A 57,049-nucleotide genomic window follows, 5' to 3' on the forward strand; every position below is an offset into this window, starting at 1 on the left:
CCGAACAGGCGACGGCCGAACCAACGAATCTGAACACCCATCAACCCCTGCTGACCAGCTGATCAGCACATCCCGCATGACGGGGGAACCTCAGTGCTGCAGCTTGGCCAGCTCGGCCGCCTGCTGCTCGAACTTCCCCATCAGCTCAGCCAGTTGTGTGGCCAGCGTCGTAATCTGCGCGTCCTGACGGCGGGCGAGCACGATGAGCTCTTCCCGGGACAGCGACTCAAGATCGGACACAACAAGATCCAACCACACCGCCGCCCCTCACCCCTCACGGGCCGTCACCAGCAGCCCGCGGCCATCACCCTTCGATTAGCTGCTGAATGTTTGCCTGGACGAGTCGGACCTTGGCGAGGATCTCGTCGGCGGTGGCGGTCCAGGTGAAGGGCTTCGCGTTCTCGTTCCAGGAGTTGATGTAGTCGCGGATCTGCTTGACCAGGACGTTGACGCTGGAGAACGTGCCACGGCGGATGGACTGCCGGGTGATGATCCCGAACCAGATCTCGATCTGGTTCAGCCACGAGGACCCGACGGGGGTGAAATGGAAGTGGACGTGCGGGTTTTTCGCCAGCCACGCCTTCACGTCCGGGGTGGTGTGCGTGGACAGGTTGTCCAGGACGACATGGATCTCCTTTCCCGCATGCGGCTTGACGGCCTTCTTCAGGAACGCCAGGAAGTTCGCGCCGTTCCGGTTCGGCTTGCACTCGCCCAGCACTTCACCGGTCGTGATGTTCAGTGCGGCGAACAGGTTCGTGGTGCCGTGCCGCACGTAGTCGTGGGTGCGCTTCTCGGCGGCCGCGAAGGTCACCGGCAGCACCGGCTGGGTCCGGTCCAGGGCCTGCACCTGTGTCTTCTCGTCGACCGACAGCACCACGGCGCCACCGGGCGGGGCCAGGTACAGGCCGACGATATCGGCGACCTTTTCCGCGAACGCCGGGTCTTTCGAGATCTTGAAGGTGCCCGAACGATGCGGTTTCAGGTTCTCCTCACGCCAGATGCGGGCAACGTAGTGCCAGGACACCGAAATGCCCTCGCGCCGCTTCAAGTGGTCGGCCAGCGTTCGCGTCGACCAGTGCGAGAGCCCGGAATCCGCCGGCGGCGACATCCTCGTCAAGGCGATCACCCGGGCCCGCGTCCGCGGCGGCACCTGAGTTCGCGGCCCGCCCCGGCGTTTGTCCTCCAGCCCGGCAACACCCCGCTCGGCATAACGGGACTTGCAGCGGTCCACCGTCAGCGGTGCCACACCGGCGAGCTCGGCGATGTCCTTTCGGCGTCGCCCCTTGGCCGACCACAACACGATCCGCGCGCGAAGCGCCACGACAGCTGGCACATCCCGCGAACCCGCCAACTCCCGTAGCTCAGCCATCTGTTCAGAGGAGAGATCCATACCAGACTCAACGATCACAGACGCCTCAGGTTCCACAAACAGAATCACAAGACACTAGTGGAACCGAATCGTGATATTGAGGTTCCCCCGAGACGTGGGGATGGGTGACAGAGGGGCAGATGGGTCTCACGAGAGGAGCCCAGACGATGCCTGCCCCGAGGAAGTACCCGCTGGAGTTCGTGAGCGTGCGGTGCGGATGTACCGGACCGCCGAGCCGAAGCCCGTGATCCGCCGCATGGCCGAGGAACTCGGCGTGCACCACGAGGCTCTGCGCAACTGCGGTTGCCGACCAACTCCTCCTATTGTGGTGTCCACGCTGATCACCGGATCTCCGGCGGCCTGGAAGTCCTTGGCGTGGTCGTTGATATAGCGGAACTGCGCATCGCGGTAAAGGTGTTGCGCACCTTCGATGGTCTTGGCGTTGCACTGCAGACTGAAGCTCTCCTCGCGCAGCACGGCCCCACCGTGTCCGCCGAGATCTGGTGCCCATGCTGGGCTGGCTCGGCAGCCGTTGCCTGGTCGGCTTCGTCGTCCAGCGCAGTGGCGCCATCCGGTCCCCGCGTACATCCGGTTCCACCAGGGCCAGCAACGCGGGGCGAAGGTCCGGATCTAGGTCCACCGCACGCTTGCGGCCCCACCAGACCGGCGCACCCGCCCCAACGGTGCCTCACCGGACTTCAGTTTCGTCACCCCACATGACACGGTGCCCTCCCGGGCTCCGGCCGCACGAGCGACGAGCCTGATGCCTCCATGGCCCAGCGACCGTGCTTCTGCTTCTATGGCCCGCCATCGCTGCCGCTCGCCAAGATGCGGGAACGGCGTCGCGAACTTTGCTGCCTGGACCGCCTCGATCCCCTCTTGACTACCTATAGCACGGCAACCAGCCTCGAAGTCGGAATCAAGGCTTGTTTCCCGACAATCCCTAATAATTCGGCCTTAAGTCAAAGCCCATCACTCCTGCGATCGCCAGGCCGAACAACAGAAACGGCCCGCCGAGGAAACCGACGGGCTGTCCCGAAAGATTGAGGCCACTAACACCTCAAAAGCCAAGGTTAGCGGAGAAGTCGACTCACCCGGGCCGCCCCCAATCCGTGCATGAATTCAAAAGGGTACTCCCTTCGAAACGGCCGACCTGAACTCCGATAATGTTTATGCCCTTGTTGTCTTGTGCCGTTGTGTACCAGGTGTTACCGGTGTCTTTTCCGTCGTACCAGTGATGCCAGGCCCAATTGTGGCGATCTCCGTTAGAGTCAAGGGTTAGGAGTCGAACCGCCACATGATTTCCGTCTGCTTTTAGGTCCAGAACGCCAACAGCCACGTCGACGATCCCGGTAATGCTACCCCGCCAATCCCCAGTCGCATTGCCGCCAGCACCTGTAGTGCTGCAGCTTGCAGCATCAGCCGCGTGCGCCGTGCCGGTGGAGGCTATGGTCCCCATAAGTAAGCAGCCAGCGACGGCCAGCGTGGAACGTTTCTTCATTCCGATTCCTTTTATCTTGAATTGAAGTGTGGAGGCTGGATCGACTACTGTGTGAGCACGCCCGGGAGGACAACACAATAGTGTGATGATCTTTCCTATGTCTTCATGGTCCTGTCAAGGTGGGACTCCAGCGTTCTCGCGGTTGGCCTGAAGTCGCCGTATAGGTTCGACCTCGATTCTTCCGAGGGCTGACGGCGACGTCGTGAGCGGCTGGCTGGCCGATATGTCCCGTGCCGTGTCAGGAGTGGCCGTCGCGTGACGCTGCGGGGGCGTCGGGTTCCACGGGCCCGAGGGTGGTGCGTTCTGTCCTTTCGGTGTCGTCGGGGTGGTGGCCGGCCGTCAGGCGAGGGCCGGAAGCCGGTGGGCTTGCTGCCAGGCGGTGGTGAACGCCGCTGCCCAGGGCCAGGTGCGGTCGAGGTGGAGGGTGCGCCTGCGGGCGTGGGCGGTGAGCCGGGCGGGCAGGTGGTACAGCTTCATCCGGATGGTCTCCGGCTGTGCGGCGGCGAGTTCGGGCTCGTCGTGCAGAAGGAGGAGCCGGGTCCAGGCATCGAGGTCGGCGGCGATCGTGGCGGCCAGTACCCAGGCGGCGTTGAGCTGCCAGGACTTCGAGGGCAGCAGTCCGAGGCCGACCCGCTTGATCGCTTTGACGCGGTCCTCGACCTCGGCGTGATCACGGTAGAGGGCGTCGACGAACCACACCTGCCCGGAAGCGCGCACCCCGGAAAACCCCTGGTGGGCGGGGATGTTCGTGGCGATGATCTGGTAGCGCCAGCCGGTGCGTTTCTCGAAGGCGGTCAGCTTCTTCAGATCCCGGCGTGAGGGCTTGACCCGGCGCACGATCAGCCGTATTCCCCCGGGCCAGCCGGTCAGGTCACGGACCCCGGTGATCTCGGCGACCTGGTAGGAGACCAGGTCGCCGTCGGGGCCCTTGATCTCGTGGACCTCGCCGTCCTGCCGCAGTGCGGCCGTCCACACCTTCTCCGGCAGCAGCGCGATGGCCTGCTCGTCCGTGGCGTTGATGGCCCAGCCGGTCACCCAGCGCACCCGGCGCCGGCTGGTGGTCAGACTCTGGAGATGGTCCAGGACCTCGTGGCTGAAGGCCGCGCCGTCGATCCGCACCAGCAGCTTCGACCACAGAGGCAGCGGGAGCTGCCGAAACGCCGAGGCCAGAACCGTCTTATGGTCGGCGACATCGTTCGGCGGCGCGTTGCCGGGCCGCAGCAGCATGGCGACGCACTCACGGGTGTTGGCCACCCACGCCCCCAGCGGCATGTGACCGAAGCTGCCCTTGAAGGTGCCCGCCGCGCCGTCCTTGCGGCTGGTGCAGGCGACGATGGTCGCGCCCAGGTCCAGGACGTACCAGCCGGACAGCTCCCGGCCGCACACCGAGATCCAGGGGAAGCCGCCGGGCCGCAGAGCCAGCAGCGTCCACACCAAGCGGCGCACAGCAGCGCGGACGCGCTCGATGCGGGCAGCGACCGGGCCGTCGATCGTCGCCAGAGTACGGCGCAGGGTGCTGTCCGAGACCGGGCGCAGGAACAGCGGCCGCCAGTGGTACTGCAGTCGCTCGGCTTCCAGGACGTTCGTCGCGCCGAGCACGATCGCACAGGCCAGCTGGACAAGCGCCATACCCCGGTCCCGCCAGCCCGGCCCGTCTCCCTTCGGCAGCGCCGCACTCAGCGCGGTGACCAGGCCGGTGCGGTCTGCGACCTTCCGCAGCAGCACCACGCCCGCGTGGCCGACCAGGCTCTTGCCGTCGGCCCGCACGACGAGCCGGTGATCCCATTCGGTAACCTGCACCTGTTGGGTGTCTCTTCCTCGCGACGGTTTTGATCTAGGCAATCCAGATCATCGCAGGTGGGAGGCACCCTTCTTCTGTCGGGGTGTCAGGTCACGGTCGTAGCTGAATACATGAGGTCGACAATGCGTGGAGTATCCGTCGTTTCGTCCGTCTAATGGACCGCGGCACCGGTCTGTGCCGCGGACGTGGGAGGATTGGAGCTGGCGGGCCAGGGCCGCGCACCGGTCACGCCGACGACGCACGCGAAGCAAGCGCGTGCGCAGAGCAGTACCAGGGCGCGAGCACTGAGGAGCATCGTTGAGCAGGCTGCGCTGGCTGACCGCGGGGGAGTCCCACGGTCCCGCACTTGTCGCCACGCTGGAGGGCCTTCCCGCCGGCGTGCCGATCACCACGGACATGGTGGCCGACCACCTGGCGCGACGGCGGCTCGGCTACGGGCGCGGCGCGCGGATGAAGTTCGAGCGCGACGAGGTGACCTTCCTCGGCGGCGTCCGGCACGGTCTCACCCTGGGCTCCCCGGTGGCGGTCATGGTGGGCAACACCGAGTGGCCGAAGTGGGAGCAGGTGATGGCGGCCGACCCGATCGACCCGGAGGTCCTCGCCGGTCTCGCCCGCAACGCCCCGCTCACCCGCCCGCGCCCCGGCCACGCCGACCTCGCCGGGATGCAGAAGTACGGCTTCGACGAGGCCCGCCCGATCCTGGAGCGCGCCTCCGCCCGCGAGACGGCCGCCCGGGTCGCGCTCGGCGCGGTCGCCCGGTCGTACCTGAAGGAGACGGCGGGCATCGAGATCGTCTCCCACGTGGTCGAGCTGGCCGCCGCCAGGGCGCCCTACGGCGTCTACCCGACCCCCGCCGACGTCGAGAAGCTGGACGCTGACCCGGTGCGCTGCCTGGACGCGGACGCGTCGAAGGCGATGGTCGCGGAGATCGACCAGGCCCACAAGGACGGCGACACCCTCGGCGGCGTCGTCGAGGTGCTGGCCTACGACGTCCCGGTCGGCCTGGGCTCGCACGTGCACTGGGACCGCCGACTGGACGCCAGGCTGGCCGCGGCCCTGATGGGCATCCAGGCGATCAAGGGCGTCGAGGTCGGCGACGGCTTCGACCTCGCCCGTGTGCCGGGTTCGAAGGCGCACGACGAGATCGTCACCACGCCCGAGGGCATCCGTCGCTCCACCGGCCGCTCCGGCGGCACCGAGGGCGGTCTGACCACGGGCGAGCTGCTGCGCGTGCGGGCGGCGATGAAGCCGATCGCGACCGTGCCGCGCGCCCTGCAGACGGTGGACGTGGCCACGGGCGAGGCGACCCAGGCGCACCACCAGCGCTCGGACGTGTGTGCCGTGCCGGCGGCCGGGATCGTGGCCGAGGCGATGGTCGCCCTCGTCCTGGCGGACGCGGTGGCGGAGAAGTTCGGCGGCGACAGCGTCCCCGAGACCCGCCGCAACGTGCGGTCGTACCTCGACAACCTGCACATCCGATGAGCGGGCCGCTGGTCGTCCTGGTCGGCCCGATGGGCGTCGGCAAGTCCACCGTCGGGCAGCTGCTGGCCGAACGGCTCGGCGCCGGATACCGGGACACCGACGACGACATCGTCGCCGAGCAGGGCCGCAGCATCGCGGAGATCTTCGTCGACGAAGGCGAGGACGCCTTCCGCGCGATCGAGAAGCAGGCGGTGCACCGCGCGCTCGCCGAGCACGACGGCGTCCTCGCGCTCGGCGGCGGCGCGATCCTGGACGCCGACACGCGCGGCCTGCTGGCCGGGCAGCGCGTGGTCTACCTGGCGATGGACGTCGAGGAGGCCGTCAAGCGCACCGGCCTCAACGCGGCCCGCCCGCTGCTCGCCGTCAACCCGCGCAAGCAGTGGCGCGAGCTGATGGAGGCCCGCCGTCACCTGTACGAGGGCGTTGCCACGGCGGTGATCGCGACGGACGGTCGCACGCCCGAAGAGGTCGCCCAAGCAGCCCTGGACGCTTTGGAGTTGAAGGAAGCATGAGCAGCGAGTCCGTGACGCGGATCCGGGTCGGCGGCAGCGCGGGATCGGAACCCTACGAGGTTCTGGTCGGCCGTCAGCTGCTGGGGGAGCTCGGCGGGCTGATCGGGGACCGCGTCAAGCGGGTCGCGGTGATCCATCCCGAGGCGCTGGCGGAGACCGGGGACGCGCTCCGCGCCGACCTGGCCGGGCAGGGCTTCGAGGCCGTCGCCATCCAGGTGCCCAACGCGGAGGAGGCCAAGACCGCGGAGGTCGCCGCCTATTGCTGGAAGGCGCTGGGCCAGTCCGGGTTCACGCGCACGGACGTCGTCGTGGGCGTGGGCGGCGGCGCGACCACCGACCTCGCGGGGTTCGTCGCGGCGACCTGGCTGCGCGGGGTGCGCTGGATCGCCGTGCCGACCACGGTGCTGGCCATGGTCGACGCGGCCGTCGGCGGCAAGACCGGCATCAACACCGCCGAGGGCAAGAACCTCGTCGGCTCCTTCCACCCGCCGGCCGGCGTGCTGTGCGATCTGGCGGCGCTGGACTCCCTCCCGGTCAACGACTACGTGTCGGGTCTCGCGGAGATCATCAAGGCCGGTTTCATCGCCGACCCGGTGATCCTGGATCTGATCGAGTCCGACCCCGAGGCCGCCCGCACCCCGGCGGGCCCGCACACCGCCGAGCTGATCGAGCGCTCCATCCGGGTCAAGGCGGACGTGGTGTCGTCCGACCTGAAGGAGTCGGGGCTGCGGGAGATCCTCAACTACGGTCACACCCTCGCGCACGCCATCGAGAAGAACGAGCGCTACAAGTGGCGGCACGGCGCGGCCGTGTCCGTGGGCATGCACTTCGCCGCCGAACTGGGCCGCCTGGCGGGCCGGTTGGACGATGCCACGGCCGACCGCCACCGCACGGTTCTGGAGTCGGTGGGGCTGCCGCTGCACTACCGGTACGACCAGTGGCCCAAGCTGCTGGAGACGATGAAGGTCGACAAGAAGTCCCGCGGCGACCTGCTGCGTTTCATCGTCCTGGACGGCCTGGCCAAGCCCACCGTGCTGGAAGGACCCGACCCGGCCGTCCTGCTCGCCGCGTACGGCGAGGTGGGCGAGTAGGACCGCGGGACGGGACAGGCGGACCGCAGGACGAGCCGGGCGGGCCCGCAGGACGGCCGAGTAAGTCCGCCCGGTCCTCTTCCGCCCGATTCGCCTTCCACACCGGGCACTTCGGACCGCCCCCGGCCGTTCACCAATCGACGGCCGAGGGCGGTACCGTTCAGTAGCGAAGAGGGGTCCGCACCCCGACAGCCAGCGCCCATTGCCTGTACGAGACGGAGTGGCACCGGATGCAGCACGCAGTGGGTTCTCCGCTGCCGCCGCCCCACCAGCCGGGGCACGGTCCGGGCGTCGGCTGGTCGCCGGGCGCGGGACACCCGGGCCCGCACCAGCCCGGCAGCGCCCCTCAGCCGCAGCCGGGATATCTCGGCGCCCCCTCGGGCCCGGTCCCGCCCGCGCCCCAGCCGCCGGTCCCGCCCGTGCCGCATCCCCCCGCCCCGCAGCACGCGCCCGTCCCGCAGGGCGCCGACACCACCGGGCACGTCCCGCTGCCGCCCGGCGGCCCCGTCCCCATGCCCAGCGCGCCGCCCGCCCCGACGATCCCCGACCCGACGGCCACGACGCTCGCCGTCCTGCTGATCGGCCCCGCAGGCGCCGGCAAGACCAGCGTCGCCAAGTACTGGGCCGACCACCGCCGGGTGCCCACCGCCCACGTCAGCCTCGACGACGTACGCGAATGGGTCCGCTCGGGCTTCGCCGACCCGCAGTCCGGGTGGAACGACCACTCCGAGGCGCAGTACCGCCTCGCCCGCCGCACCTGCGGCTTCGCCGCGCGCAACTTCCTGGCCAACGGCATCTCGTGCATCCTGGACGACGCGATCTTCCCCGACCGCCCGGCCGTCGGCCTGGGTGGCTGGAAACGACACGTGGGCCCGGGCCTCCTGCCCGTCGTCCTCCTCCCCGGCCTGGAAGTCGTCCTGGAACGCAACGCCGAACGCTCCGGCAACCGCCGCCTCACCGACGAGGAGGTCGCCCGCATCCACGGCCGCATGGCCGGCTGGTACGGCTCGGGCCTCCCCATCATCGACAACTCCCAACTGGACGTCCCCACCACGGCAAGAGTCCTGAACGACGTACTGGCCCGCGCCATCGCCAGCCCTCCGAAGTGGTGACGCGTTCCCCCGAACGCCTCTCCAACCAGCACAATCCGGCCACCCCTCCTACGCTCGTCTCATGTCAGAGGTGTACGAGGTCCGCCGATCCCGCCTACGGGAGCGCTGCAACGCGGCCGGCAGCGTGGCAGCGCTGGTCTCTCGCCCCGCCAACGTGAGATACCTCGCAGGCGTGGCCCCCCACGGCGCCGTCCTGCTGCTGGGAAAACGCGAGGACCTCCTCGTGTGCGTCGGCCCGCTCGACGACCGTCCGGGCGAGGGGCGACCGGACGACGCCCTGCGCGTCCACTCCCTCTCCCACGCCGGAGGCGATCCGGCGGTCGCCGCCGCAGACCTCCTCATGGCCCAGGGCGGAGACTCCCTCGCGGTCGAGGAACACCACCTCACGGTGGCCCGGCACCGGGAACTCCGCTCGGTCGCCCCGCGGCTGCGCCTGGCGGACCTGGGCGGCGCGGTGGAACAGCTCCGCGTCGTGAAGGACGAGGAGGAGATCTCCTGCCTCCGCATCGGCGCCGAGATCGCCGACCAGGCCCTCGGGGAGCTGCTGGAGTCCATCCTGGTCGGGCGGACGGAGCGGCACCTCGCCCTCGAACTGGAGCGCCGCCTCATCGACCACGGCGCCGACGGCCCCGCCTTCGCCACGTCCGTCGCCACCGGCCCGAATTCCGGCCGGCGCGGACACCGGCCGTCCGACCGACGCGTCGAAGAGGGCGACTTCCTCACCGTCTGCCTGGGCGCGGCCTACCGCGGCTACCGTGGTGAGATCGGCCGTACCTTCGTGATCGGCACGTCCCCGGCCGACTGGCAGATCGAGCTGTACGACCTCGTCTTCGCCGCTCAGCGGGCCGGACGCGAGGCCCTGACGCCCGGCGCCGCCTACCGTGACGTGGACCGCGCGGCACGCCAGGTGCTGGACTCCGCGGGGCACTCCGAGGGCCTCCCGGTGATCATCGGGCACGGTGTCGGACTCGAAAACGAAGAGGACCCGCAGTTGACTCCCGCGGCCATGGGTAAACTGGACGCTTGCGTGCCGGTCACCGTCGAACCGGGGGTCCACCTCCCGGGCCGGGGCGGTGTCCGGATCGATGACACGCTCGTCGTGCGCCCCGAGGCGGACGGCGGACCCGAGCTACTCACCATCACGACCAAGGAGCTGCTCGCGCTGTAGGAGTGCGTGCCCCGGGGTCGTCCACGTCAGTCCAGGAGATTCCGCAACCGTGGCTTCCACGAACGACCTCAAGAACGGCCTGGTGCTCAAGCTCGAAGGCGGCCAGCTCTGGTCCGTCGTCGAGTTCCAGCACGTCAAGCCCGGCAAGGGCCCGGCCTTCGTGCGCACCAAGCTCAAGAACGTGCTTTCCGGCAAGGTCGTCGACAAGACGTTCAACGCCGGCGTCAAGGTCGAGACGGCCACCGTCGACAAGCGCGACATGCAGTTCTCCTACATGGACGGCGAGTACTTCGTCTTCATGGACATGGAGACCTACGACCAGCTCATGGTCGACCGCAAGGCCGTCGGCGACGCCGCCAACTTCCTCATCGAGGGCTTCACCGCCACCGTCGCGCAGCACGAGGGCGAGGTGCTCTTCGTCGAGCTGCCGGCCGCCGTCGAGCTCGTCGTCCAGGAGACCGAGCCGGGCCTTCAGGGCGACCGTTCCACCGGTGGCACCAAGCCCGCGACCCTGGAGACCGGCCACCAGATCCAGGTCCCGCTCTTCATCACCACCGGTGAGAAGATCAAGGTCGACACCCGCACCAGCGACTACCTCGGCCGGGTGAACAGCTAACCGTGGCTGCCCGCAACACGGCCCGCAAGCGCGCCTTCCAGATCCTCTTCGAGGGCGACCAGCGCGGAGCCGACGTCCTGACCGTCCTCGCGGACTGGGTCCGGCTCTCCCGGGCCGACACCCGGCAGCCGCCGGTGAGCGAGTACACGATGCAGCTGGTGGAGGGCTATGCGCAGTATGCGCGGCGCATCGACGAGCTGATCTCCCAGTACTCGGTCGGCTGGACGCTGGACCGGATGCCGGTCGTCGACCGCAACATCCTCCGTCTCGGCGCCTACGAGCTGATCTGGGCCGACGAGACGCCGGACGCGGTCGTCCTCGACGAGATGGTGCAGCTGGCGAAGGAGTTCTCCACGGACGAGTCGCCCTCGTTCGTGAACGGCCTGCTCGGCCGCCTCAAGGAGCTCAAGCCGTCCCTGCGCAGGGACGACGCCTAAGCGGTACGACACGCCGGAGGGCCCGCAGCGTCAACGCTGCGGGCCCTCCGGCATCCGGGTGCCCCGCGGGCCTCACAGGCCCGCAGAACGCCGTCGGGGTGGCCGGAACCGCTGGGTTCCGGCCACCCCGAGGGTACGTTTCTGCTCAACCGCGGAGCGGCTCAGCTCTCCTCGTGGGAGACCGCGCGACGCGCGTCCGCGTCCAGGACGCCCCAGCTGATCAGCTGTTCGGTCAGGACCGAGGGCGACTGGTCGTAGATGACGGCGAGGGTGCGCAGGTCGTCCTGGCGGATCGACAGCACCTTGCCGTTGTAGTCACCGCGTTGCGACTGGATCGTGGCGGCGTAACGCTGCAGGGGACCCGCCTTCTCGACCGGCACATGGGCCAGTCGCTCCAGGTCCAGGACCAGCTTCGGCGGGGGCTCGGCCGCCCCGCCGGGGGTGGTGCCCGGCAGCAGTTCCTGCACGGGAACGCCGTAGAAGTCCGCCAGCTCGGCAAGGCGCTGCACGGTCACGGCGCGGTCGCCGCGCTCGTACGAACCGACCACGACCGCCTTCCAGCGTCCCTGGGACTTCTCCTCGACACCGTGGAGGGAAAGGCCCTGCTGGGTGCGGATCGCCCGGAGTTTGGCCCCGAGTTGTTTGGCGTATTCGCTGGACATATAGCTCCCCGGCACTGGGTCGACGCGGCAGGAGCCGCGTGCTGGTAACTCACTGTGAGGTTACGCAGCGTGATTCTTCTGCGTCAAGCCGAATGGTCCACACCGACTCTTCCGTGGTATCCGTGGCCGATTGCGCCAAGGGGGTGATCCGGCGTGTCCTCCCGGCCTGCTACCGTTGATGGCGCAAATCCGACGTCCTTTAAGGTCCGTCCCGTGAGGCGGAGAAGGAGGTCCGTTTCTATGGACAAGCAGGACACCCCGCAGGATTCCCGGCAAACCGATGCGCGGCCCGTGCTCGAAGGCCCCGACATCGCGCGCGTGCTGACGCGCATCGCCCACGAGATCGTCGAACGCGCCAAGGGCGCCGACGACGTGGTGCTCCTCGGCATCCCGACCCGCGGCGTCTTCCTCGCCCAGCGGCTCGCCGCCAAGCTGGAGCAGATCACCGACCGCAAGATCCCGGTCGGCTCCCTCGACATCACGATGTACCGCGACGACCTGCGCATGCACCCGCCGCGTGCGCTGGCCCGCACCGAGATCCCCGGTGACGGCCTCGACGGCAGACTGGTCGTCCTCGTCGACGACGTGCTCTTCTCGGGCCGCACCATCCGCGCCGCCCTCGACGCCCTGAACGACATCGGGCGACCGCGCGCGGTGCAGCTCGCGGTCCTCGTCGACCGCGGCCACCGGGAACTGCCCATCCGCGCCGACTACGTCGGCAAGAACCTCCCCACGTCGCTGCGGGAGACGGTCAAGGTTTTGCTCGCCGAGGAGGACGGTCGCGACACCGTGCTGCTCGGTGTGAAGCAGACCGCCCAGCAGTAGCACGCGCGCGCGTGCGGCCGGATGTGCCGTACGTCCCGCCGTCATGCCCCTGCCTGCCCGCTTTCTCCCCATGAACTGCCTTACGGAGCCTGACAGATGCAGCGTCATCTCATCTCGGCCGCCGACCTCACCCGCGACGACGCCGTCCTGATCCTCGACACCGCCGAGGAGATGGCCCGGGTCGCCGACCGGCCCATCAAGAAACTGCCGACCCTGCGCGGCCGCACCATCGTCAACCTGTTCTTCGAGGACTCCACGCGCACGCGTATCTCCTTCGAAGCCGCCGAGAAGCGCCTGTCCGCGGACGTCATCAACTTCTCCGCCAAGGGTTCCTCCGTGTCCAAGGGCGAGTCCCTGAAGGACACCGCGCAGACGCTGGAGGCCATGGGCGTCGACGCCGTCGTCATCCGGCACGGCGCCTCCGGAGCGCCGTACCGCCTGGCCACCTCCGGGTGGATCGACGCGGCCGTCGTCAACGCCGGCGACGGCACCCACCAGCACCCCACCCAGGCCCTCCTGGACGCCTTCACCATGCGCCGCCGCCTGGTCGGCCGGGACGCCGGGATCGGGCAGGACCTCGCCGGCAAGCGCATCACGATCGTCGGCGACGTCCTGCACAGCCGGGTCGCCCGCTCCAACGTCGACCTGCTGCACACCCTCGGCGCCGAGGTCACCCTGGTCGCCCCGCCCACCCTCGTCCCGGTCGGCATCGAGAGCTGGCCCTGCGAGGTGTCGTACGACCTCGACAGCACGCTGCCCAAGTCCGACGCGGTGATGATGCTGCGCGTGCAACGGGAGCGGATGAACGCCGCGTTCTTCCCGACCGAGCGCGAGTACTCGCGGCGCTACGGCCTCGACGGCGACCGCATGGCGAAGATGCCCGAGCACGCCATCGTGATGCACCCCGGCCCGATGGTCCGCGGCATGGAGATCACCGCCGAGGTCGCCGACTCCGAGCGCTGCACCGTCGTCGAGCAGGTCGCCAACGGCGTGTCCATCCGGATGGCCGTCCTCTACCTGCTCCTGGGCGGCGCTGTGTTCAGTTCCAAAGACGTGCCCGCCGTCGCCCACGCCCGTACCACCGAGGAGAAGTAAGCACATGAGCAAGATCCTGATCCGTGGTGCGAAGGTGCTCGGCGGGGAGCCGCAGGACGTCCTCATCGACGGCGAGGTCGTCGAGGCCGTGGGCGCGGGCCTGTCCGACGAGGGCGCGACGGTCGTCGAGGCCGCCGGCAAGGTCCTGCTGCCGGGGCTGGTCGACCTGCACACGCATCTGCGCGAGCCCGGCCGCGAGGACTCCGAGACCGTGCTGACGGGTACGCGTGCCGCGGCCTCCGGCGGTTACACGGCCGTCTTCGCCATGGCCAACACCTTCCCCGTCGCCGACACCGCCGGCGTCGTCGAGCAGGTCTGGCGCCTGGGCCGCGAGCACGGCTACTGCGATGTGCAGCCCATCGGCGCCGTCACGGTCGGCCTGGAGGGCAAGAAGCTCGCCGAGCTGGGCGCCATGCACGAGTCGGCCGCCGGTGTCACCGTCTTCTCCGACGACGGCAAGTGCGTCGACGACGCGGTGATCATGCGCCGCGCCCTGGAGTACGTGAAGGCCTTCGGCGGGGTCGTCGCCCAGCACGCGCAGGAACCGCGGCTTACCGAGGGCGCCCAGATGAACGAGGGCGTCGTCTCCGCCGAGCTGGGGCTCGGGGGCTGGCCCGCGGTGGCCGAGGAGTCGATCATCGCCCGGGACGTCCTGCTCGCCGAGCACGTCGGCTCCCGCGTCCACATCTGCCACCTCTCCACCGCCGGGTCGGTCGAGATCGTCCGCTGGGCCAAGTCCCGCGGCATCGACGTCACCGCCGAGGTCACCCCGCACCACCTGCTCCTGACGGACGAGCTGGTCCGGTCCTACAACCCGGTCTACAAGGTCAACCCGCCGCTGCGCACCGAGCGCGACGTGCTCGCCCTGCGCGAGGCCCTCGCCGACGGCACGATCGACATCGTCGCCACCGACCACGCCCCGCACCCGCACGAGGACAAGGACTGCGAGTGGGCTGCGGCCGCCATGGGCATGGTCGGCCTGGAGACCGCGTTGTCAGTGGTCCAGGAGACGATGGTGGAGACCGGGCTCCTCGACTGGGCCGGGGTCGCCGACCGCATGTCCCGCACGCCCGCCCGCATCGGGCAGGCCACGGGGCACGGCCGCCCCGTCTCGGCAGGTGAGCCCGCCAACCTCACGCTCGTCGACACGGAATACCGTGGGTCCGTGGACCCCGCGGGCTTCGCCTCGCGCAGCCGCAACACCCCGTACGAGGGGCGTGAGCTGCCGGGCCGTGTCACGCACACGTGGCTCCGGGGCAAGGCCACGCTCGTCGACGGGAAGCTCACGTGACATCTGCTGCACTACTGCTCGCGGCCGAGAAGGAATCCGCCGCGGTGACCGACTGGGCCGCACGAGTCGGCTGGGTCGTCGGCCTCGGTCTGTTCGTCGCGCTCGTGTACTGGCTGATGCGCGAGGGCTGGAAGTGGCGCGGCACGCTCCAGGGCGACCTCCCCGAGCTGCCCACCGCGCCGTCCGAGCCCGGCGAGGCGAGACTGACGATGAGAGGCCGCTACCACGGCTCCACCACCGCCGGGCAGTGGCTCGACCGCATCGTGGCGCACGGCCTGGGCGCCCGCAGCCGGGTCGAGCTCACCCTGACGGACGCGGGACTGGACGTCGTACGCCCCGGCGCGACCGACTTCTTCGTCCCCGTCGGCGCGCTGCGCGAGGCGCTGCTCGGCAAGGGCATCGCCGGCAAGGTCCTCACCGAGGGCGGACTGCTGGTGGTGACCTGGGCGCACGGCGACAAGCTGATCGACTCCGGCTTCCGGTCCGACCACGCGGCCGAGCACGCCGAGTGGGTCGAGGCCATCAATTCCATGATCAAGAACAACACGACGGAAGGCGCACGATGACGACCTCCACCAGGGGAGTCGCGAAGACTCCCGCCGTACTCGTCCTGGAGGACGGCCGGATCTTCCGCGGCCGTGCCTACGGGGCCGTGGGGGAGACCTTCGGCGAAGCGGTGTTCTCCACCGGCATGACCGGCTACCAGGAGACCCTGACCGACCCGTCCTACGACCGCCAGATCGTCGTCGCGACCGCCCCGCAGATCGGCAACACCGGCTGGAACGACGAGGACGACGAGTCCAGCCGCATCTGGGTCTCCGGCTACGTCGTGCGCGACCCCGCGCGCGTGCCGTCCAACTGGCGCGCCAAGCGCTCCCTGGACGACGAGCTCGTCGCCCAGGGCGTCGTCGGGATCTCCGGCATCGACACCCGCGCCCTCACCCGCCACCTCCGCGAGCGCGGGTCGATGCGCGCCGGCGTCTTCTCCGGCGAGGCGATCGCCGCCGACTCCGAGCTCCTCGCGCGCGTGCAGGCCCAGCCGCACATGAAGGGCGCGAGCCTCTACGAGGAGGTCGCCACCAAGGAGGCCTACGTCGTCCCGGCGGTCGGCGAGAAGCGGTTCACCGTCGCCGCCGTCGACCTCGGCATCAAGGGCATGACCCCGCACCGCATGGCCGAGCGCGGCATCGAGGTGCACGTGCTCCCGGCGACCGCCACCGAGGAGGACGTCTACGCCGTCGACCCGGACGGGGTGTTCTTCTCCAACGGCCCCGGCGACCCGGCCACCGCCGACGGTCCCGTCGCCCTGGTGACCGCCGTGCTCGCGCGCAGGACGCCGCTGTTCGGCATCTGCTTCGGCAACCAGATCCTCGGCCGCGCCCTCGGCTTCGGCACCTACAAGCTGAAGTACGGCCACCGGGGCATCAACCAGCCCGTCCAGGACCGTACGACCGGCAAGGTCGAGGTCACCGCGCACAACCACGGCTTCGCCGTCGACGCGCCGCTCGACCAGGTCAGCGAGACGAAGTTCGGCCGCGCCGAGGTCTCCCACGTCTGCCTGAACGACGACGTCGTGGAGGGGCTGCAGCTGCTCGACCAGCCGGCCTTCTCCGTCCAGTACCACCCCGAAGCGGCAGCGGGCCCGCACGACGCCGCCTACCTGTTCGACCGCTTCGTATCCCTGATGGAGGGCCAGCGTGCCTAAGCGCACCGATATCCAGTCCGTCCTGGTCATCGGCTCCGGCCCGATCGTCATCGGCCAGGCCGCCGAGTTCGACTACTCCGGCACCCAGGCGTGCCGCATCCTGCGCGCCGAGGGCCTGCGCGTGGTCCTTGTGAACTCCAACCCGGCGACGATCATGACCGACCCGGAGATCGCCGACGCCACCTACGTCGAGCCGATCACCCCCGAGTTCGTCGAGAAGATCATCGCCAAGGAGCGCCCCGACGCCCTGCTGCCCACCCTGGGCGGCCAGACGGCCCTCAACACGGCCATCTCGCTCTCCGAGAACGGCGTCCTTCAGAAGTACGGCGTCGAGCTGATCGGCGCCAACGTCGAGGCCATCAACAAGGGCGAGGACCGCGACCTGTTCAAGGAGGTCGTGGAAGAGGTCCGCAAGAAGATCGGGCACGGCGAGTCCGCCCGCTCGGTCATCTGCCACACCATGGACGAGGTCATCGCCGGCGTGGACACGCTCGGCGGCTACCCCGTCGTCGTCCGCCCCTCCTTCACCATGGGCGGCGCCGGCTCCGGCTTCGCCCACGACGAGGAGGAGCTGCGCCGCATCGCCGGGCAGGGCCTCACGCTGTCGCCGACCACCGAGGTGCTCCTGGAGGAGTCCATCCTCGGCTGGAAGGAGTACGAGCTGGAGCTGATGCGCGACAAGCACGACAACGTCGTGGTCGTCTGCTCCATCGAGAACTTCGACCCCATGGGCGTGCACACCGGCGACTCGATCACCGTCGCGCCCGCGATGACGCTGACCGACCGCGAGTACCAGATCCTGCGCGACATCGGCATCGCGGTCATCCGCGAGGTCGGCGTCGACACCGGCGGCTGCAACATCCAGTTCGCGGTGAACCCCGAGGACGGTCGCGTGATCGTCATCGAGATGAACCCGCGCGTGTCGCGTTCCTCGGCCCTCGCCTCCAAGGCGACCGGCTTCCCCATCGCCAAGATCGCGGCCAAGCTCGCCGTCGGCTACACCCTCGACGAGATCCCGAACGACATCACGCAGGAGACCCCGGCCTCCTTCGAGCCGACGCTCGACTACGTGGTCGTGAAGGCCCCGCGCTTCGCCTTCGAGAAGTTCCCGAGCGCCGACTCCACGCTGACGACGACCATGAAGTCGGTCGGCGAGGCCATGGCCATCGGCCGCAACTTCACCGAGGCCTTCCAGAAGGCGCTGCGCTCGCTGGAGAGGAAGGGCAGCCAGTTCACCTTCGTCGGCGCGCCCGGCGACAAGGACGAGCTGCTGCGCGAGGCGGTCCGGCCCACCGACGGCCGCATCAACACCGTCATGCAGGCCATCCGCGCGGGCGCCACCCCCGAGGAGGTCTTCGAGTTCACGAAGATCGACCCCTGGTTCGTCGACCAGCTCTTCCTCATCAAGGAGACCGCCGACGACCTGGCCGCCGCCGACCGCCTGGACGGCGAGCTGCTCGTCGAGGCCAAGCGGCACGGCTTCTCCGACCAGCAGATCGCCGAGATCCGCGGTCTGCGCGAGGACGTCGTGCGCGAGGTCCGGCATGCGCTGGGCGTCCGCCCGGTCTACAAGACGGTCGACACCTGCGCCGCCGAGTTCGCCGCGAAGACGCCGTACTTCTACTCCTCCTACGACGAGGAGAGCGAGGTCGCGCCGCGCGAGAAGCCCGCGGTGATCATCCTGGGCTCCGGCCCGAACCGCATCGGCCAGGGCATCGAGTTCGACTACTCCTGCGTCCACGCCTCCTTCGCGCTGTCCGACGCCGGGTACGAGACCGTGATGGTCAACTGCAACCCGGAGACCGTCTCCACGGACTACGACACCTCCGACCGCCTGTACTTCGAGCCGCTGACGCTGGAAGACGTGCTGGAGATCGTCCACGCGGAGGCGCAGGCCGGGCCGATCGCCGGTGTCGTCGTCCAGCTCGGCGGCCAGACCCCGCTCGGTCTGGCGCAGGCGCTGAAGGACAACGGCGTGCCGATCGTGGGCACGCCTCCGGAGGCCATTCACGCGGCCGAGGACCGGGGCGCCTTCGGGCGCGTGCTCGCCGAGGCCGGCCTGCCGGCCCCGAAGCACGGCACGGCCACCACCTTCGCCGAGGCCAAGGCCATCGCCGACGAGATCGGCTACCCCGTCCTCGTCCGGCCGTCCTACGTCCTCGGCGGGCGCGGCATGGAGATCGTCTACGACGAGACCCGGCTGTCGTCCTACATCGCCGAGTCGACCGAGATCAGCCCCACCCGGCCGGTCCTCGTCGACCGTTTCCTCGACGACGCCATCGAGATCGACGTCGACGCGCTCTACGACGGCACCGAGCTTTACCTCGGAGGCGTCATGGAGCACATCGAGGAGGCCGGCATCCACTCCGGCGACTCGGCCTGCGCCCTGCCCCCGATCACCCTGGGCGGCTTCGACATCAAGCGGCTGCGCGCCTCCACCGAGGCGATCGCCAAGGGCGTCGGCGTCCGCGGCCTGATCAACATCCAGTTCGCGATGGCCGGCGACATCCTCTACGTGCTGGAGGCCAACCCGCGCGCGTCCCGCACGGTCCCCTTCACCTCGAAGGCGACCGCGGTGCCGCTGGCGAAGGCCGCCGCCCGGATCTCGCTGGGCGCGAGCATCGCCGAGCTGCGCGCCGAGGGGCTGCTCCCGGCCACCGGCGACGGCGGCGAGCTGCCGCTGGACGCGCCGATCTCCGTCAAGGAGGCCGTGATGCCGTGGACCCGCTTCCGGGACACCTCCGGGCGCGGCGTCGACACCGTCCTCGGCCCGGAGATGCGCTCCACCGGCGAGGTCATGGGCATCGACTCCGTCTTCGGCACGGCGTACGCCAAGTCGCAGGCGGGGGCGTACGGCCCGCTGCCCACCAAGGGCCGCGCGTTCATCTCGGTCGCCAACCGCGACAAGCGCTCGATGATCTTCCCGGCGCGCGAGCTGGTCGGCCACGGCTTCGAGCTGCTCGCCACCTCCGGCACCGCCGAGGTCCTCAAGCGCAACGGCATCAACGCCACGGTCGTGCGCAAGCAGTCCGAGGGCCCCGGCCCGAACGGCGAGAAGACCATCGTCCAGCTCATCCACGACGGCGAGGTCGACCTCATCGTCAACACCCCGTACGGCACCGGCGGCCGCCTCGACGGCTACGAGATCCGTACGGCGGCCGTGGCGCGGTCCGTGCCGTGTCTGACGACGGTCCAGGCGCTCGCCGCCGCCGTCCAGGGCATCGACGCCCTCAACCACGGGGACGTGGGCGTCCGCTCGCTCCAGGAACACGCGGAACACCTGACCGCGGCCCGCGACTAGCAGCCGACGAGGGGGACACCGGAAACGGTGTCCCCCTCTGCATGAGGGAACCATGTACAAGATCTTCTTCAATCTCGTCTTCCGGCGGATGGACCCGGAGCAGGCCCATCACCTGGCCTTCCGCTGGATCCGGCGCGCCGCCCGCATCCCCGTGCTGCGTACCTTCGTCGCCGCCGCCCTCGCGCCCCGCCACAAGGAGCTGCGCACCGAGGCCTTCGGGCTGCGCATGCACGGCCCCTTCGGGCTCGCTGCCGGCTTCGACAAGAACGCCGTCGCGATCGACGGGATGTCGATGCTGGGCTTCGACCACGTCGAGATCGGCACCGTCACCGGCGAGCCGCAGCCCGGCAACCCCAAGAAGCGGCTGTTCCGGCTCGTGCAGGACCGGGCGCTCATCAACCGCATGGGGTTCAACAACGAGGGCTCGCTGGTCGTCGCCGCGCGCCTCGCCTCGCGTGAGCCGGTCTTCAAGCCCGTGGTGGGCGTCAACATCGGCAAGACCAAGGTCGTACCGGAGGAGGAGGCCGTCGGCGACTACGTGAAGTCGACCGAGCGGCTCGCGCCGTACGCCGACTACCTGGTCGTCAACGTGTCCTCGCCGAACACCCCGGGGCTGCGCAACCTCCAGGCCACCGAGGCGCTGCGGCCGCTGCTGAGCGCCGTCCGCGAGGCCGCCGACCGCACGGTGACCTCGCGGCGCGTCCCGCTGCTGGTGAAGATCGCCCCGGACCTGGCGGACGACGACGTCGACGCGGTCGCCGACCTGGCCGTCGAGCTGGGCCTGGACGGGATCATCGCCACGAACACCACCATCGCGCGCGAGGGCCTTGGTCTGGCGTCCGACCCCTCGTTGGTGAAGGAGACCGGCGGCCTGTCCGGGGCACCCCTCAAGGCCCGTTCCCTGGAGGTGCTGCGCCGCCTCTACGCGCGCGTGGGCGACCGCATCACCCTCGTGGGCGTCGGCGGCGTCGAGAACGCCGAGGACGCCTGGCAGCGCATCCTGGCCGGCGCCACGCTGGTGCAGGGCTACAGCGCCTTCATCTACGAGGGGCCCTTCTGGGGCCGCGCGATCCACAAGGGGCTCGCCGCCCGCCTGCGGACGAGTCCCCACGCCACCCTCGCCGACGCGGTCGGCGCCGACGTGAGGAAGACGGCATGACCCCGGAGCCCTTCGGCGCGCGGCTGCGTCGCGCGATGGACGAGCGCGGCCCGCTGTGCGTCGGCATCGACCCGCATGCCTCCCTGCTCGCCGAGTGGGGACTGAACGACGACATCGCCGGCCTGGAGCGGTTCAGCCGCACGGTCGTGGAGGCGACGGCGGACCGGGTGGCCCTGCTGAAGCCGCAGAGCGCCTTCTTCGAGCGGTTCGGCTCGCGCGGGGTCGCCGTCCTGGAGAAGACGGTCCAGGATGCGCGGGCGGCCGGCGCCCTGGTCGTGATGGACGCCAAGCGCGGCGACATCGGCTCGACCATGGCCGCCTACGCCGAGGCCTTCCTGCACCCGGACGCCCCGCTGTTCTCCGACGCCCTCACCGTCTCGCCGTACCTCGGCTACGGATCCCTGTCGCCGGCGGTGGCGCTGGCCCGCGAGAGCGGCGCCGGGCTGTTCGTGCTGGCGCTGACCTCCAACCCGGAGGGCGGCGAGGTCCAGCACGCGGTGCGGGCCGACGGCCGCAACGTCGGCGCGACGATGCTGGCGCACCTGGCCGCCGAGAACGTGGGGGAGGAGCCGCTGGGCTCCTTCGGGGCGGTCGTCGGCGCCACGCTGGGCGACCTGTCGTCCTACGACCTCGACATCAACGGTCCGCTCCTCGCGCCCGGTGTCGGCGCCCAGGGGGCGACCCCGGCCGACCTTCCCCGGGTCTTCGGGTCGGCGCTGCGCAACGTCGTGCCGAACATCAGCCGGGGAGTGTTGCGTCAGGGTCCCGACGTCGTCGCGCTGCGTGACGGCGTGGAGCGGTTCGCGCGAGAGGTGCGCGCCGCCGTGGCCTCCGCCTGAGGGGCTCCGACCGCCCGACCGGGGGCTCGGTCGGGCGGCCCTGAGCCGACTTGAGCCTGGATACATCCTCAAATCCGGGGCAGTATGTCTTAAATGTCTGGCCCTACGGAGGCTGACCAGGACTTTTCCTCTGTTCTCGCTGACTCCGGCGGAGTTGGCCGCTAGTCTCCGACGGAGAGTGAACGGGCAAGCGTGTTGCTCGTGGCTCACCAGGTGTGGGGCGACTAGGTTCCTCACCGGTCCGTATCCGACAGTTCGACATCCGAGGTGACGTAGGCGTGGCTCTTCCGCCCCTTACCCCCGAACAGCGCGCAGCCGCGCTCGAAAAGGCCGCCGCGGCTCGCCGGGAGCGGGCCGAGGTCAAGAATCGACTGAAGCACTCCGGCGCCTCCCTTCACGAGGTCATCAAGCAGGGTCAGGAAAACGACGTCATCGGCAAGATGAAGGTTTCCGCCCTCCTGGAGTCACTCCCGGGCGTGGGCAAGGTCCGCGCCAAGCAGATCATGGAGCGACTCGGCATCTCCGAGAGCCGCCGCGTGCGTGGTCTCGGCTCCAACCAGATCGCCTCCCTGGAGCGTGAGTTCGGCAGCACCGGCTCCTGATTCCCGGGTCCTGCGGGAAGGGAGTCCCGGGCACTCCGGGATTGCTGGAATAATCGCTGCATGGCTGCAACATTCCGGGGGACGACCCCCGAGCCCCCGGACGTACGTCCGCGGCTGACCGTGCTCTCCGGCCCCTCCGGGGTCGGCAAGAGCACGGTCGTCGCCCATATGCGCAAGGAACACCCCGAGGTCTGGCTCTCGGTCTCGGCCACGACCCGTAAGCCCCGCCCCGGCGAGAAGCACGGAGTCCACTACTTCTTCGTCACCGACGAGGAGATGGACAAGCTGATCGCCAACGGCGAGCTGCTGGAGTGGGCGGAGTTCGCCGGCAACCGCTACGGCACTCCGCGCGCCGCCGTACTGGAGCGCCTGGAGTCGGGCGAGCCGGTCCTCCTGGAGATCGACCTCCAGGGCGCCCGGCAGGTCCGCGAATCCATGCCCGAGGCCCAGCTGGTGTTCCTGGCTCCTCCCTCCTGGGAGGAGCTCGTGCGCAGACTCACCGGGCGGGGCACCGAACCGCCCGAGGTCATCGAGCGCCGGCTGGAGGCCGCGAAGATCGAACTCGCGGCCGAGCCGGAGTTCGACGTGACCCTGGTCAACACCTCCGTCGAGGACGTGGCGCGTGAGCTGCTAGCCTTGATGGATGTCGTGTGATCACGACCATTCTTTTCCCATCCATCGGAAGGTAGAGCGTGTCCTCTTCCATCTCCGCGCCCGAGGGCATCATCAACCCGCCGATCGACGAGCTCCTCGAGGCCACCGACTCGAAGTACAGCCTCGTGATCTACGCGGCCAAGCGGGCCCGCCAGATCAACGCGTACTACTCGCAGCTCGGCGAGGGTCTCCTTGAGTACGTCGGTCCGCTCGTCGACACCCACGTCCACGAGAAGCCGCTCTCGATCGCCCTCCGCGAGATCAATGCGGGGCTGCTGACGTCCGAGGCCGTCGAAGGCCCCGCGCAGTAGTATTTTCGGCTCGCAGTTGGTTTTTCCACAGGCCCGGCAGCATGACTGCCGGGCCTGTGGTGTCTGATGGACTCGTACGCCGGGAGCCGCGGCGTACGAGGTCGAGGTCCGGGGAGAGACGGTGCACAAGCCGAAGGTCGTTCTGGGGGTCAGTGGGGGCATCGCCGCCTACAAGGCCTGCGAGCTGCTGCGCAGACTGACGGAGTCGGGTCATGACGTCCGCGTCGTCCCCACCGCCTCCGCGCTGCACTTCGTCGGCGCCGCCACCTGGTCCGCCCTGTCCGGCCACCCCGTCTCCACGGAGGTCTGGGACGACGTCCACGAGGTCCCGCACGTCCGCATCGGCCAGCACGCCGACCTGGTGGTCGTCGCCCCGGCCACGGCCGACATGCTGGCCAAGGCCGCCCACGGCCTCGCGGACGACCTCCTCACCAACACCCTCCTCACCGCCCGCTGTCCGGTCGTCTTCGCCCCCGCCATGCACACCGAGATGTGGGAGCACCCGGCCACCCAGGAGAACGTGGCGACGCTGCGCCGCCGGGGCGCCGTCGTCATCGAGCCGGCCGTCGGCCGCCTCACCGGCGTCGACACCGGCAAGGGGCGGCTGCCCGACCCGGCCGAGATCTTCGAGGTCTGCCGCCGCGTCCTGGCCAGGGGAGTGCGCGAACCCGACCTCGCCGGCCGGCACGTCGTCGTCAGCGCCGGCGGCACCCGCGAGCCCCTCGACCCGGTCCGCTTCCTCGGCAACCGCTCCTCCGGCAAGCAGGGTTACGCCCTGGCCCGCACCGCCGCCGCGCGCGGCGCCCGCGTCACGCTGATCGCCGCGAACACCGGGCTGCCCGACCCCGCCGGGGTCGACGTCGTCCAGGTCGGCACGGCCGTACAGCTGCGCGAGGCCGTCCTGAAGGCCGCCGGGGACGCCGACACGGTCGTCATGGCCGCCGCCGTGGCCGACTTCCGGCCACAGACGTACGCGGCGGGAAAGATCAAGAAGAAGGACGGCCAGGAACCGGAACCCATCGTTCTCGTACGGAATCCGGACATCCTCGCGGAGATCTCCGCCGACCGGGCGCGCCCCAATCAGGTGGTTGTCGGCTTCGCCGCCGAGACCGACGACGTCCTCGCCAACGGCCGGACGAAGCTGCGGCGCAAGGGCTGCGATCTGCTGGTGGTGAACGAGGTGGGGGAGCGTCGCACATTTGGCTCCGAGGAGAACGAGGCGCTTGTTCTGGGGGCCGACGGGAGTGAGACCCCGGTGCCGCACGGCCCGAAGGAGGCCCTGGCCGAAATCGTGTGGGACCTGGTGACGGCCCGCCTGACCTGACTGTTTGATGCGCATCGCCGTTTCCTCGCGGCTCGCTCGAATCGGGTGTGGCACCCCTGGCCAACGCTGCCGGGCATTCGGCAGAATGCTCGTGCCGCAGGTCACAGCACTCCCGAGAGGCGAGACAGGTGGGCCGGTGGTGGGGCACGACCGATAAACTGTTCTCGGACGACGCCGGGCGCAGCTCCCGTCGCGTCCGCCAATGATCAGCCAGCAGCCGCTGCAACCCCAGGGAGCGTTGTGTCCCGTCGCCTGTTCACTTCGGAGTCTGTGACCGAGGGTCACCCCGACAAGATCGCTGACCAGATCAGCGACACCATTCTCGACGCCCTGCTGCGCGAGGACCCGACCTCCCGGGTCGCCGTCGAGACCCTGATCACGACCGGTCTGGTGCACGTGGCCGGTGAGGTCACCACCAAGGCCTACGCGCCGATCCCCCAGCTCGTGCGCGACAAGATCCTCGAGATCGGCTACGACTCCTCCAAGAAGGGCTTCGACGGCGCCTCCTGCGGCGTGTCGGTGTCCATCGGCGCGCAGTCCCCGGACATCGCCCAGGGTGTGGACACGGCGTACGAGTCCCGGGTCGAGGGCGACGACGACGAGCTCGACAAGCAGGGCGCCGGCGACCAGGGCCTGATGTTCGGCTACGCCTCCGACGAGACGCCGACCCTGATGCCGCTGCCGATCTTCCTGGCGCACCGCCTCTCCAAGCGCCTGTCGGACGTCCGCAAGAACGGGACCATCCCCTACCTGCGCCCCGACGGCAAGACCCAGGTCACCATCGAGTACGACGGCGACAAGGCCGTCCGCCTCGACACGGTCGTCGTCTCCTCGCAGCACGCGAGCGACATCGACCTGGACTCCCTGCTGGCGCCCGACATCCGCGAGTTCGTCGTGGAGCCGGAGCTGAAGGCGCTGCTGGACGACGGCATCAAGCTCGACACCGAGAACTACCGGCTGCTGGTCAACCCGACCGGCCGCTTCGAGATCGGCGGCCCGATGGGCGACGCCGGCCTCACCGGCCGCAAGATCATCATCGACACCTACGGCGGCTTCGCCCGCCACGGCGGCGGCGCCTTCTCGGGCAAGGACCCGTCCAAGGTCGACCGCTCGGCGGCCTACGCGATGCGCTGGGTGGCGAAGAACGTGGTGGCGGCGGGTCTGGCGGCCCGCTGCGAGGTCCAGGTCGCCTACGCGATCGGCAAGGCCGAGCCGGTCGGCCTCTTCGTCGAGACCTTCGGCACGGCCAAGGTGGACGTCGAGAAGATCGAGAAGGCCATCGACGAGGTCTTCGACCTGCGTCCGGCCGCGATCATCCGCGACCTCGACCTGCTCCGCCCGATCTACGCGCAGACCGCCGCGTACGGCCACTTCGGCCGCGAGCTCCCCGACTTCACCTGGGAGCGCACGGACCGCGTGGAGGCGCTGCGGAAGGCCGCGGGGATCTGACAAGCGGTTGGCGCCAGGACTCCTCTCGGCTCGCCGGGCGGAAACACCTGTAGACGACGTCGGCTCCCGGGACCTGGTGGTCCCGGGAGCCGACCTCGTCCTGGGCGGGGCGCGGGCGCGCGCTTGGAGGGTGGAGCGTCCGCGGGCGCCCGTTGTCAGTGGCGTTTGGTAAGAATGCAGGCGTGAGCAGCGAGAACGAGCAGGGGGGCGGTGGGGCGGCCGGGGAGGGCGCCCCGCCGGAGCAGCTCGCGCTGATTCGGGAAAGCGTGCGGCAGGCCAAGGCGCCGCGGGCCAAGCCCCGGACGTGGCGGGGGGCCGCACTGGCCGAGGAACTGCCCGTCGCGCGGGTGCTCGTCGACAAGGGCGTGCTGCACCTGGACCGCTACTTCGACTACGCGGTGCCGGCCGAGCTGGACGCGGACGCACAGCCGGGGGTGCGGGTGCGGGTGCGGTTCGGGGCCGGTCGCGGGCGGGTCAGGGAAGGGCGCCGCGAGGGCGGCGGGCTCATCGACGGGTTCCTCATCGAGCGGCTCGCCGCGTCGGACTACTCGGGGCCGCTCGCGGCGCTCGCCCAGGTGGTGTCGCCCGAGCCGGTGCTGAGCCAGGAGCTGCTGGGGCTGGCGCGGGCCGTCGCCGACCGGTATGCGGGGAGCCTCGCCGACGTGCTGCAACTCGCCGTGCCGCCGCGCAACGCGCGCGCCGAGCAGCGGCCCTCGCCCGCGTCGCTGCCCCCGCCGAGCGCGCCGGAGGCCGGGTCCTGGGCGCGGTACGAGCGGGGTGGCGCGTTCCTCGAGTCGCTGGCGTCCGGGGGCGCGCCGCGGGCCGTGTGGAACGCGCTGCCCGGCCCCGAGTGGAGCGAGGCCCTGGCGCGGGCCGTCGCCGCGGCGCTCGCCTCCGGGCGCGGGGCCCTGGTCGTCGTACCGGACGGGCGGGCCGCCGCGCGGGTGGACGCGGCGCTGACGGCGCTGCTGGGGGACGGCCGCCATGCGCTGCTCACCGCGGACGCCGGACCCGAGAAGCGGTACCGGGAGTGGCTCGCGGTGCGACGCGGGTCGGTGCGGGCGGTCGTCGGAACGCGCGCCGCGATGTTCGCGCCGGTTCAGGACCTCGGGCTGGTCGCGCTCTGGGACGACGGGGACGACAGCCACAGCGAGCAGCACGCGCCGCAGCCCCATGCGCGGGAGGTGCTGCTGCTGCGGGCCGCGCAGGACAAGTGCGGTTTCCTGATGGGGGGTTGGAGCTGCACGGTGGAGGGCGCCCAACTCGTGGAGAGCGGATGGGCGCGGCCGTTGGTCGCCGCACGGGAGGAGGTGCGGCGCTCCGCTCCGCTGGTGCGGACCGTGGGCGACCAGGATCTCGCCCGGGACGAGGCCGCCAGGGCCGCCCGGCTGCCCACCCTGGCCTGGCAGACGGTCCGGGAAGGGCTGCGGCACGGGCCGGTGCTGGTGCAGGTCCCCCGGCGGGGGTACGTGCCGCGGATGGCGTGTGCGCAATGCCGTGCCGCCGCCCGCTGCCGGCACTGCTCCGGGCCGTTGGAGGCACGGGACGGGGGCGCGGGGGGCAGCGCGTTGTGGTGCGGCTGGTGCGGGCGCGAGGAAAGCGCCTGGCGCTGCCCGGAGTGCGGCTCGTTGCGGTTGCGGGCCCAGATCGTGGGGGCGCGGCGGACCGCCGAGGAGCTGGGGCGGGCGTTCCCCGCCGTTCCGGTGCGTACGTCGGGGCGGGAGCAGGTGCTGGACACCGTGCCGGGGGCGCCCGCGCTCGTCGTGTCCACGCCCGGGGCCGAGCCGGTCGCCGAGGGCGGCTACGCGGCCGCGCTGTTGCTGGACGGCTGGGCCATGCTCGGCCGGCCCGACCTGCGGGCCGGGGAGGACGCGCTGCGTCGCTGGATCGCGGCCGCCGCGCTCGTGCGGCCGCAGCAGGACGGGGGGACCGTGGTCGTCGTCGCCGAGCCCACGCTGCGGCCCGTGCAGGCGCTGGTGCGCTGGGACCCTGTGGGGCACGCCGTGCGGGAGCTCGCCGAGCGCGCCGAGCTGGGGTTTCCACCGGTGTCGCGGATGGCGGCGGTGTCGGGGACGGCGGAGGCGGTGGGCGCGTTCCTGGAGGCTGTCGAACTGCCTCGGGAGGCGGAGGTGCTGGGGCCGGTTCCGGTGCCGGCCGCTCCGGCGGGGCGGCCTCGACGGCCGGGGGCGCCGCCGCCCGGGGAGCTGTGGGAGCGGGCGTTGATCCGGGTGCCGCCGGGCAGGGGCGCTGCGCTGGCTGCCGCGTTGAAGGCGGCGCAGGCGGCTCGGATGGCTCGGGCTTCCCGGGCGACTCGGGGTGGGGAGGACGTTGTTCGGGTGCGGGTCGATCCGCCGGACATCGGCTGAGGGGGCTGGGTGGTCGCGGGTGTGCGGCTGCCCTCTCGGGCTCGGGCCGAGAGGGCAGGGTGGGGCGGTGCTGTGTGGGGGGTGGTGTGAGGGCGGGCGGGGTGCGTCAGCCGCTGCGCGGGCCGGGGAAGGCGGTCGGCCTTGCCTCGTCCCGCAGGGCCGGGCTGCCGGCCGTCGGCTGGGTCGGCATCGAGCGGGCGGCGGGAACCGTGGGAACCGTCGGGAGGCCCGTGGTCACTCCGACCGCGCGGGCGCCGGTCGGCTCCGTCGGGCGGTCGGCCTCGGTGGTGGTCGCCTGGGCTGCGGCGCGGCGGGCGCCGTAACGGCGGTGGACGGCCTGCTTGGTGACCCCGAGTGCGGAGCCCACCGCGTCCCATGAGAAGCCGAGTGAACGGTCGAAGTCCACCGCCGCGGTGACCAGGGCCTCGACGCTGTCCCGCAGTTCCTGGGCCAGGCGGACCGTGGGGGCGGGGGCGCGTCCGTAGACGACGAAGCCCGTGGAGGGGCCGGAGCGGCGGGGGCGGTAGACGTTGCCCAGCTGGGCGGTGAGGGTGCGCAGTGCGTCCACCTGCCGGCGGACGCGCTCGATGTCCCGCACCAGCAAGTGCAGGCTGGCCCGGGCCTGGGCGTCGTGGGTTGCATGGTCGGCCATGAACAAGCCTCTCGAACCGGCGTTGAAGTAGGTGTGGTCAACTCTTTCTTGACCAACGCGGGTTCGCTCCGCTGGTCACGGTGTGGGGGCGTATGGGCATATGCGTACGCCCCCCGGGGCGGGGTGCACGCGGCTCGGCCCGCGGCCCTCGCCGCTGTTGTCTCCCACGCACCGCTCGTTTCCGGTTGGACGCAGATGGTGCGGGTCTCCTGTGGGGGTTCTCGCCGTCGGCGGCCTTCCCTCGGGCGCCGGGGCGTCGGTCGTTCCCGCCCCATAAACTTGTGCGTCGCCCGTCATTCGAACCGTCCGAGAGGCCCCGCCCACTCATGAAGCTCGTCTTCGCCGGTACCCCCGAGGTCGCCGTTCCCGCTCTGGACGCTCTGCTCGCCTCCGGGCGGCACGAGGTGGCCGCTGTCGTCACGCGGCCAGACGCTCCGGCCGGGCGGGGGCGGCGGCTGATCGCTTCTCCTGTCGCCCAGCGGGCGGAGGAGGCGGGCATCGAGGTGCTGAAGCCCCTCAAACCCCGGGACCCGGAGTTCCTGGCGCGGTTGCGGGAGATCGCGCCGGACTGCTGCCCCGTCGTGGCCTACGGGGCGCTGCTGCCCAGGGAGGCGCTGGACATCCCGGCCCAGGGCTGGGTCAACCTGCACTTCTCGCTGCTGCCCGCCTGGCGCGGCGCCGCTCCCGTACAGCACTCGATCATGGCGGGGGACGAGATCACCGGCGCCTCCACCTTCCTCATCGAGGAGGGGCTCGACTCGGGGCCGGTGTACGGGACGGTCACCGAGGAGATCCGGTCCACCGACACCAGCGGTGACCTGCTGACCCGGCTCGCCTTCGCCGGCGCCGGACTGCTCGCCGCGACCATGGACGGGATCGCGGACGGCCGCCTGAAGGCCGTGCCGCAGCCGGGCGAGGGGATCACTCTCGCGCCGAAGATCACCGTCGAGGACGCCCAGATCGACTGGGCCACCCCGGCCCTGCGCGTCGACCGCGTCGTGCGCGGCTGCACCCCCGCGCCGGGCGCCTGGACGACCTTCCGCGGCGAGCGCCTCAAGCTCATCCAGGTCCAGCCGGTTCCCGAGCGGACGGATCTGGCCCCCGGCGCACTGTCCGTCGGCAAGAACAGCGTGCACGTCGGCACCGGCTCGTACGCGGTCGAGCTGATGTGGGTGCAGGCGCAGGGCAAGAAGCCGATGCGGGCCGCCGACTGGGCGCGCGGCGTCCGGATCGGGGCGGGCGAGACCGTGGGGGCGTAAGCCCGGCCGGCCTCTCGCCGCCCTCGCCGACGTACGCTGGAACGTCAGTCTGCGCATCTCATCCTGTAATCCGGAGCACCTTTTTCGTGAGCGATCAGTCCCAGGGTTCCCGCAAGCCGGGCAAGCCCTACCGTCGGCCCCAGAAGGATCCTGTCCGTCTTCTCGCCTTCGAGGTGTTGCGGGCGGTGGACGAGCGGGACGCGTACGCCAACCTCGTGCTGCCGCCGTTGCTGCGCAAGGCGCGAGAGAAGGGGGGCTTCGACGGGCGTGACGCGGCTCTCGCCACCGAGCTGGTCTACGGGACGCTGCGCCGGCAGGGGACGTACGACGCGGTCATCTCGGCGTGTGTCGACCGGCCGCTGCGCGAGGTCGATCCGCCGGTGCTCGATGTGCTGAGTCTCGGGGTGCACCAGCTGCTCGGGACACGCATCCCGACGCATGCCGCCGTTTCCGCCTCCGTCGAGCTCGCCCGGGTCGTGCTCGGCGACGGGCGCGCCAAGTTCGTCAACGCGGTGCTGCGCAAGGTCGCCCAGCACGATCTCGACGAGTGGGTCGAGAAGGTCGCCCCGCCCTACGACGACGACCCCGAGGACCACCTCGCCGTCGTGCACTCGCATCCCCGCTGGGTCGTCTCCGCGCTGTGGGACTCCCTCGGCGGCGGGCGGGCCGGCATCGAGGAGCTGCTGGAGGCCGACAACGAGCGGCCCGAGGTGACGCTGGTCGCCCGGCCCGGCCGCGCCACGACCGAGGAGCTGCTGCGGGAGGAGGCCGCGGTCGCCGGGCGCTGGTCGCCGTACGCCGTGCGGCTCACCGAGGGCGGCGAGCCCGGCGCCATCGACGCCGTACGGGACGGGCGGGCGGGGGTGCAGGACGAGGGCAGTCAGCTCGTGGCGCTCGCGCTCGCCAACGCGCCGCTCGACGGCTCCGACACGAAGTGGCTGGACGGGTGCGCCGGGCCCGGCGGCAAGGCCGCGCTGCTCGCCGCCCTCGCCGCCGAGCGTGGCGCCGCTCTCCTCGCCTCCGAGAAGCAGCCGCACCGGGCGGGGCTCGTCGCCAAGGCCCTGGCCGGCAACCCCGGGCCCTATCAGGTCATCGCCGCCGACGGGACCCGGCCGCCGTGGCGGCCCGGCTCCTTCGACCGGGTGCTGATGGACGTTCCGTGCACGGGGCTAGGCGCCCTGCGGCGAAGGCCCGAAGCGCGGTGGCGGCGTCGGCCGGAGGACCTCGACGGGTTCGGTCCGCTGCAGCGCGGGCTGCTGCGGACCGCGCTGGAGTCCGTCCGGGTCGGGGGCGTCGTCGGGTACGCGACGTGCTCGCCGCACCTCGCCGAGACCCGGGCGGTGGTCGCCGACCTGCTCAAGCAGTTCCCGCAGGCCGAGCTGATCGACGCCCGGCCCCTGCTGCCCGGCGTACCGGCGCTCGGCGACGGACCCGACGTCCAGCTGTGGCCGCATCTGCACGGGACCGACGCCATGTACCTGGCGCTGATCAGGAAGACCGGCTGAGGCCGGAGCGGACGAAAGGGCCGGCCCGACGCAACGGCGTCGGGCCGGCCCTTTCGTCCGTACTGCGTTCCCGTCGGGGTCAGTCCGTGCCGAACTCCATCGCGGCGCGGTCCAGCAGCTCGTCGGCCTCGGAGACCTCGCCGCGCGAGGCGATGACCTCGGCGCCGCCCTGCGGCAGCTCCGGCATGGTGCCGATCAGACCGGTCGCGGCTGCCTGGGAGGCGCCGATGGTGGGGCTGCCGGTGCCGATCAGACCGAGGCCGGCGTACTGCTCCAGCTTGGCGCGCGAGTCGGCGATGTCGAGGTTGCGCATGGTCAGCTGGCCGATGCGGTCGACGGGGCCGAAGGCCGAGTCCTCGGTGCGCTCCATGGAGAGCTTGTCCGGGTGGTAGCTGAACGCCGGGCCGGTCGTGTCGAGGATCGAGTAGTCCTCGCCGCGGCGCAGCCGCAGGGTGACCTCGCCGGTGATCGCTGCGCCGACCCAGCGCTGGAGCGACTCGCGGATCATCAGCGCCTGCGGGTCCAGCCAGCGGCCCTCGTACATCAGGCGGCCCAGGCGCCGTCCCTCGTTGTGGTACTGGGCGAGGGTGTCCTCGTTGTGGATCGCGTTGACCAGGCGCTCGTAGGCGGCGTGCAGGAGGGCCATGCCCGGCGCCTCGTAGATGCCGCGGCTCTTCGCCTCGATGATCCGGTTCTCGATCTGGTCCGACATGCCGAGGCCGTGCCGGCCGCCGATGGCGTTGGCCTCCATCACCAGGTCGACGGGGGAGGAGAACTCCTTGCCGTTGATCGTCACCGGGCGGCCCTGGTCGAAGCCGATCGTCACGTCCTCGGCGGCGATCTCGACGGACGGGTCCCAGAACCGCACGCCCATGATGGGCTCGACGGTCTCGACGCCGGTGTCCAGGTGCTCCAGGGTCTTGGCCTCGTGGGTGGCGCCCCAGATGTTGGCGTCGGTGGAGTACGCCTTCTCCGTGCTGTCCCGGTAGGGCAGGTCGTGGGCGACCAGCCACTCCGACATCTCCTTGCGGCCGCCGAGCTCGGTCACGAAGTCCGCGTCCAGCCAGGGCTTGTAGATGCGCAGGTGCGGGTTGGCGAGCAGGCCGTAGCGGTAGAACCGCTCGATGTCGTTGCCCTTGAACGTCGAGCCGTCGCCCCAGATCTGGACGTTGTCCTCGAGCATCGCCCGGACCAGGAGGGTGCCGGTGACGGCACGGCCGAGCGGCGTGGTGTTGAAGTAGGCGCGCCCGCCGGAGCGGATGTGGAACGCGCCGCAGGTGAGCGCGGCCAGGCCCTCCTCGACCAGGGCGGCACGGCAGTCGACCAGGCGCGCGATCTCGGCGCCGTAGGTCTTCGCGCGGCCGGGCACCGAGGCGATGTCGGGCTCGTCGTACTGGCCGATGTCGGCGGTGTAGGTGCACGGGACGGCGCCCTTGTCGCGCATCCACGCGACCGCGACGGAGGTGTCGAGCCCGCCGGAGAAGGCGATGCCGACGCGCTCGCCGGCGGGAAGGGAGGTGAGGACCTTGGACATAGGAAGATTATGCATCAACTCGCATGGTCATGCAAAGGGCTCGGTGAAGGCCTCAGATCTCCAATTTTCTCCAGTTCCTGCGTGGACTCGGCCGCGGCGCGAACAAGCCACCCACGGCCTGCGCCGGACAACGCACCGCAGCTCCCCAGGACCGATGCGCCTGACCCCCGGAAGGCATGGCAGGCTTGGGTCATGGCCGCGCAGATCAACCCCAGCATCCTGTCCGCCGACTTCGCCCGCCTCGCGGACGAGGCGAAGGCGGTCGAGGGAGCCGACTGGCTCCACGTCGACGTCATGGACAACCATTTCGTCCCGAACCTCACGCTCGGTGTGCCGGTCGTGGAGTCACTGGCCCGTGCGACGGACATTCCGCTGGACTGCCATCTGATGATCGAGGCCCCCGACCGCTGGGCCCCGCAGTACGTCGAGGCGGGCGCCTCGTCCGTCACCTTCCACGTCGAGGCGGCCGCCGCGCCGGTGCGGCTCGCCCGCGAGATCCGCGCGAAGGGCGCCCGTGCCTCCATGGCCCTCAGGCCCGCGACGCCCATCGAGCCGTACGAGGACCTGCTGCCCGAGCTCGACATGTTGCTGATCATGACGGTCGAGCCGGGCTTCGGGGGACAGGCGTTCCTCGACATCATGCTTCCCAAGATCCGCCGCACCCGCGAGCTGATCAGCAAGCACGGCCTCGACCTGTGGCTCCAGATCGACGGCGGGGTCTCGGCCGCCACGATCGAGCGGTGCGCCGAGGCGGGCGCCGACGTGTTCGTGGCCGGCTCGGCGGTGTACGGCGCCGCCGACCCGGCCGAAGCGGTCCGTGGCCTGCGGGCTCAGGCGGCGGCGGCTACCGCCGGAGCCTCGTGGGCATGTGAACACTGAACCAACCACTTGCCGACAGGAATGTGAACGGCTCCCATCAGAGCTGATCAACTGCGCCGGATCTGCGAGGATGAACGGCGTATCCAGAGTGTGAACAGCAGTGAGGAGATCGCCGTGTCGGGTATGTCGGCGGGCCGGTCAGCCATGCGGATGGGACCCGCTGAGCTGGTGCAGGCGGCGGCCATGGCCCGCCGCTTCTACCTCGAGGGAAAGTCCAAGATCCAGATCGCGGAGGAGTTCGGCGTCAGCCGCTTCAAGGTGGCCCGGGTCCTGGAGACCGCCCTCGAACGGGATCTCGTACGGATCGAGATCCGCGTGCCGGCCGAGCTGGACGCCGAGCGCTCCGACGCGCTCCGCGCCCGCTACGGCCTCAGGCATGCCGTCGTGGTCGAGTCCCCGGCCGAGGCCGAGGAGACCACGGACCCCGAGAACCTGGGGGAAGTGGCCGCCGATTTGCTCGGCGAACTGGTCAACGAGGGGGATGTGCTGGGGCTGGCCTGGGGCCGGTCCACCATCCACATGGCGGCGGCGCTGGACCGGCTGCCGCCCTGCACGGTCGTGCAGCTGACGGGTGTGTACGACGCCGGGACCGCCGAACGCGGCTCGGTCGAGGCCGTCCGCCGCGCCGCACAGGTGTCCGGCGGCGACGCGCACCCCATCTACGCGCCGATGCTGCTGCCGGACGCGGCGACCGCGCAGGCCCTGCGCCACCAGACCGGGATCGCCCGGGCCTTCGAGTACTTCGACAAGGTCACGGTCGCCTGTGTCTCCATCGGCTCCTGGGAGCCGGGCATCTCGACGGTGCACGACATGCTCAGCGACGAGGAGCGGTCGCACTACGCCTCGCTCGGCGTCGCCGCCGAGATGTCCGCGCACCTCTTCGACGCCGAGGGCCGCAGGGTCGGCCGCGACCTGGGCGAGCGGTGCATCACGGTCAAGACCGACCAGCTGCGCCGGGTCCCCGAGGTCGTCGCCATAGCCGGCGGTCAGCGCAAGGCGGCCGCGATCGACGCGGTGCTGCGCTCCGGGCTCGTCACCAGCCTGGTGACGGACACGTCGGCGGCCGACTACCTGATGACGGCGGGGCCGACGCCGAAGCCGGCCCTCAACCGGGCGGACCCGGACGGGATCTGAGGGAGTGTCATGCCGGGACGGCCGTGGCGGCGCCGAGCGCGTGCCGCCACGGCCGTCGTCCGTGCAGGGGCAGGGCGTGCGCCCCGCCGGGGGCACGGGTCGGCTCATTGTCACGGCGATCGCCGTGAGGTCTACTACAGCGGTGATCACAACCGGATGTTCGGGGCGGTACTGAGATGACCGACGCGACGCTCGCCGAGGTCCTCGGCGCCGGGGGCTGGGGCCATACGGAACTCGACCTCACCGGCGTCACCGACAAACCCGCGTTCATGGACCGCTGCGCCCGCGCGCTGGGCCTGCCCGACTACTTCGGCCGCAACTGGGACGCCCTCGCCGACTGTCTGACCGACCTGCCCGCGACGCCGGCCGCGCACCGCCGGCTGATCGTGGTGCGGGCGTGGCAGGAGTACGCGCTGGCCGCGCCGCAGGAGTGGACCATCGCGCAGGAGGTGTTCACCGAGGCCGTCCAGCGGCTGCGCGGCGCCGCGCAGCCGCTGGAGGTGGTCCTGGCGCTCGGTTGACGGCTGCGCCTCCGCTCGCGCGGGGGCGTGGCGGCGTCGGCTTGATCGGACATGGAGCCGTCCTCCACCCAGGACCACGACGCTGAGTCCGTAAACCCTCGTCCTGCCGTCGGCCCCGGGAAACCGTGCCCTTCCGGCGGGGCCCTCGCTTGCGGCGTCGTGCTCGCCCCTCTGACCGGCGGGGTGGGGCCGGCCGCGGCCGGCCCCACCGCCGCTCAGCCGATCGGTGCGCTCACCGCCACGGCTCCGGCAGCGGTGGCCGACGCCCAGGCCGTCCGCGACGCGGCCGGGACCTACCAGCTGACCTGGACCGCGAGCGCCACCGCGACCACTGCCCGGGTATACGCCTCCACCGACCCGGCGGCGCCGCCCGCACACCGTCGGCTCGTGGCCTCCACGGTCGCCCCGACCGCGACGGTCAGCGGGCTCGACCCCCGGAACCCGATCCATCCCCCATCCGGGCGCCGGGCCGCGCGATAGTGTCGGTGGCCCCGCCCGTCCGCCCGGTCAACAACCGTGCGCACGCGCCTGGTTGCCGTTCGGAAAAGGGCCGGGCGGTGCGGGAGGGCTGACGTCACGGACAGGACGGACTGCTGATGCGCGTGGTGATCGTCGGAGCCGGCCTGGGTGGCCTGTGCCTGGCACAGGGCCTCAGGCGGGCGGGTGTCGAGGTCGCCGTCTACGAGCGGGACGCGGCACTGGACGCCCGCCGTCAGGGATATCGGCTCCATCTGGACGGACGGGCCGCCCAGGGGCTGCACGCCTGTCTTCCGCCGGAGCTCTACGCCCTGTTCACGGCGACCACCAGCCGGCCCAGCCGGCAGGTCACCGTGGTCACCAAGCAGCTCAAGCAGCTGCACAGGGTGCAGTTCCCCGAGCCGGACCTGTCCGTCCCCGCCCGGGTCAACACGTCGGTGGACCGCTTCGTCCTGCGGACGATCCTGCTGGCGGGGCTGGAGGACGTCGTCCACTTCGGCAGGACGTTCGTCCGCTACGAACACGACGCCGACGGTTCCGGCAAGACCGTACGGGCGTTCTTCGCCGACGGCGCCGAGGACACCGCGGACGTCCTGGTGGCGGCCGACGGGGCCGGCTCCCGCATCCGCGGCCAGTACCTGCCGCACGCCCGTGTCCGGGACACCGGCGACCGGGCGTTGTACGGGAAGACGCCGCTCACCGACGAGATACGGGGCCGGCTGCCGAAGATGCTGTGGGACGGCTTCGCCGCCGTGGTGGGGTCGCGCAACCTGGGCATGGCCCTCGGGCTGGTGCAGTTCCAGGAGCCGCCCGCCGAGGCTGCCGCCCGGCTGTGGCCCGCGGCGGACTTCAAGGACGCCGGTTCGTACGTGATGTGGGCGCTGTCGGGGAAGGGCAAGGCGTTCTTGGCCGACGAGCGGATGCGGGCCATGGACGGCCCCGGGCTGCTGGAGGTGGGGGAGCGGCTGGTGCGCGGCTGGGCCCCCGATCTGCGGGCGCTGGTCGAGGGCGCCTGTCCCGAGGACACGTTCTTCCTGAACATCCGTACGTCGGACCCGATCGAGCGCTGGCCGGCCACCGCGGTGACGCTGCTCGGGGACGCCATCCACGCGATGCCGCCGAGCCGGGGCTCCGGGGCCAACATCGCCCTCAAGGACGCCGGGCTGCTGTGCTCCGAGCTGACGGCGGCGGCCGACGGCGAGCGGGATCTGCTGGAGGCGATCGACCGCTACGAGGCGGACATGGTGGACTACGGCTTCACGGCGGTGCGCGACTCCCTCGCACTGGCGCGGCAGGGGGGCGGCCCGCTTGCGGCCGTCGCCTCCCTCGTGTCGCGGCTGACCGGCCGACGCGGCGCCTGACCCACCGTCTTCGGAGGATCCTCCCAAGACCCCCGTGAGCTGCTTGGACGTTCTGTCCGGGCATTGCGGCCGGGCCTTCGTGGGAGAATGAAGTACGTGCTTCTCCCCCTGGCTGACCTGTCCGGGGGTCACCTCTGAACGACCGGGATGTGCAGCACGTGCGTTTCCTCAACGACATCCAGCCCGCCTACGACCTGACCTACGACGACGTCTTCATGGTGCCGAGCCGCAGCGCGGTCGGCTCGCGTCAGGCCGTGGACCTCTCCGCCCCGGACGGCACGGGCACCACTATCCCGCTGGTCGTCGCCAACATGACCGCCGTCGCCGGTCGCCGGATGGCCGAGACCCTGGCCCGGCGCGGCGGGCTCGTCGTGATCCCGCAGGACATTCCGATCGACGTCGTCACCGACGTCGTCTCCTGGGTCAAGAGCCGTCACCTGGTGCTGGACACCCCGATCGTGCTCGCCCCGCACCAGACGGTGGCCGACGCGCTGGCCCTGCTGCCCAAGCGGGCGCACAACGCGGGTGTGGTCGTCGACGAGGACTTCCGTCCCGTCGGCGTCGTCACCGACGCGGACCTCAGCGGCGTCGACCGCTTCACGCAGCTCGAGGTCGTCATGTCCCGGGACCTGCTGCTGCTCGACGCCGACATCGACCCGCGCGAGGCCTTCAACACCCTCGACGCGGCCAACCGGCGCTACGCCCCGGCGGTCGGCAAGGACGGCAAGCTCGCCGGCATCCTCACCCGCAAGGGCGCCCTGCGCGCCACGCTGTACACGCCGGCCGTCGACGGACAGGGCAGGCTGCGCATCGCGGCGGCCGTCGGCATCAACGGCGACGTGGCGGGCAAGGCCAAGCAGCTGCTCGACGCGGGCGTGGACACGCTCGTCATCGACACCGCGCACGGCCACCAGGAGTCGATGATCGGCGCGATCCGCACCGTGCGCGCCCTCGACCCGCGGGTGCCGATCGTGGCCGGCAACATCGTCTCCGCCGAGGGCGTCAAGGACCTGATCGACGCGGGCGCCGACATCATCAAGGTCGGCGTCGGGCCCGGCGCCATGTGCACCACCCGCATGATGACCGGCGTGGGCCGGCCCCAGTTCTCGGCCGTCCTGGAGTGCGCCGCCGAGGCGAGGAAGTACGGCAAGCACGTGTGGGCCGACGGCGGTGTCCGCCACCCGCGCGACGTCGCGATGGCACTGGCGGCCGGCGCGTCCAACGTGATGGTCGGGTCCTGGTTCGCGGGCACCTACGAATCCCCGGGCGACCTCCAGCACGACGCGGACGGCCGCCCGTACAAGGAGTCGTTCGGCATGGCCTCCGCGCGGGCCGTCCGCAACCGCACATCCGAGGAGTCGGCGTACGACCGGGCCCGCAAGGCGCTGTTCGAGGAGGGCATCTCCACCTCCCGGATGTTCCTCGACCCGGCCCGCCCGGGCGTCGAGGACCTGATCGACTCGATCATCGCGGGCGTCCGCTCCTCCTGCACGTACGCGGGCGCGGGCTCCCTCGAGGAGTTCGCCGAGAAGGCCGTCGTGGGGATCCAGAGCGCGGCCGGCTATGCGGAGGGCAAGCCGCTGCACTCCAGTTGGTAGCTCCGCAGGCCGGGCTGTCTGGATGGCGGTGGGCCCGTGTTCTACTTCCTCTACGGCCACCGCCGCTTCCGACTCGCAGCGCCCGCACCATCCGAGAAGTGATCGACCCACTGTGCTGAACGATCTCGACGAACGCATCGTCCACGCCCTCGCCGAGGACGCCCGCCGCTCCTACGCGGACATCGGGCACCTGGTCGGCCTGTCCGCGCCCGCCGTGAAACGGCGCGTGGACCGGCTGCGCGCCACCGGCGCCATCACCGGCTTCACCGTACGCGTCGACCCGGCGGCCCTCGGCTGGGAAACCGAGGGGTTCGTCGAGATCTACTGCCGGCGCAACACCTCCCCGGAGACCATCCAGCGGGGCCTGGAGCGCTACCAGGAGGTCGTGGCCGCCTCCACCGTCACCGGGGAGGCGGACGCCGTCGCCCAGGTCTTCGCCGCCGACATGCGGCACTTCGAACGCGTGCTGGAGCGCATCGCGGGGGAGCCGTTCGTGGAGCGCACGAAGTCGGTCCTGGTGCTGTCGCCTCTGCTGCGCCGCTTCTCGTCGGGTTCGCCGACCTGAGGCGACGTCAGCCGCCCTGAGCCGGCCCGAGCCGCCCCCGTCGTCGCCGGTAAATCGCTGGGCGGCGGGGCGGGGCGTGTCTACCATCGGTGACATGACCTGGCGACATTGATCCACAACCGGCCCCGGCACCCGTCGACTGACCGCCACGCTGTACGCGTACGCGTTCCTCGACGAGTTCGTGTTGCTCTACCCCGTGTACGTCCTGCTGATGGCGGACAGCGGCCTGTCGGTGGGGCAGATCTCCTCCCTCTTCGTCCTGTGGTCGCTGACCGGCGTCCTGCTGGAGGTCCCCTCGGGCGCCTGGGCGGACGCCGTCTCGCGCCGGCTGCTGCTGTGGCTCGGCCCGCTGCTGGGCGGGGCCGGCTTCGCGCTGTGGGTGCTGTTCCCTTCGTACTGGGCCTTCGCGGCCGGCTTCGTGCTGTGGGGCGCGCGCGGCGCCCTGGGCTCCGGGGCGCTGGAGGCGCTGGTGTACGAGGAGCTGGACCGGGTCGGCGCGGGGGACGGGTACGCCCGGGTCATGGGCCGTGCGCACGCGGTCGGCCAGGTGGCCGTCATGGCGGCCATGGGCCTGGCCGGGCCGGTCTTCGCGCTCGGCGGATACCCGGCCGTCGGCGCGGCGAGCGTGCTGGCCTGTCTGCTCTGCGCCGCGACCGCGACCCGTTTTCCCGAGCACCGGACCCCGGACGCCGAGAGCGACGACGGCCTCGCCGCCACCCTGCGCGCCGGACTCGCCGACGTCCGCGGGGACCGCGCCGTCCTCGGCGCCCTGCTGCTGGTTCCGGCCGTCACGGCGGTGTGGAGCGCGCTCGACGAGTACACCTCGCTGCTGGTCAGGGAGACCGGCGTACCGGCCGCCGCCGTCCCCTACCTGCTCGTCGTGATCTGGGCCGGCGTCACGGCCGGCAGCCTGCTCTCCGGGAGGGCCGAGCGCCTCGACGGCAACGGCCTCGCCGCGCTCCTCGCAGGCGCCGCGCTCGCTCTGGCGGCCGGCGCGCTGACGGGCAAGCCGGCCGGCATCGTCCTCGTCGCCCTCGCCTTCGGCGGCTTCCAGCTCGCGACCGTCCTGGCCGACGTCCGGCTCCAGCAGCGCATCGAGGGCGCCGGCCGGGCCACCGTCACCTCCGTCGCGGGCCTCGGCACGGAGCTGCTGACCATCGGCGTCTACGGCGCGTACGGCGCCCTCGGGTCGGCCTTCTCCCACGGCGCCGTCTTCGCGCTGTGCGCCGTGCCGTACCTGGTGACGGCGCTGATCGTGGCCGGGGGACGGCGGAAGTGAGGCCGCGCAACGAATCGCCGCCCGAGCCCCGACGCACGCAACGAACCGCTCACCGGCGCGCAACGGCTCCTTCTTGTCCGGCCCGCGCGGCCGACCGTACCGTCTATCTGGCCCCGCGAACGGCCGCCCGAACGGCCCCGCGAACGGCCCCCCGACCCCGTCGTACCGGTGAGGATCACGCATGCGCACCGCCCTGCTCCAGAGCTCCGGCCGCCCCGGCTCGGTCGTCGAGAACCTCAAGGTCCTCGACGAGGCCGCCGGCCGGGCCGCCGCCGCGGGCGCCGGGCTGCTGGTCGCGCCGGAGCTGTTCCTCACCGGGTACGCGATCGGCGACGACATCGCCCGCCTCGCCGAGCCCGCCGACGGGGACTCCGCGGACGCGATCGCCGAGCTCGCCGCCCGGCACGGGCTCGCGATCGCGTACGGCTACCCGGAGCGCGACGGCGAGACGGTCTACAACGCGGCCCAGCTCGTCTCCGCCGACGGCGCCCGGCTCGCCGGGTACCGCAAGACCCACCTCTTCGGCTGCTTCGAGCACGAGCACTTCACGCCCGGCGAACAGCCGGTCGTCCAGGCCGAGCTGAACGGCCTCACCGTCGGCCTCATGATCTGCTACGACGTCGAGTTCCCGGAGAACGTCCGCCTCCACGCGCTCGCCGGCACCGACCTCCTCGTCGTGCCGACCGCGCAGATGCACCCCTTCCAGTTCGTCGCCGAGTCGATGATCCCGGTGCGCGCCTTCGAGAACCAGATGTACGTCGCCTACGTCAACCGGGTAGGCCAGGAAGGGGAGTTCGAGTTCGTCGGCCGCTCCGCCCTGGCCGGCCCGGACGGGGTCGCCCGGGCCCGCGCCGGACGCGGCGAGGAACTGCTGTTCGCCGACGCAGACCCGGTCGCCCTCGCCGCCTCCCGCGAGGCGAACCCGTATCTGAAGGACCGCCGCCCCGGCCTCTACCGGTCCCTGGTCTGACGCCCTCCCCCTCATTTCCCGTGCTAGGAGTCCGTACCCCATGACGTCCACCGTGCCCAACGCCGTCGAGCACGCAGACGAGCAGCAGTCGCCGATCACCATGTTCGGCCCGGACTTCCCGTACGCGTACGACGACTTCCTCGCCCACCCGGCGGGGCTCGGCCAGATCCCCGCGACCGAGCACGGCGCCGAGGTGGCCGTCATCGGCGGCGGGCTGTCGGGCATCGTGGCCGCGTACGAGCTGATGAAGATGGGCCTGAAGCCGGTCGTCTACGAGGCCGACCGGATCGGCGGGCGACTGCGCACGGTGGGCTTCGACGGCTGCGACCCGTCGCTCACCGCCGAGATGGGCGCGATGCGCTTCCCGCCCTCCTCCACAGCCCTCCAGCACTACATCGACCTGGTGGGCCTGCAGACCCGCCCCTTCCCCAACCCCCTCGCCGAGGCGACCCCTTCGACGGTCGTCGACCTCAAGGGCGAGTCGCACTACGCCGAGACCGCCGAGGACCTCCCGCAGGTCTACCGCGACGTCGCCGACGCCTGGAACACGTGCCTGGAGGACGGCGCCGACTTCTCCGACATGAACCGCGCCCTGCGGGAGCGGGACGTGCCGCGCATCCGGGAGATCTGGGCGAGGCTCGTCGAGAAGCTCGACAACCAGACCTTCTACGGCTTCCTCTGCGACTCCGAGGCCTTCAGGTCCTTCCGCCACCGCGAGATCTTCGGCCAGGTCGGCTTCGGCACCGGCGGCTGGGACACCGACTTCCCGAACTCCATCCTGGAGATCCTGCGCGTCGTCTACACCGAGGCCGACGACCACCACCGGGGCATCGTCGGCGGCTCCCAGCAGCTGCCGCTGCGCCTTTGGGAGCGCGAGCCGGAGAAGATCGTCCACTGGCCGTACGGGACCTCGCTCGCGAGCCTGCACGAGGGCGGCGAGCCCCGCCCGGCCGTGACCCGGCTGCACCGCACGGCGGGCAACCGGATCACCGTGACGGACGCGAACGGCGACATCCGCACCTACCCGGCGGCGATCTTCACCGCCCAGTCCTGGATGCTGCTGTCGAAGATCGCCTGCGACGACTCGCTCTTCCCGATCGACCACTGGACGGCGATCGAGCGCACGCACTACATGGAGTCCTCGAAGCTCTTCGTGCCCGTCGACCGGCCCTTCTGGCTGGACAAGGCCGTCGACGACAGGGGAAATCCGACCGGCCGTGACGTCATGTCGATGACCCTCACCGACCGTATGACGCGCGGGACTTACCTCCTCGACGACGGCCCGGGCAGGCCCGCCGTCATCTGCCTCTCCTACACCTGGTGCGACGACAGCCTGAAGTGGCTGCCGCTGTCCGCGAACGAGCGGATGGAGGTCATGCTGAAGTCGCTCGGCGAGATCTACCCGAAGGTCGACATCAGGAAGCACGTCATCGGCAGCCCGGTGACCGTCTCCTGGGAGAACGAGCCCTACTTCATGGGCGCGTTCAAGGCCAACCTGCCCGGCCACTACCGCTACCAGCGGCGCCTGTTCACGCACTTCATGCAGGACCGGCTGCCCGAGGACAAGCGGGGCGTCTTCCTCGCCGGCGACGACATCTCCTGGACGGCCGGCTGGGCCGAGGGCGCCGTCCAGACCGCGCTGAACGCGGTCTGGGGCGTCATGCACCACTTCGGCGGGGCGACCGACGCGAGCAACCCGGGCCCGGGCGACGTGTACGACGAGATCGCGCCGGTGGAACTCCCGGAGGACTGAGACCTCGTCGCACGAGGTCTCACAGCGGGGTGAGCAGCATGCGGCCCGCGAAGCCGACGGCGGTGTCCAGCCGCACGGTGAACTCCTCGGCGACGTCGGGGAGCCGGCGCAGCGCCCACAGCGCTCGGGCCGCCGTCCAGGCGGCGTCCCGGGCGCGTTCCAGGCTCCAGGAGCCGAGCAGGTGGGTGAGGGGGTCGGCGATCTGCAACAGGTCGGGGCCCGGCATCAGTTCCTCGCGGATGCGTTCCTCCAGGGAGACGAGGAGATCGCCCACACGGTCGAACTCGTCCTCCAGCTCGGCCGGTTCGCAGCCGAGGCTATGACAGGCGTCCACGACGGCGAGCGCGAGGTCGTGCCCGATGTGCGCGTTGATGCCCGCGAGTGCGAACTGCAGGGGGCGTACGCCCGGGTGGCGGCGGAACTGCAGCAGCGGACGCCAGCAGGCCGGTGGGCGCCGGTCGACCGGCGCGGGTTCCACGGCGTTCAGGTAGCGCTCCGCGAACCGTACGTCCAGTGTGGCGGCGGACCGCGGGTCCGGGAAGCGGCCCGAGTCGATGCGCCGGCCCACCTCCCGGGTCACCGCGAGGTAGACCCGGTTGAAGACCGCGATCCCGTCCCAGGCAGGCAGGGCGGCATCGAGGGCACGCATCCGGTCGAGCACGTCGTCGACGCTCGTGCCGATCGTGTCTACGCGCGGCTCGACGTCTGTCCCGACGGGAGCGGTGGACTGTTCCAAGTGCGGCATGGGGGCAGCGTCGCAGTCCTGGGCGGGCCCGCGTGCCGGCGGGCCCGACGCTTCCCCGGAACGGGGGAACGAGGCGTGCGGTGAGCGACCGCTTAGCCAGCCCTAGGATGGTAACCCTTGCCCCATACATACACAGGAGTCCCACCCGTGACCGCCGAAGCCCCGATCGCCCCCGCCCTGTCCTACGGCCGGCTGATCCCCGTCGCCGTCCACTTCGACGACCTGGACGCGCTCGGCATGCTGCACAACGCCCGCTACCCGCTGCTCGTCGAGCGGGCCTGGACGGAGTTCTGGCAGGCCAACGGCGTGCGCTTCGAAGGCGACTGGGTGAGCGCCGGGGACGCCTGCAACGTGGTGAAGGAACTGCTGATCGGCTACGAGGCCCCGGTCACCCGCACCGGCGCCTACGCCGTCCACCTCTGGCTGGAGCGGCTGGGCGCCACGGGCCTGACGTACGGGTTCCGGTTCTGCTCGGCGGACGGCGCCACGACGTACGCGCGGGGCACCCGCGTTCTGGTGCGCCTCGACGCGAGCACCCTGCGCCCCACGCCGTGGAGCGACGCCTTCAGGGCCGCGGGTCGGGCACTGCTGCGGCCTGCGGGCTGACCTTCGCGCCCGTCCGCCCGTCGCCGCCCCGCAGCACCGGCGCGAACACCGCGAGCCCGCACGACAGCGCCGTCACCACGCCGAACGACACCATCAGGCTGCTCGCCTGCGCCACCCCGCCGATCAGGCTCGGGGCGATCAGCCCGGAGGTGTACGTGATCGTCGCGACCCCCGCGATGGCCTGGCTGGGGTTCGGCCCGCTGTGGCCGGCCGCGGCGAAACACAGCGGTACGACGACCGCGATGCCCAGCCCCATCAGCCCGAACCCGCCCATCGCCACCGCCGGGCGCCCCGCGACGACGATCAGCAGCCCGCCCAGCGCGGCGAGGGCGCCGCCCGCCCGGACCGTACGCACCGCGCCGAACCGGTTCACCACCGCGTCGCCCGCGATCCGGGCCACCGCCATCGTGAACATGAAGCCGGTCGTGCAGGCCGCCGCGACCCCGGCCGACGAGTCGAGCTCGTCGCGCAGGTAGACGGCCGACCAGTCCAGGCTCGCGCCCTCCGCGAAGACCGCGCAGAACCCGACCGCGCCGATCAGCAGCGCCGAGCGGGGCGGCAGCGCGAACCGCGGGGGCGGCTCCTCGTCCTCGGTGGGCCGCAGGTCCAGCACCCAACGGCAGACCAGCAGGCCGAGGACGGTCAGGACGGCCGCCGCCAGCAGGTGGTGCAGGCGGGCGTCCGACCCCAGGTGCGCGGCGAGCGTCCCGCCCGCCGAGCCGATCAGGGCGCCCGCGCTCCACATCCCGTGCAGCCCCGACATGATCGACCTGCCCAGCAGCCGCTCCACCTCCACGCCGAGCGCGTTCATCGCGACGTCGGCCATGCCGGAGGTCGCTCCGTAGACGAACATCGACAGGCAGAGCGTGAGCAGGTTGGGGGCCAGAGAGGGCAGCGTCAGCGCCAGCGTCCACAGGGCGAGCAGTCCGCGCAGGGCCGCACGGCTGCCGAAACGGTGGGTGACCGAGCCGGCCAGCGGCATCGCGCAGGCCGCACCGAACGCCGTGAAGGCGAGCGCGAACCCGAGCTGGCCGGTGGACACGCCGGCGTGGTCCTGGATCCACGGCACCCGGGTGGCGAACGAACCGGTGACCGCGCCATGCACGGTGAACACGGCCGCCACGGCGTACCGGGCACGCCGTACCTCCGTCGGTGCGTGGATCACTTCGGCCACCCCGCTCATTCTTCCGCCTCCAGACCGTGCGCCGCTCCGTCGCGACGCTGACGTAAACTATCAGGAACCCTGCCTGATAAATAGAGGGCGCCACGACGGCCGCCTGGAGCCCTCGACCGCCGTGGGAGGATTCCCGCCATGCCCGCATCCCCGAGCACCGCCCGGGCCATCAACGACCGGCTCGCCCTGCGGCTGCTGCAACACGAAGGCCCGTTGACGGCAGGGCAGTTGAAGCAGCTCACCGGCCTGTCCCGGCCCACCGTCGCCGACCTCGTCGAACGCCTCGCCGCCGCCGGTCTGATCGACGTCGTCGGAGAGGCGGGCGAGCAACGCCGCGGACCCAACGCCCGGCTCTACGGCATCGTCGCCGACCGCGCCCATCTGGCCGCGCTGGACGTGCGCACGGACGGCGTCGCCGTGCTGGTCTCGGACCTGGTAGGCCGGGTGCTCGCTGAGGCGTCCGTGCCGATCGGCGGCGACACGGGCACCGGGACGGCCGTGGAACAGGCGGTCACCCTGGTCGAGCGGACGACGAAGGAGGCCGGAGCCGACCGGCTGCACACCCTCGGCATCGGCGCGCCCGGCCTGATCGACCCGGCCTGCGGCGAACTGCGCGACTCCCGCGGCCTGCCCGAGTGGCACCGCCGCCTGGTGGCCGCCCTGCAGGAACGATTCCCGCTCGCTCGCGCGCACGTCGAGAACGAGACCAACCTCGCCGCCCTGGCCGAACAGCGCGAGGGCGCCGCCCGGGACCGCGACACCTTCGTCCTGCTGTGGCTCGGCCACGGCATCGGCGCGGCCGTCGTCCTGGACGGCGCCCTGCGGCGCGGGGCCTCCGGCGGCACCGGCGAGATCGGCTTCCTGCCGGTCCCGGGCACCGGCGGCCTGCCCTCGGCGACGGACTGCGAGGGCGGCTTCCACTCCCTGGCCGGCTCGGCGGCGATCGCCGCACTGGCGGGGGAGCACGGCCTGACGGCGGCGGCCGCCCACCCCGCCGAGCCGGTGGCGGCGGCACTGGTCCGGCAGGCGGTGCAGCCGGCTCCCGGCGCCGCCGCCGACCGCTTCCTCGACGCCCTCGCCGACCGGCTCACCCTCGGCGTCGCCTCCGTCGTCGCCGTCCTCGACCCCGGCTGTGTGGTCCTCGGCGGCGAGGTCGGACAGGCCGGCGGTGCGGCGCTCGCCGACCGGGTGGCCCAACGCCTCCGCCGCCTGGCCCCCCTCCCCACGGAGGTCCGCCCCAGCACCCTCGGCGGCGCCGCGGTCCTGCGCGGCGCACTGCTCACGGCCCGCGAGTCGGCCCAGGACGAACTGTTCGGGGGGCGGTAGCGGCGGCGGGCCGCAGGGTTTCGGGGCGCGGCGGCGCGGGGGCCGAAGCAGGTCGGGGGGAGTCAGGGGTGGTCGGGGAGAGTCAGGGGCGCTCAGGGGGAGTCAGCGGTGGGCCCGGGTCGTCAGGTAGTCCTCGAACGTGCCCTTTCCCACCGCCCGTTCCGGGGCCAGGTGGCCTCCGGTGCGAAAGCCCCGGTAGGCCGCGCCCCACAGGGGCACGTTCACCACCGGGCGCCGCCTGCCGCTCGCCTTCAGGAACGCGCGGGCCAGCGACTCGGCCGTGCGGACCTCGGGCCCGGCCATGTCGTCGACCCGCCCCGCCGGCGCTCCCGTCGCCAGTTCCGCGAGCCGGTCCGCGACCTCCGCCACCTCCACCGGCTGGTCGCTCACCCCGGCCGGCAGGATCAGCACCGGCGCCTTGGCCAGCGTCCGGAACACCTGGACCAGCAGGTCGTGGAACTGGGTCGCCCGCAGCACGGTCCAGCCGAGCCCCGACTCCTCCACCTGCCTCTCCACGGCGAGCTTCGCCTGGTAGTAGCCGTACGGCACCCGGTCCACCCCGACGATCGAGATGTAGACCAGGTGCCCCACCCCGGCCTTGCGCGCGGCGGCGATCAGGTGCGCGGCCGCCTGCTCGTCACCTCCGCGCGGTGTGCTCGCGCAGTGCACGATCGTGTCCACGCCCGCGACGGCCGCGTCCAGCCCGGCCCCGCCCTTGCGCAGGTCGACGGCGTACGGCTCGGAGTGCCGGCTCAGCACCCGCACCTCGTGCCCGTCCGCCCGCAGCCGCGCGGTGACGAGCCGACCGAGGGTTCCACTGCCACCGGTCACCAGGATCGTGCTCATGCTGTTCAGCCCCTTCGGACACCGGACGCTCCCGGTCGGAACGCCCTTCGGCAGCTGAGACCGAACAGCCCCCGCAGAATGTGACAGCCGTCGCTACACCCGCCCGGCCTGACGCTCCACGAAGTCCAGCTTCTCCGGATTCATCACGGCCTGCACCCCCGCGATCTCCCCGCCCAGGTACTCGAACCCGAGCGCGGCCACCAGCTCGCCGCCGTCCCGGACGAGCAGGCCCGGCGCGCCGTTGAGCTCGACGGTCGTGAAGGCGGGACGGGTCGGGAAGTTCCGGAGCACGCCGGCCAGGAAGCGCAGCACCTTCTCGCGGCCCAGGATCGGCCGCCGGGCCGCGGTGACCCGGCCGCCGCCGTCGCTCCACCAGGTGACGTCGGCCGCGAGCAGCTGCTCCAGCGTGGCGAGGTCCCCGTCCCGGGCGGCCGTCACGAACGAGGCGACCAGCTCCTCCTGCCGCGCCGGAGCCGCCTCGAAGCGCCGTTCCGCCGCGGTCAGCCGCTGCTCCGCCCGCCGGTGCAGCTGACGGCAGTTGGCCTCGCTCAGGTCGAGCACCTCGGCGATCTCCCGGTACCCGTAGGCGAACGCCTCCCGCAGCACGTACACCGCCCGCTCCGTGGGGGTGAGCCGCTCCAGCAGCACCAGCATCGCCAGCGACACCGCGTCGCGCTGCTCCGCCGACTCCAGCGGGCCGAGCGCGCCGTCCGAGGTGACGACCGGCTCCGGCAGCCAGGTCCCGACATAGCGCTCACGGCGCGCCCGGGCCGAGGTCAGCCGGCTCAGGCAGAGGTGGGTGACGGTCTTCGCAAGCCAGGCCGCCGGATACGTGATGTCCGTGCGGTCGGCTCCGCTGAACCGCAGGTAGGCGTCCTGGACCATGTCCTCGGCCTCGTGCGCCGAGCCCAGCATCCGGTAGGCCAGCCCGAACAGCCGGGGGCGGTGGGCCTCGAACTCGTCGGCGCTCGCGGTCGTCATGGGATCACCCTGTCAGAGCCGCGACCGGCCGGCCCGAGGAGACCCGGCGGCGGGCAAGGGCCGTCGTCACCGCCACCGGGCCGCACACCGCAGACCCTAGAAAGGACTAGACCAGTACGTCAATGGGTGGGAACCATACGTCAATGGGTGGGAACCAATACGTCAAGGGGTGGGAACCGTCCGGGACCGGCCCCGGTCCGAACCGGGCCTGACGGCCTGTGAGCCACCCCACACCCTTCACCTGTATGGACGCCTGTCGGCCGTGGCACACTGGCCGTGTACCTAAAGCAGCGCACTCCGGGGTCGGTGAAAGTCCGAACCGGCGGTTACAGTCCGCGACCCGGTCGCTTCCAGCGGCCGGTTGACCAGGTGAAATTCCTGGACCGACGGTTAAAGTCCGGATGGGAGGCAGTGCGCGGCGGGCGGGCATTCGTGCGCGCCGCCGTATATGTACTCGTCCGCGGACGAGTCTGTCCGGCGTCGCCCCCGGTGCTGTTGCCCGTACAAGCTGTCGTCATCGACAGGCCCCGGAGTCCGTGCCCGAAGAGGCAGGAGGACCCGGGAAGTGTTCACCGGAATCGTCGAAGAGCTGGGTGAGGTCACCGCCGTCGAGAATCTCGGCGACGCCTCCCGCTTCCGGCTGCGCGGCCCTGTTGTGACCGACGGCGCGAAGCACGGCGACTCCATCGCCGTGAACGGGGTCTGTCTCACCGTCGTCGAGCACGAGGGCGACGAGTTCACCGCCGACGTCATGGCGGAGACCCTGAACCGCTCCAGCCTCGGCGCCCTCGGCGTCGGCTCCCGCGTCAACCTCGAACGCCCCACCGCCGTCGGCGCCCGCCTGGGCGGGCACATCGTGCAGGGCCATGTCGACGGCACCGGCGCGGTGTTGGAGCGCAAGCCCTCCGAGAACTGGGAGATCATCAAGATCTCCCTCCCCGCCGACCTCACCCGGTACGTCGTGGAGAAGGGCTCCATCACCGTCGACGGCATCAGCCTCACGGTCGTGGACGCCGGGCTCGACCACTTCACCGTCAGCCTCATCCCCACCACCCTCGCCCTGACCACGCTCGGCCTCAAGCAGCCCGGCGACCCGGTCAACCTCGAGGTGGACATCGTCGCCAAGTACGTCGAGCGACTGCTGACCACCACTCAGGGAGCTGGCACTCAGGGGGCGGGGCAGTGAACTCGCTGAACTCCGAGGCCTTCGTCATGTTCGACCAGCACATCCTCTGGTCGGACATGATCGGCAACATCCTCGGCCTGATCACCCTCGCCCTCGGCTGGCGGCGCTCCCTGTGGACCTGGCCGGTGCAGTTCCTCTCCGGCCTCGTCCTCTTCGGCGCCTTCTACGGACACCTGACCGGCAGCGCGGGCAAGCAGGTCGTCGTCATGGCGGTCGCCCTGTACGGCTGGTGGCAGTGGAACCGGAGCAAGGGCCGCTCCGCGGACGGCGCCATCACCCCGCGCTTCGCCACCTGGCCCGAGCGCGCGGCCATGGTCGGCGCCGCCGCCGTCGGCACGGTCGCCGTCGCCCTGCTCTTCAAGGCCTACCCGTCCCTGTCCTGGGACCCCTGGCCGGACGCCTACATCTTCGTCGGCACCATCGTCGCCATGTACGCCCAGGCGCGCGGCATGGTCGAGTTCTGGATCGCCTGGCTCCTCGTCGACCTCGTCGGCGTCCCCCTCAACTTCGCCAACGGCTACGCCTTCTCCGGCTTCGTCTACGTCATCTACGGCGCGCTGGTCCTGTGGGGCATGCGCGACTGGTGGCTGCGCTCCCGCAAGGCTTCGCAACCCGCTCTGGAAGGAGCGCCGGCATGAGCACGGCACCGATCCTCTACAGCACGGACGGCATCGAAGACTTCTCCCTCGACCCCGTCGAGCAGGCCATCGCCGACATCGCGGCCGGCCGCCCGATCGTGGTCGTCGACGACGAGGACCGCGAGAACGAGGGCGACCTCGTCGTCGCAGCCGAGAAGGCCACCCCCGAGATCGTCGCCTTCATGATGAGCGAGTGCCGCGGCCTGATCTGCGCCCCCATGGAGGGCGACGAGCTGGAGCGCCTGAACCTCCCGCAGATGGTCGAGGACAACACGGAGTCGATGAAGACCGCCTTCACGGTCTCCGTCGACGCCTCCGCCGCCCACGGCGTCACCACCGGCATCTCCGCCGCCGACCGCGCCACCACCCTTCAACTGCTGGCGAGCGGCGAGGCGCAGGCCACCGACTTCGTCCGCCCCGGACATGTGTTCCCCCTGCGGGCCAAGCCCGGCGGCGTCCTCACCCGCAACGGCCACACCGAGGCCGCCGTCGACCTCGCCCGCCTCGCGGGGCTGCGCCCGGCCGGCGCGATCGTCGAGATCGCCGGCGAGGACGGCCGGATGCTCCGGCTGCCCGAACTGATCCCGTTCGCCCGCAAGCACGGCCTGACGATCATCTCCATCGAGGATCTGATCGCCTACCGCCGCAGCTCCGAGCCCACCGTCCGGCGCGAGGCCGAGACCCGGCTGCCCACCGTCCACGGCGCCTTCACCGCGTACGGCTACCGCTCCACCGTCGACGGCGTCGAGCATGTCGCCCTCGTCCACGGCGACATCGGCGACGGCCAGGACGTCCTGGTCCGCGTCCACTCCGAGTGCCTCACCGGCGACGTCTTCGCCTCGCTGCGCTGCGACTGCGGCCCCCAGCTCGACGCGTCCCTGGAGCGCATCCAGAGCGAGGGCCGGGGCGTGGTGGTCTACCTGCGCGGACACGAGGGCCGCGGCATCGGCCTGCTGTCCAAGCTGCGGGCGTACGAGCTCCAGGAACAGGGCCACGACACCCTCGACGCCAACCTGGAGCTGGGCCTGCCCGCCGACGCCCGCGACTACGGGGCCGGCGCGCAGATCCTCGAGGACCTCGGCGTGCACAGCGTGCGCCTGATGACCAACAACCCCGAGAAGTCCGACGCGCTCGTCCGGCACGGCATCGAGGTCACCAGGCGCGAGCCGATGCCCGTGCAGGCGGGCGAGCACAACATCCGGTACCTGCGCACCAAGCGGGACCGGATGGGACACGACCTGCCCTGGCTGGACACGGCCCCCGTGTCCCCCTGCGGCAACCAGTAGCGCCAGCGAGCGGGACCAGCAGCACCAGCAGAACCGGTAAGAACAGCAACTGAGGAGAGACGTGAGCGGCAAGGGCGCACCGGAACTGTCCGTACGCAATGTGGGTGACCTTCGGGTCGCCGTCATCGCGGCACAGTGGCACGAGAAGGTGATGGACGGTCTGGTCGACGGCGCCCTGCGCGCCCTGCACGACCTGGGCATCGACGAGCCGACCCTGCTGCGGGTCCCCGGCAGCTGGGAGCTCCCGGTCGTCGCCAAGGTGCTGGCCGGGCGGGGCTACGACGCGATCGTCGCCCTCGGCGTCGTCATCCGCGGCGGCACCCCCCACTTCGAGTACGTGTGCCAGGGCGTCACCCAGGGCCTCACCCAGGTCTCCGTCGAGACCGGTGTCCCCGTCGGCATGGGCGTCCTCACCTGCGACACCGAGGAGCAGGCCCTGGACCGGGCCGGCATCGAGGGCTCCAACGAGGACAAGGGACACGAGGCGGTGACCGCGGCGGTGGCGACCGCGGCCACCCTCCGCTCAGTATCTGAACCCTGGCGATAGGCCCACCGGCGATACGGCTAGGGTGGGCAGCACCATGTCCAAGAAGACGTTCGAGGAGCTCTTCGCCGAGCTCCAGCAGAAGGCCGCCAACGGCGACCCCACCACTTCCCGCACCGCCGAACTGGTCGGCAAGGGCGTCCATGCCATCGGCAAGAAGGTCGTCGAAGAGGCCGCAGAGGTCTGGATGGCGGCCGAGTACGAGGGCAAGGAGGCAGCCGCCGAGGAGATCTCGCAGCTGCTCTACCACGTCCAGGTGATGATGGTCGCCCGCGGAATCTCGCTGGACGACGTGTACGCCCACCTGTAAGCCGTATCCGCACCCATCCCGCACGAACGAAGGAAGCTCGCCTCATGCTGCGCATCGCCGTCCCCAACAAGGGTTCCCTGTCAGGCCCTGCGGCGGAGATGCTGCATGAGGCCGGCTACCAGCAGCGCCGGGAGTCCAAGGAGCTGCGGATCGTCGACCCGGAGAACGAGGTCGAGTTCTTCTACCTCCGCCCCCGCGACATCGCGATCTACGTCTCCTCCGGCCGTCTCGACATCGGCATCACCGGCCGCGACCTGCTGGTCGACTCCGGAGCCGACGCCGAGGTGATCCTCCCGCTCGGCTTCGCCCGCTCCACCTTCCGGTTCGCCACCAAGCCGGGCACCGCGACCAGCGTCGAGGACCTCAAGGGCAAGACGGTCGCCACCTCGTACGAGGGCATCGTCGCGGGGCACCTCGCCGAACGGGGCATCGAGGCCTCCGTCGTCCACCTCGACGGCGCCGTCGAGACGGCCATCGAGCTGGGCGTCGCCGAGGTCATCGCCGACGTCGTCGAGACCGGCACGTCGCTGCGCAACGCGGGCCTGGAGGTGTTCGGCGACCCCATCATGAAGTCCGAGGCCGTCGTGATCCGCCGCACCGGCGCGGAGACCGAAGAGGCCGCCGAGCCGAAGGTGCAGCAGTTCCTGCGCCGCCTCCAGGGCGTCCTGGTCGCCCGGACGTACGTGATGATGGACTACGACTGCCGCGTCGAGCAGTTGGAGAAGGCCGTCGCGCTGACCCCGGGCCTGGAGTCGCCGACCGTCTCCCCGCTGCACAACGAGGGCTGGGTCGCCGTCCGCGCCATGGTCCCCGCCAAGGAAGCCCAGCGGATCATGGACGACCTGTACGACATCGGCGCCCGCGCCATCCTGACCACGGCCATCCACGCCTGCCGCCTCTGAGGCCCCGAGAGATCCACGCGACGATGTCCCAGCTGCCGGGTGGCGACCTGCCCACCCTCCCCGTCACCTTCCGGCCGGCCCGCACCCGCGCGGTGCTGCTCACGGCCGGGGTGGCGATCCTGCTCACCATCTCCACCATCGCGATGCTGCTGGAGAAACTCGGCCCGGGGGAGCGGCTCAGCTTCATCCTCACCGGCGCCCTCATCTTCTGGGCGCTGGCCCAGCTCGCCCGGGTGCGCGTCGTCGCCGACGACTCCGGCGTCACCGTGGTGAACATCGCCGGCAAGCGGCGACTCGACTGGGCGGAGATCATCCAGGTGAACCTCCGTCCGGGCGACCCTTGGGTGTTCCTGAACCTCACCGACGGCACCAGCCTGCCCGCCCTCGGCATCCAGCCGGGCATCGACAGGCAGCAGGCCATCGCCGACGCGCGCACCCTGCGGGCCCTCGCGGAAGCCCGGTCCGTCCGGGACCCCGAAGCGTCCACAGGGCAAGATCAGGGCTGACTCAGGGCCGTCCACCCTGCCGCTGAAGCCCTTGTCTTGATTAATCTGGTGACGGAGGCGTTCCCCTTGTGCCTCCGCCCCTGTTGTGCCCTGCCGGGCTCACAGGGGTTCCTGCTACCCGAGGAGTGACTCCCTCCGGCGATGGACGGTTCGTCCTGTAGTACCTGCGCCGCCCCCACCCGACCTGGTTCGGAGGCGGCGGCATCATGACCATCCCCTTGCTGCTCCTGGCAGCCGCGTTCCTGCTCATCCTCGCCAACGGCTTCTTCGTCGCCGCCGAGTTCGGCCTCGTCACGGTCGAACGCCCGGAGGCCGAGAAAGCCGCAGCCGAGGGCGACAGACGAGCCCGTACGGTCGTCGAGTCGCTGAAGGAACTGTCCTTTCAGCTGTCCGGCACCCAGCTCGGCATCACCATCACCTCCCTCGTCGTCGGCATGCTCGCCGAACCGGCGCTCGCGGAGCTGCTGCACACCCCGTTCACCGCGATCGGCATCCCCGAGGGCGCCGTCTCCGGTGTCGCCGTGGTCGTCGGCATGCTGCTGGCGTCCGCCGTGCAGATGGTGATCGGCGAGCTCGTGCCCAAGAACTGGGCGGTGTCCAAGCCCCTGCAGGTCGCGCGGTTCGTCGCGGGCCCGCAAGCCGGCTTCTCCCGTCTCTTCCGGCCGGTGATCTCGGCCCTCAACACCGTCGCCAACCGCCTGGTGCGCGCCCTGGGCGTCGAGCCCACCGAGGAGCTGGCCTCCGCCCGCACCCCCGGCGAACTCGTCTCCCTGGCCCGTCACTCGGCCCAGGCCGGCGCCCTCGAACAGGACACGGCCGACCTGTTCGTGCGGACGCTGTCGCTGGCCGAGCTGACCGCACAGCACGTCATGACCCCGCGCGTGAAGGTCAGCGCCCTGCAGTCCTCGGCCACCGCGGAGGACGTGGTCAACCTGACCCGGGCCACCGGCCTGTCCCGGTTCCCCGTCTACCGCGAGAAGATCGACGAAATCGTCGGCATGGTCCACCTCAAGGACGCCCTGGCGATCCCCGTCCACGACCGGCTGCGCACCCCGCTCGGCCGGATCGCCCGCCCGGCGCTGCTGGTCCCCGAGACCCTGCCCGTGCAGCCCCTGCTGGCCCGGCTGCGCAGCGAGCAGCCCATCGCCGTCGTCGTCGACGAGTACGGCGGCACGGCCGGCGTGGTCACCCTGGAGGACATCGTCGAGGAGATCGTCGGCGAGGTCCGCGACGAGCACGACGGCCAGGACACGCCCGAACTCGCCGCGGCCCCGCCCGAGGAGGGCAGGCCTGCCTGGGACGTGGACGGCAGCTGCCGCGTCGACACCCTGCAGCGCATAGGCCTGGAGGTCCCGGAGGGACCGTACGAGACGGTCGCCGGGCTCGTCGCCGACCTGCTCGGCCGGATCCCGGCCGTCGGCGACCGGGCCGAACTGCCCGGCTGGCGGCTCTCGGTGCGCCGGGTCGGCCACTACCGGGCCGAACGGGTCCGGCTGGTGCGCACCGGCGTGGTCGTGGAGGTGGCCCGATGAGCGTTCTCCAACTCGTCTTCGCCGCGTTGCTCGTGCTCACCAACGGCTTCTTCGTCGGCGCCGAGTTCGCGCTCGTCTCCGTCCGCCGCAGCCAGATCGAGCCCCTCGGCACCGCACGGGCCCGTCAGGTCCTGTACGGCCTGGAGCGGCTGCCGCAGATGATGGCGGCGGCCCAGTTCGGCATCACCGTCTGCTCCCTCACCCTGGGCGCGGTCGCCGAACCCACGGTCGCGAAGCTGCTGGAACCGGTCTTCGAGGGGATCCACCTCCCGCACGGCATGATCCACCCCTTGGGGTATGTCATCGCC

Annotated in this window: 54 protein-coding genes, 1 pseudogene and 1 riboswitch (1 of these 56 cut by a window edge); of the genes and pseudogenes, 44 read left to right on the top strand and 11 right to left on the bottom strand. The window is 71.3% G+C overall.

Features of this window, described 5'->3' with window-relative positions; genetic code table 11:
• Window positions 1–90 precede the first annotated feature (90 nt).
• From ACIBAF_RS42115 to ACIBAF_RS42130, 4 genes and pseudogenes are all read right to left on the bottom strand, one after another.
• Entirely contained in the window at window positions 91–240 is a 150-nt protein-coding gene (locus ACIBAF_RS42115; RefSeq protein ID WP_399470859.1) for a hypothetical protein, read from the bottom strand.
• A 64-nt stretch (window positions 241–304) separates the two neighbouring features.
• Window positions 305–1,390 (bottom strand): IS630 family transposase, encoded by a 1,086-nt coding sequence (locus tag ACIBAF_RS42120; protein ID WP_399470861.1) that lies wholly within the window; start codon window positions 1,388–1,390, stop codon window positions 305–307.
• A gap of 306 nt (window positions 1,391–1,696) precedes the next feature.
• Window positions 1,697–2,170 (bottom strand): annotated as a pseudogene (locus ACIBAF_RS42125) (ISAzo13 family transposase); the annotation flags it as partial.
• A gap of 1,039 nt (window positions 2,171–3,209) precedes the next feature.
• A complete protein-coding gene (locus ACIBAF_RS42130) occupies window positions 3,210–4,670 on the bottom strand; it encodes an IS1380 family transposase (protein ID WP_399470863.1) in 1,461 nt (486 codons plus the stop codon).
• 298 nt (window positions 4,671–4,968) lie between these two features.
• Between ACIBAF_RS42130 and aroC the strand changes: the two genes are divergently transcribed.
• The 7 genes from aroC (at window position 4,969) to nusB (ending at window position 11,089) form a co-directional block, all read left to right on the top strand.
• Window positions 4,969–6,153 (top strand): chorismate synthase, encoded by a 1,185-nt coding sequence (aroC, locus tag ACIBAF_RS42135; protein WP_399470865.1) that lies wholly within the window; start codon window positions 4,969–4,971, stop codon window positions 6,151–6,153.
• Entirely contained in the window at window positions 6,150–6,665 is a 516-nt protein-coding gene (locus ACIBAF_RS42140) for a shikimate kinase (protein WP_399470867.1), read from the top strand. The genes aroC and ACIBAF_RS42140 overlap by 4 nt, the downstream gene beginning before the upstream one ends.
• A complete protein-coding gene (aroB, locus tag ACIBAF_RS42145) occupies window positions 6,662–7,756 on the top strand; it encodes a 3-dehydroquinate synthase (protein ID WP_399470869.1) in 1,095 nt (364 codons plus the stop codon). Before ACIBAF_RS42140 ends, aroB begins: the two co-directional genes overlap by 4 nt.
• Window positions 7,757–7,986: 230 nt before the next feature.
• Entirely contained in the window at window positions 7,987–8,868 is an 882-nt protein-coding gene (locus ACIBAF_RS42150) for a Pro-rich N-terminal domain-containing protein (protein ID WP_399470871.1), read from the top strand.
• A 61-nt stretch (window positions 8,869–8,929) separates the two neighbouring features.
• Window positions 8,930–10,036 (top strand): aminopeptidase P family protein, encoded by a 1,107-nt coding sequence (locus ACIBAF_RS42155; protein WP_399470873.1) that lies wholly within the window; start codon window positions 8,930–8,932, stop codon window positions 10,034–10,036.
• A gap of 49 nt (window positions 10,037–10,085) precedes the next feature.
• The gene (gene efp / locus ACIBAF_RS42160; RefSeq protein ID WP_020117452.1) at window positions 10,086–10,652 is read left to right on the top strand and encodes an elongation factor P; all 567 of its coding nucleotides are present in this window, start codon (window positions 10,086–10,088) and stop codon (window positions 10,650–10,652) included.
• Between the two features lie 2 nt (window positions 10,653–10,654).
• A complete protein-coding gene (gene nusB, locus ACIBAF_RS42165; protein ID WP_399470875.1) occupies window positions 10,655–11,089 on the top strand; it encodes a transcription antitermination factor NusB in 435 nt (144 codons plus the stop codon).
• A 161-nt stretch (window positions 11,090–11,250) separates the two neighbouring features.
• Here the strand turns inward: nusB and bldD are convergent, their stop codons facing one another.
• The gene (gene bldD / locus ACIBAF_RS42170; RefSeq protein WP_009313753.1) at window positions 11,251–11,751 is read right to left on the bottom strand and encodes a transcriptional regulator BldD; all 501 of its coding nucleotides are present in this window, start codon (window positions 11,749–11,751) and stop codon (window positions 11,251–11,253) included.
• Window positions 11,752–11,991: 240 nt separating this feature from the next.
• Between bldD and pyrR the strand changes: the two genes are divergently transcribed.
• From pyrR to ACIBAF_RS42240, 14 genes are all read left to right on the top strand, one after another.
• Window positions 11,992–12,576, top strand: a complete 585-nt coding sequence (pyrR, locus tag ACIBAF_RS42175) for a bifunctional pyr operon transcriptional regulator/uracil phosphoribosyltransferase PyrR (RefSeq protein WP_399470878.1) — start codon at window positions 11,992–11,994, stop codon at window positions 12,574–12,576.
• Between the two features lie 96 nt (window positions 12,577–12,672).
• On the top strand, window positions 12,673–13,671 hold the full coding sequence (locus ACIBAF_RS42180; protein ID WP_399470880.1) for an aspartate carbamoyltransferase catalytic subunit: 999 nt from the start codon (window positions 12,673–12,675) through the stop codon (window positions 13,669–13,671).
• 4 nt (window positions 13,672–13,675) lie between these two features.
• Window positions 13,676–14,962: a dihydroorotase gene (locus ACIBAF_RS42185; protein ID WP_399470882.1), complete on the top strand. Its 1,287-nt coding sequence runs from the start codon at window positions 13,676–13,678 to the stop codon at window positions 14,960–14,962.
• Window positions 14,959–15,528, top strand: a complete 570-nt coding sequence (locus ACIBAF_RS42190) for a hypothetical protein (protein ID WP_399470884.1) — start codon at window positions 14,959–14,961, stop codon at window positions 15,526–15,528. The genes ACIBAF_RS42185 and ACIBAF_RS42190 overlap by 4 nt, the downstream gene beginning before the upstream one ends.
• Window positions 15,525–16,667, top strand: a complete 1,143-nt coding sequence (gene carA, locus ACIBAF_RS42195) for a glutamine-hydrolyzing carbamoyl-phosphate synthase small subunit (RefSeq protein ID WP_399470886.1) — start codon at window positions 15,525–15,527, stop codon at window positions 16,665–16,667. The genes ACIBAF_RS42190 and carA overlap by 4 nt, the downstream gene beginning before the upstream one ends.
• Complete coding sequence (gene carB / locus ACIBAF_RS42200; protein ID WP_399470888.1) at window positions 16,660–19,968, top strand: carbamoyl-phosphate synthase large subunit; 3,309 nt, start codon at window positions 16,660–16,662, stop codon at window positions 19,966–19,968. The genes carA and carB overlap by 8 nt, the downstream gene beginning before the upstream one ends.
• A gap of 52 nt (window positions 19,969–20,020) precedes the next feature.
• Window positions 20,021–21,127, top strand: a complete 1,107-nt coding sequence (locus ACIBAF_RS42205; protein WP_399470890.1) for a quinone-dependent dihydroorotate dehydrogenase — start codon at window positions 20,021–20,023, stop codon at window positions 21,125–21,127.
• On the top strand, window positions 21,124–21,966 hold the full coding sequence (pyrF, locus tag ACIBAF_RS42210) for an orotidine-5'-phosphate decarboxylase (RefSeq protein WP_399470892.1): 843 nt from the start codon (window positions 21,124–21,126) through the stop codon (window positions 21,964–21,966). Before ACIBAF_RS42205 ends, pyrF begins: the two co-directional genes overlap by 4 nt.
• A gap of 278 nt (window positions 21,967–22,244) precedes the next feature.
• The gene (locus ACIBAF_RS42215) at window positions 22,245–22,568 is read left to right on the top strand and encodes an integration host factor (RefSeq protein ID WP_003977346.1); all 324 of its coding nucleotides are present in this window, start codon (window positions 22,245–22,247) and stop codon (window positions 22,566–22,568) included.
• A 60-nt stretch (window positions 22,569–22,628) separates the two neighbouring features.
• Complete coding sequence (gene gmk, locus ACIBAF_RS42220; protein WP_399470894.1) at window positions 22,629–23,222, top strand: guanylate kinase; 594 nt, start codon at window positions 22,629–22,631, stop codon at window positions 23,220–23,222.
• Window positions 23,223–23,260: 38 nt separating this feature from the next.
• Window positions 23,261–23,533, top strand: coding sequence for a DNA-directed RNA polymerase subunit omega (gene rpoZ / locus ACIBAF_RS42225; protein WP_003988945.1), 273 nt, complete (start codon window positions 23,261–23,263; stop codon window positions 23,531–23,533).
• A 121-nt stretch (window positions 23,534–23,654) separates the two neighbouring features.
• The gene (gene coaBC, locus ACIBAF_RS42230; protein WP_399470896.1) at window positions 23,655–24,857 is read left to right on the top strand and encodes a bifunctional phosphopantothenoylcysteine decarboxylase/phosphopantothenate--cysteine ligase CoaBC; all 1,203 of its coding nucleotides are present in this window, start codon (window positions 23,655–23,657) and stop codon (window positions 24,855–24,857) included.
• Window positions 24,858–25,097: 240 nt separating this feature from the next.
• Complete coding sequence (gene metK / locus ACIBAF_RS42235; RefSeq protein ID WP_334583217.1) at window positions 25,098–26,306, top strand: methionine adenosyltransferase; 1,209 nt, start codon at window positions 25,098–25,100, stop codon at window positions 26,304–26,306.
• A 182-nt stretch (window positions 26,307–26,488) separates the two neighbouring features.
• A complete protein-coding gene (locus ACIBAF_RS42240; protein ID WP_399470898.1) occupies window positions 26,489–28,672 on the top strand; it encodes a primosomal protein N' in 2,184 nt (727 codons plus the stop codon).
• A gap of 106 nt (window positions 28,673–28,778) precedes the next feature.
• Here the strand turns inward: ACIBAF_RS42240 and ACIBAF_RS42245 are convergent, their stop codons facing one another.
• Complete coding sequence (locus ACIBAF_RS42245; RefSeq protein ID WP_399470900.1) at window positions 28,779–29,324, bottom strand: hypothetical protein; 546 nt, start codon at window positions 29,322–29,324, stop codon at window positions 28,779–28,781.
• A gap of 326 nt (window positions 29,325–29,650) precedes the next feature.
• On the opposite strand from ACIBAF_RS42245, the gene fmt reads away from it, so the two are divergent.
• The gene (fmt, locus tag ACIBAF_RS42250) at window positions 29,651–30,583 is read left to right on the top strand and encodes a methionyl-tRNA formyltransferase (protein ID WP_399470902.1); all 933 of its coding nucleotides are present in this window, start codon (window positions 29,651–29,653) and stop codon (window positions 30,581–30,583) included.
• An 86-nt stretch (window positions 30,584–30,669) separates the two neighbouring features.
• Window positions 30,670–32,088: an RsmB/NOP family class I SAM-dependent RNA methyltransferase gene (locus ACIBAF_RS42255; protein ID WP_399470904.1), complete on the top strand. Its 1,419-nt coding sequence runs from the start codon at window positions 30,670–30,672 to the stop codon at window positions 32,086–32,088.
• Window positions 32,089–32,167: 79 nt separating this feature from the next.
• On the opposite strand, the gene argG is transcribed toward ACIBAF_RS42255, so the two are convergent.
• Complete coding sequence (gene argG / locus ACIBAF_RS42260) at window positions 32,168–33,622, bottom strand: argininosuccinate synthase (protein ID WP_399470906.1); 1,455 nt, start codon at window positions 33,620–33,622, stop codon at window positions 32,168–32,170.
• A gap of 192 nt (window positions 33,623–33,814) precedes the next feature.
• Between argG and rpe the strand changes: the two genes are divergently transcribed.
• From rpe to ACIBAF_RS42310, 10 genes are all read left to right on the top strand, one after another.
• The gene (gene rpe, locus ACIBAF_RS42265; protein ID WP_399470908.1) at window positions 33,815–34,501 is read left to right on the top strand and encodes a ribulose-phosphate 3-epimerase; all 687 of its coding nucleotides are present in this window, start codon (window positions 33,815–33,817) and stop codon (window positions 34,499–34,501) included.
• 90 nt (window positions 34,502–34,591) lie between these two features.
• On the top strand, window positions 34,592–35,635 hold the full coding sequence (locus ACIBAF_RS42270) for a sugar-binding transcriptional regulator (protein WP_079663540.1): 1,044 nt from the start codon (window positions 34,592–34,594) through the stop codon (window positions 35,633–35,635).
• Window positions 35,636–35,811: 176 nt separating this feature from the next.
• Window positions 35,812–36,156: a barstar family protein gene (locus ACIBAF_RS42275; RefSeq protein ID WP_399470910.1), complete on the top strand. Its 345-nt coding sequence runs from the start codon at window positions 35,812–35,814 to the stop codon at window positions 36,154–36,156.
• A 159-nt stretch (window positions 36,157–36,315) separates the two neighbouring features.
• A complete protein-coding gene (locus ACIBAF_RS42280; RefSeq protein WP_399470912.1) occupies window positions 36,316–36,636 on the top strand; it encodes a hypothetical protein in 321 nt (106 codons plus the stop codon).
• A gap of 116 nt (window positions 36,637–36,752) precedes the next feature.
• Entirely contained in the window at window positions 36,753–37,994 is a 1,242-nt protein-coding gene (locus ACIBAF_RS42285; RefSeq protein ID WP_399470914.1) for an FAD-dependent oxidoreductase, read from the top strand.
• A gap of 158 nt (window positions 37,995–38,152) precedes the next feature.
• A complete protein-coding gene (locus ACIBAF_RS42290) occupies window positions 38,153–39,592 on the top strand; it encodes a GuaB1 family IMP dehydrogenase-related protein (protein WP_399470945.1) in 1,440 nt (479 codons plus the stop codon).
• 112 nt (window positions 39,593–39,704) lie between these two features.
• Window positions 39,705–40,157, top strand: a complete 453-nt coding sequence (locus tag ACIBAF_RS42295; RefSeq protein ID WP_055638498.1) for an Lrp/AsnC family transcriptional regulator — start codon at window positions 39,705–39,707, stop codon at window positions 40,155–40,157.
• A gap of 139 nt (window positions 40,158–40,296) precedes the next feature.
• A complete protein-coding gene (locus ACIBAF_RS42300; protein WP_399470947.1) occupies window positions 40,297–41,436 on the top strand; it encodes an MFS transporter in 1,140 nt (379 codons plus the stop codon).
• Between the two features lie 181 nt (window positions 41,437–41,617).
• Window positions 41,618–42,406: a carbon-nitrogen hydrolase family protein gene (locus tag ACIBAF_RS42305; protein WP_399470916.1), complete on the top strand. Its 789-nt coding sequence runs from the start codon at window positions 41,618–41,620 to the stop codon at window positions 42,404–42,406.
• A 40-nt stretch (window positions 42,407–42,446) separates the two neighbouring features.
• On the top strand, window positions 42,447–44,159 hold the full coding sequence (locus ACIBAF_RS42310) for a flavin monoamine oxidase family protein (RefSeq protein ID WP_399470918.1): 1,713 nt from the start codon (window positions 42,447–42,449) through the stop codon (window positions 44,157–44,159).
• Between the two features lie 19 nt (window positions 44,160–44,178).
• Here the strand turns inward: ACIBAF_RS42310 and ACIBAF_RS42315 are convergent, their stop codons facing one another.
• Window positions 44,179–44,808: a DUF5995 family protein gene (locus ACIBAF_RS42315; protein ID WP_399470949.1), complete on the bottom strand. Its 630-nt coding sequence runs from the start codon at window positions 44,806–44,808 to the stop codon at window positions 44,179–44,181.
• A 243-nt stretch (window positions 44,809–45,051) separates the two neighbouring features.
• Between ACIBAF_RS42315 and ACIBAF_RS42320 the strand changes: the two genes are divergently transcribed.
• On the top strand, window positions 45,052–45,510 hold the full coding sequence (locus ACIBAF_RS42320) for an acyl-CoA thioesterase (RefSeq protein WP_399470920.1): 459 nt from the start codon (window positions 45,052–45,054) through the stop codon (window positions 45,508–45,510).
• On the opposite strand, the gene ACIBAF_RS42325 is transcribed toward ACIBAF_RS42320, so the two are convergent.
• Complete coding sequence (locus ACIBAF_RS42325) at window positions 45,470–46,693, bottom strand: MFS transporter (protein ID WP_399470922.1); 1,224 nt, start codon at window positions 46,691–46,693, stop codon at window positions 45,470–45,472. The two genes, ACIBAF_RS42320 and ACIBAF_RS42325, sit on opposite strands and share 41 nt — an antisense overlap.
• Window positions 46,694–46,822: 129 nt before the next feature.
• On the opposite strand from ACIBAF_RS42325, the gene ACIBAF_RS42330 reads away from it, so the two are divergent.
• Complete coding sequence (locus tag ACIBAF_RS42330) at window positions 46,823–48,010, top strand: ROK family transcriptional regulator (RefSeq protein ID WP_399470924.1); 1,188 nt, start codon at window positions 46,823–46,825, stop codon at window positions 48,008–48,010.
• Between the two features lie 102 nt (window positions 48,011–48,112).
• On the opposite strand, the gene ACIBAF_RS42335 is transcribed toward ACIBAF_RS42330, so the two are convergent.
• The gene (locus ACIBAF_RS42335; protein WP_399470926.1) at window positions 48,113–48,856 is read right to left on the bottom strand and encodes an SDR family oxidoreductase; all 744 of its coding nucleotides are present in this window, start codon (window positions 48,854–48,856) and stop codon (window positions 48,113–48,115) included.
• 93 nt (window positions 48,857–48,949) lie between these two features.
• Window positions 48,950–49,837, bottom strand: a complete 888-nt coding sequence (locus ACIBAF_RS42340; RefSeq protein WP_399470928.1) for an RNA polymerase sigma-70 factor — start codon at window positions 49,835–49,837, stop codon at window positions 48,950–48,952.
• 288 nt (window positions 49,838–50,125) lie between these two features.
• A riboswitch (FMN riboswitch) is annotated at window positions 50,126–50,256 on the top strand.
• 146 nt (window positions 50,257–50,402) lie between these two features.
• On the opposite strand from ACIBAF_RS42340, the gene ACIBAF_RS42345 reads away from it, so the two are divergent.
• The 9 genes from ACIBAF_RS42345 to ACIBAF_RS42385 form a co-directional block, all read left to right on the top strand.
• Window positions 50,403–51,023: a riboflavin synthase gene (locus ACIBAF_RS42345; RefSeq protein WP_399470930.1), complete on the top strand. Its 621-nt coding sequence runs from the start codon at window positions 50,403–50,405 to the stop codon at window positions 51,021–51,023.
• Complete coding sequence (locus tag ACIBAF_RS42350; protein ID WP_399470932.1) at window positions 51,020–51,661, top strand: nicotinamide riboside transporter PnuC; 642 nt, start codon at window positions 51,020–51,022, stop codon at window positions 51,659–51,661. Before ACIBAF_RS42345 ends, ACIBAF_RS42350 begins: the two co-directional genes overlap by 4 nt.
• Window positions 51,658–52,947, top strand: a complete 1,290-nt coding sequence (locus tag ACIBAF_RS42355) for a bifunctional 3,4-dihydroxy-2-butanone-4-phosphate synthase/GTP cyclohydrolase II (RefSeq protein ID WP_399470934.1) — start codon at window positions 51,658–51,660, stop codon at window positions 52,945–52,947. Before ACIBAF_RS42350 ends, ACIBAF_RS42355 begins: the two co-directional genes overlap by 4 nt.
• A 61-nt stretch (window positions 52,948–53,008) precedes the next feature.
• A complete protein-coding gene (gene ribH, locus ACIBAF_RS42360; RefSeq protein ID WP_030613284.1) occupies window positions 53,009–53,494 on the top strand; it encodes a 6,7-dimethyl-8-ribityllumazine synthase in 486 nt (161 codons plus the stop codon).
• 34 nt (window positions 53,495–53,528) lie between these two features.
• A complete protein-coding gene (locus ACIBAF_RS42365) occupies window positions 53,529–53,801 on the top strand; it encodes a phosphoribosyl-ATP diphosphatase (protein ID WP_079665193.1) in 273 nt (90 codons plus the stop codon).
• Between the two features lie 44 nt (window positions 53,802–53,845).
• Entirely contained in the window at window positions 53,846–54,703 is an 858-nt protein-coding gene (gene hisG / locus ACIBAF_RS42370) for an ATP phosphoribosyltransferase (RefSeq protein WP_399470937.1), read from the top strand.
• A gap of 23 nt (window positions 54,704–54,726) precedes the next feature.
• A complete protein-coding gene (locus ACIBAF_RS42375) occupies window positions 54,727–55,209 on the top strand; it encodes a PH domain-containing protein (RefSeq protein ID WP_399470939.1) in 483 nt (160 codons plus the stop codon).
• A 206-nt stretch (window positions 55,210–55,415) separates the two neighbouring features.
• Entirely contained in the window at window positions 55,416–56,741 is a 1,326-nt protein-coding gene (locus ACIBAF_RS42380) for a hemolysin family protein (RefSeq protein WP_399470941.1), read from the top strand.
• Window positions 56,738–57,049: the start of a hemolysin family protein gene (locus ACIBAF_RS42385; RefSeq protein ID WP_399470943.1), read on the top strand. It continues 774 nt past the right edge of the window; 312 of the gene's 1,086 nt are visible here — the first part of the coding sequence; the start codon lies at window positions 56,738–56,740; its stop codon lies beyond the right edge, outside the window. The genes ACIBAF_RS42380 and ACIBAF_RS42385 overlap by 4 nt, the downstream gene beginning before the upstream one ends.

Origin of the sequence: Streptomyces sp. NPDC051677 (assembly GCF_044453465.1) — a bacterium.
In the GTDB taxonomy this organism is placed as follows: domain Bacteria; phylum Actinomycetota; class Actinomycetes; order Streptomycetales; family Streptomycetaceae; genus Streptomyces.

Coding starts and splice junctions, on each gene's coding strand:
- ACIBAF_RS42120 (WP_399470861.1), bottom strand. CDS start 1,390: ATGGATCTCTCCTCTGAACAGATGGCTGAGCTACGGGAGTTGGCGGGT.
- ACIBAF_RS42140 (WP_399470867.1), top strand. CDS start 6,150: ATGAGCGGGCCGCTGGTCGTCCTGGTCGGCCCGATGGGCGTCGGCAAG.
- aroB (WP_399470869.1), top strand. CDS start 6,662: ATGAGCAGCGAGTCCGTGACGCGGATCCGGGTCGGCGGCAGCGCGGGA.
- ACIBAF_RS42150 (WP_399470871.1), top strand. CDS start 7,987: ATGCAGCACGCAGTGGGTTCTCCGCTGCCGCCGCCCCACCAGCCGGGG.
- ACIBAF_RS42155 (WP_399470873.1), top strand. CDS start 8,930: ATGTCAGAGGTGTACGAGGTCCGCCGATCCCGCCTACGGGAGCGCTGC.
- bldD (WP_009313753.1), bottom strand. CDS start 11,751: ATGTCCAGCGAATACGCCAAACAACTCGGGGCCAAACTCCGGGCGATC.
- pyrR (WP_399470878.1), top strand. CDS start 11,992: ATGGACAAGCAGGACACCCCGCAGGATTCCCGGCAAACCGATGCGCGG.
- ACIBAF_RS42180 (WP_399470880.1), top strand. CDS start 12,673: ATGCAGCGTCATCTCATCTCGGCCGCCGACCTCACCCGCGACGACGCC.
- ACIBAF_RS42185 (WP_399470882.1), top strand. CDS start 13,676: ATGAGCAAGATCCTGATCCGTGGTGCGAAGGTGCTCGGCGGGGAGCCG.
- carA (WP_399470886.1), top strand. CDS start 15,525: ATGACGACCTCCACCAGGGGAGTCGCGAAGACTCCCGCCGTACTCGTC.
- ACIBAF_RS42205 (WP_399470890.1), top strand. CDS start 20,021: ATGTACAAGATCTTCTTCAATCTCGTCTTCCGGCGGATGGACCCGGAG.
- pyrF (WP_399470892.1), top strand. CDS start 21,124: ATGACCCCGGAGCCCTTCGGCGCGCGGCTGCGTCGCGCGATGGACGAG.
- gmk (WP_399470894.1), top strand. CDS start 22,629: ATGGCTGCAACATTCCGGGGGACGACCCCCGAGCCCCCGGACGTACGT.
- ACIBAF_RS42245 (WP_399470900.1), bottom strand. CDS start 29,324: ATGGCCGACCATGCAACCCACGACGCCCAGGCCCGGGCCAGCCTGCAC.
- fmt (WP_399470902.1), top strand. CDS start 29,651: ATGAAGCTCGTCTTCGCCGGTACCCCCGAGGTCGCCGTTCCCGCTCTG.
- argG (WP_399470906.1), bottom strand. CDS start 33,622: ATGTCCAAGGTCCTCACCTCCCTTCCCGCCGGCGAGCGCGTCGGCATC.
- rpe (WP_399470908.1), top strand. CDS start 33,815: ATGGCCGCGCAGATCAACCCCAGCATCCTGTCCGCCGACTTCGCCCGC.
- ACIBAF_RS42275 (WP_399470910.1), top strand. CDS start 35,812: ATGACCGACGCGACGCTCGCCGAGGTCCTCGGCGCCGGGGGCTGGGGC.
- ACIBAF_RS42285 (WP_399470914.1), top strand. CDS start 36,753: ATGCGCGTGGTGATCGTCGGAGCCGGCCTGGGTGGCCTGTGCCTGGCA.
- ACIBAF_RS42305 (WP_399470916.1), top strand. CDS start 41,618: ATGCGCACCGCCCTGCTCCAGAGCTCCGGCCGCCCCGGCTCGGTCGTC.
- ACIBAF_RS42310 (WP_399470918.1), top strand. CDS start 42,447: ATGACGTCCACCGTGCCCAACGCCGTCGAGCACGCAGACGAGCAGCAG.
- ACIBAF_RS42315 (WP_399470949.1), bottom strand. CDS start 44,808: ATGCGTGCCCTCGATGCCGCCCTGCCTGCCTGGGACGGGATCGCGGTC.
- ACIBAF_RS42325 (WP_399470922.1), bottom strand. CDS start 46,693: ATGAGCGGGGTGGCCGAAGTGATCCACGCACCGACGGAGGTACGGCGT.
- ACIBAF_RS42330 (WP_399470924.1), top strand. CDS start 46,823: ATGCCCGCATCCCCGAGCACCGCCCGGGCCATCAACGACCGGCTCGCC.
- ACIBAF_RS42335 (WP_399470926.1), bottom strand. CDS start 48,856: ATGAGCACGATCCTGGTGACCGGTGGCAGTGGAACCCTCGGTCGGCTC.
- ACIBAF_RS42340 (WP_399470928.1), bottom strand. CDS start 49,837: ATGACGACCGCGAGCGCCGACGAGTTCGAGGCCCACCGCCCCCGGCTG.
- ACIBAF_RS42355 (WP_399470934.1), top strand. CDS start 51,658: ATGAGCACGGCACCGATCCTCTACAGCACGGACGGCATCGAAGACTTC.
- ACIBAF_RS42365 (WP_079665193.1), top strand. CDS start 53,529: ATGTCCAAGAAGACGTTCGAGGAGCTCTTCGCCGAGCTCCAGCAGAAG.
- hisG (WP_399470937.1), top strand. CDS start 53,846: ATGCTGCGCATCGCCGTCCCCAACAAGGGTTCCCTGTCAGGCCCTGCG.
- ACIBAF_RS42375 (WP_399470939.1), top strand. CDS start 54,727: ATGTCCCAGCTGCCGGGTGGCGACCTGCCCACCCTCCCCGTCACCTTC.
- ACIBAF_RS42380 (WP_399470941.1), top strand. CDS start 55,416: ATGACCATCCCCTTGCTGCTCCTGGCAGCCGCGTTCCTGCTCATCCTC.